Here is a 54351-nt window from a genome sequence, read left to right as displayed (position 1 = left end):
GCGGACCTCATGGTCATCGGGGCTCGTCGCCGGCACGGCCACTTCGGCCTCCAGCTGAGCAGGGTGGGGCACACGCTGCTGCACCATGCGGACTGCCCGGTGGCGATCGTGCCGCAACTGACGTGAGCTCGGAACGTTGCCCGTCCCGCACTGCCGAGGAGCACGCCATGACCCCGCTCACGAACGTGACCCGCGGTGACCTGGCGGCCGTCCTGCGAGGCCTACGTGCCGTCGTCTTCGACACGGACGGAGTGATCACCGACTCGGCCCGGGTGCACGCCCTCGCACGACGACTACCCGCGGTACGTGGACGGCAAGTCCCGCCTCGACGGCACGGAGGCGTTCCTGGCCTCACGCAGGCTCGAACGCTCCGTCCGGACCGTGCGGGGAGCGTCGCCGCCGAGAAGGAGCGGCTGTACGTGACGCGGCTGAGCGAACACGGCATCGACGCCCATCCCGGAGGCGACGAGGCGGCCCGCCTGGACCCGCCGGGCAAACCGCGGCCCGACCTCTTCCTGGAGGCGGCACGCCGCCTCGGTGTCCCCGTCGGACGGGCCGCGGTCGTCGAGGACGCCCTCGCGGGGGTCGAGGCCGGCCGGCGAGGAGGGTTCTCCCTCGTCATCGGCGTGGACCGCGCGGCAACCGAGGGCTCGCGCGAGAGACTGCTGCGGCACGGCGCCGACCTCGTCGTACGCGACCTGGAGGAACTCCTGCTGGGAGGTACACCGAAGTGACGGACCGGACCTGGGAGTACGAGGGCTACGACCCCGCGGACGAGAGGCTCAGGGAGTCGCTGTGCACGCTGGGCAACGGTTACTTCGCGACCCGCGGGGCGCTGCCCGAGTGCACGGCGGACGACGTGCACTACCCGGGCTCGTACGCCGCGGGCTGCTACAACCGGCTCGTCTCCGACGTGGCCGGACGACAGGTCGAGAACGAGGACATGGTCAACCTGCCGAACTGGCTGCCGCTGCGTTTCCGTCTGCCCGGCGACACGGACGCAGGCACGTGGTTCTCCCCGGACACAGCGGCCCTGCTCGACCACCACCAGACCCTGCACCTGTCCAGCGGCCTGCTGGAGCGCCGGAGCCGCTACGCCGATGGTCAGGGGCGCCGGCTCGTCGTCCGTCAGCTGCGCCTCGTCCACATGGCCGACCCTCATCTGGCCGCCCTGCGGACCGAGTTCACGGCAGAGAACTTCTCCGGACGTCTCGAGGTCGAGGCGGCACTCGACGGCGCCGTCACGAATGCCGGCGTGCCCCGCTACGGCGATCTGGACGGCAGCCATCTGACGCACGTACACACCGGGACCGCCGCCGTCGACACCGTGTGGCTGCGCTGCCGTACCCGCACGTCGGACATCCGCGTCGCCATGGCGGCCCGCCTCGCCGTGCCCACCACCGTCGCGACCCGCCACACGGCCTCGCGGGCCACCCAGCGCACGCTCCTGCAGCTCACACCGGGCCGCACCGTGACCGTCGACAAGACCGCAGCCCTGCACACCTCGCGCGACCCCGCGATCAGTGACCCGTTGCGCGCCGCACTGGACCGGGTTCAGGGGGCGCCGGACTTTGACGAGTTGCTGGACCGGCACATCAGTGCCTGGGACCAACTCTGGCGCCGGGCCGAGCTGGAGGTGCCGGGGGAAGCGGGCAGCATCCTGCGCCTGCACCTCTTCCATGTGCTGCAGACCCTTTCCCCGCACACCGCCGAACTCGACGTCGGCGTACCGGCCCGGGGGCTGCACGGCGAGGCCTACCGCGGACATGTCTTCTGGGACGAACTGTTCGTCCTGCCCTACCTCAACCTGCACTTTCCCGAGGTGTCCCGCGCCCTGCTCCGCTACCGCCACCGACGCCTGGAACAGGCCTGTACGGCTGCTCGCGGCATCGGCCGGGCGGGCGCACTGTACCCCTGGCAGAGCGGCAGCGACGGGCGCGAGGAGACGCAGGAACTGCACCTCAACCCGCGCTCTGGGCGCTGGCTGCCGGATCACTCCCGTCTCCAGCACCACGTCGGCTCGGCCATCGCGTACAACGTCTTGCAGTACTGCGAGGCGAGCGGGGACATCGAGTTCCTGCACACCAAGGGTGCCGAGATGCTGTTGCAGATCGCCCGCTTCTGGGCGGACTCGGCCACCTACGACGAGAGCCTTGGACGGCATCGCATTCGCGGTGTCGTCGGGCCCGACGAGTACCACGACGCCTACCCGGGCGCGAAGGAGCCGGGCCTCGACGACAACGCGTACACCAACGTCACCGCCGCCTGGGTGCTGGCCCGCACGCTGGAAGTGCTGCGCAGCCTGCCTGCCCCGCGCCGCCAGGAACTCTTCGAGCGGACCGGCCTTGACGGAGGTGAGCTGGAAGTCTGGGAGGACGTGTCGCGCACCCTTCACGTGCCCTTCCACGAGGACGTCATCAGCCAGTTCGACGGCTACGGCAGCCTGATGGAACTCGACTGGGACGGCTACCGGAAGCGCTATGAGGACATCCGTCGTCTGGACCGGATCCTGGAGGCGGAAGGGGACACGGTCAACCGCTATCAGGCCTCCAAACAGGCCGACGTCCTGATGCTGGGCTATCTCTTCTCGCCCGCCGAACTCCAAGGGCTGTTCCGGCGGTTGGGATACCGGCTCGACGAGGCCACCTGGCGTCGCACCGTCGATCACTACCTGCACCGCACCAGCCACGGCTCCACTCTCAGCGGCCTGGTCCACGGCTGGGTCCTCGCCCGTGCCCGGCGAGCCGATGCGTGGAGCTACTGTCAAGAAGCCCTGCGGGGTGACATCGCCGATCTGCAGGGCGGCACCACCGGAGAAGGCATCCACCTGGGAGCCATGGCCGGCACCCTCGACCTGGTCCAGCGGGGACTGACCGGGCTGGAAACCAGGCAGGGTGCCCTGTGGCTCGACCCGGCGCCCCTGCCGGAGCTGTCCTCGTACGGTTTCGCTCTCCGATACCAAGGTCATTGGGGCGTGCAACTGCGCCTGGAACGGGGGGTGCTGAAGATCTCGGTGCCCGCGTCCGACCGCTCAGCCGTCGATGTCCGCCTGGCCGATCGGTCGATCTGTGTCCGGCCGGGGGAGACGTGTCGGCTGCTGCTTCCTGACTGAGCACCGCGCGCCTTGGTGCCCCGTCAGGCGTGCGGGACGATCGCGACCGCGCAGGTGGCACGGTGGATCGCTTTGTGCGCGGTCGCTCCGAGGCGCGGTCCGGCGGAGATGGGGCGGCCGAGTACGAGAAGGCTTGCGGTGGAGGAGGCGTTCACCAGATGGTGGCCCGCCGCACCGTGGACGAGCCGCTCGATGACCCGCGTGCCCGGGAACTTGTGCTGCCAGGGGGCGAGAGCGGACGTGAGCAGGTGTGACTTCGTCACGGCGGGCGCGGTGGCGTCGGTGCTGGGGCCGAGCGGATGCGTCCAGGTGTGCATCACGTGCAGTGGTGCGTCCCGGAGGGTCGCCGCGAGGAAGGCGAACTCCAGGAGTTCGTCACAGGGGTGGTTCAGGTCAAGGCCCATCAGCACCGGGGCGTAGGGCCCGGCCGCGGGGCCCTGACGCGCCTTCGGGGCTTCCTCGCCCGCACGGACCAGGAGGACCGGGCATGTGGCCCGGGCGGCGACGGCCAGGGCCACCGAGCCGATCAGGGCACCTGTCACCGACCCGAAGCCGCGTGAGCCGACCGCGAGCAAGGCCGAGGTTTCGGCCGCGGCCAGCAGCGCCTCCACCGGTGGCCCGGTGACCTGCTCGTCAATGATGCCGAGCGCGGGATAGGTGTCGGAGATCTTCAGGACGGCTCGGTCGAGGGCGCCGCTCTCCCGATGGAACGGGACTTCGATCTCCGGTAGACGGGTTCGCTGCGACGGCTGGTCAAATACATGGACGAGGTGCAAGGGGAGGTCACGGAGCAGGGCTTCACGCGCTGCTTCGTGTGCTGCTGCCAGGCTTTCGGGTGAGCCGTCGATGCCTGCGGTCACGGGTGTTCGCAAGGACATGGTGTGCACCTTCGTGGCTTGTTGGGTACGCCGGCGGGCGGGGCCCACAAGTCGGCTCAGCCGTGCGGGACCACCGCCACCGGGCAGGCCGCGTGGTGCAGGACGGCGTGATTGACCGGACCGAGCTGCAGGCCGAGGTGTCCCTTCCGGCGACGTGCGCCGACCACCAGGAGATCGGCCGTGCGGGCCGCGTCGAGGAGCGCGTCGCGTGCGTGGCCCTCGACGATCTGGCGGCGAATCCCGATGCCGGGATGGGAGGCCGCCGTACCCCGCAGGGCCTCTTCGACCTGTTCCTCGCCGCGGCGCTGGTGCTCGTCGGACGTCCTGGCGGGGAAGTCAGGGGCCTCGCGGGCCGGGCAGCGCCAGGCATGGATGACCGATACCGCGGCCTTGTGGGTTTCCGCCTCGCGCAGAGCGAACTCCATCGCGGCGTCGGCTTCCCGGGGTTCGTCGAGCCCGACGGCAACACTTCCGAACCCGCGGCTGAGGTTCCTCTCGCCGCCGCGTACGACGATCACCGGTGACGTGGCGTGCGCGGCGACGGACAGGCCGACCGAGCCGAGCAGCAACTCGGCGATCTCGCCGCGCCCTCGATTGCCCACCACGATCGCACCCGCCTCGGAACTGAGCCGTACCAGAGCGGCGGCCGGATCCTCGGACAGCACGTCACTCGTCACCTTCAGGGAGGCCGCGCGGCGCAGTGCGCGCTCGACCGCTGTGGCGGCGATGTGATCCGAGAGAACCTGCACGGACGTCCGGTTGATGCCGAACGACGGCTCGTGACCCTCGTACCACTCCCACCTCGACGCGTGAACGACACGCAGCGGCACACCGCGTGCCGCGGCCTCGTCCACCGCCCAGTCCAGTGCGCGCAGGCTCGGATCCGAGCCGTCCACTCCGACCACCAGAGGCTTGTCCACGGTGTCACCGCCCTCCGCCGTGCCTCCTCGCGGAGGCCCTACTGCGCACGGTTCCACCGAGGCGTTCCGTGGGGGAGGGGCGAACGGGCCCAGGAGGGGGGACATCCGGCCCCTACCGAGGGCGATGGCCACCGCGCACAGTGAAAGCGAGGTCCGGCGGAAGGAGGCGCGATGTCCACGCGGACGCGCATCGCTGTGATCGGCGTCGGAAACGAGTTCCGGCGGGACGACGGCGTGGGATGGGCCGTGATCGCGCGGCTCCGGGAACGAGCCGCCGTGCGCCCCCTGCCGCCGGGGGTGCTTCTGGCCACCTGCGACGGCGATCCCGCGCGGCTGATCGGGTTGTGGGAGGGCGCGGACCTCGCGGTGGTCGTGGACGCCGCCCACGCGCATCCCGCACGTCCAGGGCTGGTGCACCGGCTGGCACTCGACGCGGAGGCCCTGGACCGGCCCCGGACGACCAGTTCGCACGGGCTCGGGCTCGGGGAGGCCGTCGAGCTCGCCCGAGTCCTGGGCCGGTTGCCGGGCCGGCTGGTCGTCTACGCGGTCGAGGGCGCCGACGACGCGCTGGGAACCGGCTTCTCGGCGGCCGTCGAGCCGGTGGTGGCACCGCTGGCCGAAGACATCGAGAACGAGATCGTCCAGCACCGGGACGCCGCGGCACGCGGGTGAGGCGCGGCCATGACGGAGCGCGACGCGGTCCACTTCGAGGTGCTCGGCGCGGTCCAAGGGGTGGGTTTCCGCTTCGTCGTGATCCCGCCCGACGCCGCGAACTGCGCCGCCCGCCCGACCGAGCTCCTCGATCCCGGAGGCCGCCGCTTCCACTGCCCCTTCATCAAGAGGAGTTACGCCGATGACGCACCGCGGCAGCCGTGCCCTGCACGTCGGCTCGCTCTCCCGCGTGGAGGCCGAGGGCGCCCTGCACCTGCGTATGCACGACGGCACGGTCACCGAAGCACGGCTGCGGATCTATGAGCCGCCGCGGTTCTTCGAGGCCTTCCTGCGGGGGAGGGCCTACACCGAGGCGCCCGACATCACCGCCCGGGTGTGCGGAATCTGCCCGGTCGCCCATCAGATGAGCGCTTGCGCGGCCATCGAGGACGCCTGCGGCGTGGCCATCGATCCGGCCCTGCGCGAACTGCGGCGGCTGCTGTGCTGCGGCGAATGGATCGAGAGCCAGACGCTGCACATCCACCTCCTGCACGCACCCGACTTCCTCGGCTGCGACGGCGCCATCGAACTGGCCCGCACTGCCCGCACGCAGGTCGAACGGGGACTGCGTTTGAACCAAGCGGGCAACGCGATCCTCGAACTCCTCGGCGGCCGCGCCGTCCACCCCGTCAACGTCCGCGTCGGCGGTTTCCACCGCACCCCGCCCCGCAGTGCGCTGCGGCCGTTGGCCGAGCAACTGAAACGGGCGCTGGAAGATGCCTGGCAGACCGTTCACTGGGTGGCCGGATTCGACTTCCCGGACGCCGAGGCCGACGCCGACCTGTTCGCCCTGGCCCAGCCGGGAACGTACGCCATCGAAACCGGCACCCCGGCGGTGCTGCGCCCCGACGGGACGCTGGGCACCTTCCCGCTGCACACCTTCCTCGACCGGGTACACGAGGAGCACCTTTCGCACTCCACCGCCCTGCACTCCACACTCGACGGGCGCCGCCACCTCACCGGGTCCCTCGCCCGTTTCGCGATCAGCGGCCGGTGGCTGTCGCGCACCGCCGTCGAGGCCGCCCGCGCGGCCGGGCTCGGAGACCCGTACGAGGGAGTGGTCTGCCGCAATCCATACCGCTCGATCCTCGTCAGGGCCGTGGAGGTCGTGTACGCGATCGACGAAGCGCTGCGGATCATCGAGACCTGCGAGCCGCCGCGGCGTCCGTACACCGACGTTCCGCCCGTCGCGGGCACCGGCCACGGAGCGACCGAGGCCCCGCGCGGACTCCTCTACCACCGCTACCTCCTGGACGCCGAGGGCACGGTCGCCGACGCCCGCATGGTGCCGCCCACCGCGCAGAACCAAGGCGCGATCGAGGAGGACCTGCGGCGCACCGCCCAGACCGCCATCACCGAACAGGGCCTGGACGACGCGGAACTGAAACGGCTGTGCGAGCGGACGATCCGCAACCACGACCCCTGCATCTCCTGGTCCACCCATTTCCTCGACCTGACCGTCGAGCGCACCTGACCCCAGAGGAGGACACCGTGCTCCACACCCCGCGCACCGTGAGCGACGTGATGACGCACACCGTCGTCGCCGTCGGCCGTGAGGCCCCTTTCAAGGAGATCGTCGCGCTGATGGAGCAGTGGAAAATCAGCGCGCTGCCCGTTCTCGCGGGCGAGGGCCGGGTGATCGGCGTGGTCTCCGAGGCGGACCTGCTGCCCAAAGAGGAGTTCCGCGACAGCGACCCCACCCGCACCGACCAGCTGCGACGCCTCTCCGACCTGGCCAAGGCCGGCGGGGTGACCGCGGGCGAGGTGATGAGCACTCCCGCCGTCACCGTCCACCCGGACACCACACTCCCGCAGGCCGCTCGCATCATGGCGCAACGGCACATCAAGCGACTCCCGGTGACCGATGCCCATGACCTGCTCCAGGGCGTGGTGAGCCGCAGCGACCTCCTCAAGGTGTTCCTGCGCACCGACGAGGACCTCGCCGACGAGGTGACGCGCACCGTGACCGCCTTCCTCTTCCCTGGCCGGACCGTCACCGTCGCCGTGGAGAGCGGCGTGGTCACCCTCGGCGGAGAGATCCGCGACCGGACCCTCGTCCCGGTCGCCGCGCGCCTGACCCGGGCCGTCGAAGGCGTGGTGGACGTCCGCATCGCCCTGACGGAACCCGACCGGTCACCACCCCGTTGAAGTACCTCGACGAATACCGGGGCCGCGGCAGGCAGTCGACCCTTTCATCACGAGCGACACAGGCCCTTGAATCTGCTGAGAGATGGCCCTCTCGCGGCTGAGGGGCCGTGCCCGGGGTCGTACCCGGTCGTGCATTCTCTGGCGGTACTGTGCGCAGGCCTCTTGCACTCCCGCCAACGGACCACGTCCGCGGACCCGACGAAAGGCCCCATGCCGTGGACTTGGACGAGATGTTCGGCGAAGGCTGGTGCGTAACCCTCGCCGCCCACCCACTCGCCGAAACGCTCCGCCTGATGGGCGTCACTGGCCCCGTTCCCTGCCCCGAGGGCGTGGATCAAGCCGCCCGCCTTCTGCAGGAGAGCCAAGGCGAAGGCGCCTTCCTGCTCGGCCGCGAACTGCCCGGCGGCTGGACCCTCATCATGGAATTCGAAACCTGGATCGGCTTCGGTGACGAGGTCCTGCGCACCCTCGCCGCCGGCGGCCAGACCGCCGTCAGCGCCTACCGCGACCCCGACACGAAGACGGCCGCCATCGCTCACGACGGTGCCATCCTCGGCCAACTCGACCTGACGGGCGGCTACTTCGACGGCCCCTCCGGCAGCGTGGACACCGCCCACCCGGTCGTCGGCTCCCTCACCGCGGCCGGCTTCGACGCCTCCGACGCGTGTGTACCCACCGGCGAAGCCGACACCGAAGAGCCCGACGGCTGCCTCATCCTCGCGGTACGCGTCCTGACCGGCATTACGCTCACCTCGGCCGACTTCGAGGGGCCTTGGACCGGGGGCCACCGATCGGGGCCGCGGTGACCCTCCCGTCAGAGACGAGGAACCTCGCCGAAGATCATGCGATGGCCGCGGGCGGTGTCCATGTACTCGCGGACACGGTGGATCAACCCGTCCCGGAGCTCGAAGACGAAGCAGTAGTCGTTGGCGTAGTGGCTGCCGTTGGCCAGGGTCGCCGTCATGGTCTCCTCCACGATCACCCGCTCGCCATCGGCATAGAACCCGTGGAAGGTGACGTTGACGTCGCGCACGAAGAAGCGCGGGAATTCGTCGGCCAGGAACCGCACGATCCTCTCCCTGCCGACCAGATGACTGGGACCCTCCAGCGCGACGGCAGTCGCGTTGCCCGGGGGCGCCTGCCACTCCGCGTCTTCGGTGAAGACCGCGGAGATCCGGTCGGCGTCGTGGCTCGCGAACGCCTTCCAGGCGTCTTCGACGATGGTGCGGCTTGGCTGAGGCATGCCAAGACCCTAGACAGCGGAAGGTGCAAAGGCTGGCGGCTTTCCGACACCACCCCGGCCCGCCACCGCGCCACGCCCGGCGGTCGGGCCCGCCTCACCGGGCTTGCCGCCGACGAGGCCGCCGCCACCGCCCTCTACCTGGCCGGCGACCAGAGCACGTTCACCACCGGCGCGGAACTGTTCGTCGACGGTGGCGCCACACAGCTCCAGGTTCGCCGTCCACGGCCTCCCCGGACAGAGAAGCTAGCCCGCGTACGCGACCACGTCGTCCACCGACGCATTGCCGCCGCAGATCACCAGGCCGAGCCGCGTCTCGTCGCCGGTCTTGGCGAGGATGCGGCGGGCGGCCGGGAGGAGGCAGCCGGCCGCGGGCTCCGCCCACACCTTCGCGTGCTCGGCCAGCTCCCGGACCCCGGCAAAGGCCTCGGCCTCGGGCACGACCAGTACCTCGTCGACCAGGTCGCGCACCATGGTGTAGGTCAGCGGTGACACCGTGGGCGCACCGAGCGTGGTGATGCGTGTGTCCACGTCCACCTGTACCGGCCCGCCGTGGGCCAGCGCCTGCGACATCGCGTCGGCGCCGGTGGTCTCCACGCCCCACACCCGCACACCGGGCCGTCGCGCCCGCAGTGCCGCCGCCACACCGGCGATCAGTCCGCCACCGCCGATGGAGACCAGGACATCCGTCAGCTCACCGGCGTCCTCAGCGAGTTCGAGCCCCACGGTGCCTTGCCCCGCGATCACGACAGGGTCGGCGAACGGATGCAGGAGCGTGAGCCCTTCGCTCTCCAGTTGTTCCATGAGCGCGAAGGCCTCGGCCATGGTGGGGGTCAGCCGGACATCGGCGCCCGCGGCACGGGCGCTCGCCACGGAGCGGGCGGGTGCGGCCTGCGGCATGACCACCGTGGCTCGCACGCCCAGGGCGGCCGACATCTCCGCCACGGCGACCCCGTGATTGCCGCCGGACACCGCCACCACACCGGCCGCGCGCTGTTCGTCGGTCAGCGTGAGCAGCTTTGAGACGGCGCCCCGTGCCTTGAACGAGCCACTGCGCTGCAGCAGTTCGAGCTTGACCGTGACCGGCACGCCCAGCAGCGCGGCCAGCCCGGGACTGGGCAGTGTGGGAGTACGCACCACGTGGCCAGTGATCCTGGCCGCTGCGGCCTCCAGCTCCTCGACACCGATCATGGCGCCCCCTCTGACTGTGTTGTGTCCTACGCCGTCCTCGCCTGCACGATACGTGGGCGTGCTCCGGAACGGTCGTGCAGATCAATCTCTTGGTCAACTACGTGGTCCGTGAAGGGGCGACGGCTTGGGCGGCCGGTGGAGTGGCGACGCGTGATCTGTCTCGTCGCGTGACCCGTACTGCCGAGCGACGTGATCACTCGATCGTGAGTTGTTCCGCTCCCGGGCCGGGCAGCACGGGATGCTCGCATGGACGGCGCGTGACCGGCGTCGTCCGGATGTCCACGGGGCGGGGGGCTTGATATGACACAGCCGACGGATCGGCGCGGAGGCCTGGACGGCCAGGCGGTACTGCTGGCGGCCGGACTGGCCGACCTGGCGGTGAGCACGCTGGGCTCGGCGCTGGGGACGGTTCGGGGGATGCTGCGACGCTCCGACACCGCCGAGCTGGCGACGGAGGCCGAGCGTGAACTCCTGGCGCGCGGCCGCCTGGTGCTCGACCGGTACGCGACCGTGCCCCCGCCGCACCTGGAGAAGCTGGCCCGGCAGGCGCTGGCGCGACGGGCCGCCGATGACGTCTGAGGCGTGGGAGCCGGACGCGTTCAAGGCCCGCGTCGACGAGACACTGCACCGGTTCGTCGCCGATGAGGCGGACCAGTTCGTGGCCATCGACCCACTCCTGGGCCCCGTGGCCGGGCAACTGGAGGCGGCGGTCGCGGACGGCAAACGGCTGCGGGCGGCCTTCTGCTACTGGGGCTGGCGCGCGGTGGGACAGCCGGACAACGACGCCCTGGTGCGGGCGGCAGCCTCCATGGAACTCGTGCACGCCGCGGCCGTCGTCCACGACGACCTCATCGACGACAGCCCGCTGCGGCACGGACGGCCCACCGCCCACCGCGCCCTGCGCGGCGCCGTACGCCGTCGCCCGCGCGCCGACGCCGCGGCGAGGTCGTTGGCGATGCTGGTGGGGGACCTGCTGATGGCGCTGGCCGGACACCTCTTCACCACCAGCGGGCTGCCCGCCGCGTATCTGGCCCGGGCCCGCCCGCTGTGGTCGGTGATGGCCCGCGAGCTGATCGCGGGGGAGTGTCTGGAGATCCTACGCACCGGAGCCGGTCCGGACATCACGGCGTCGCTGAAGGTGATCCGCTACAAGACCGCCAAGTACACCGTCGAGCAACCCCTGCTCATCGGCGGGGCCCTGGCCGGCGCCGGGCCCCGCCTCCGCGAGGGCTACGAAGCGTACGGGCTGCCGCTGGGCGAGGCGTTCCAGCTCCGGGACGACCTGCTGGGTCTCTTCGGCAACCCGGACCTGACCGGCAAGGCCAACGCCGACGACGTACGCGGTCACCGGCCGACAGCGCTGCTGGCGGAGACCTGGCGCCTGGCCGGGGACGACGAGCGGGAGCGGCTGCGTGCCCTCCTCGGCAAGCGCGACCTGGGCGCGGAGGGCCTGCACGAGGTGCGCCACGTGATGGACAGGCTCGGGGCGCCCGCCCGCATCGAAGCCATGATCAGCGCGCGGGTCGAGGAAGCACTCGACGCCCTGCACGCCCTGGATGTGCCGAGACACGCCGAAACCGCCCTGACCGGGTTGGCGCGTTCGGCGGCCCTCCGCCTGTCCTGACCCTCGCAGCAGACATGCAGTGACGCAGCAGACGCGGCGATCGCAGCAGACAAGGACCCCGCCATGAACTACACCGAGGCATCGATGGACTCCCTGCGCCAGGCGGGGGACGAACTCGCCGACGCCACCGTCGCCGAACTCTTCGAACGCGGACAGGTCGGCACGTTCAACACCCTGATGCGGTACGTGTCCACCGCCGGCGCACCCCTGCCGGACGGGCTTCCGGAGGTCGCTCGCGAGTACCTCGAAGCCACCCGTACCCCACCGGCCTGGGTGGACTGGGGAGAGATGGAGAAGGCGCGGCTGTTCTTCATCGACAACAACGTGCACATCTCCACCGCGCTGTCCTTCGCCTCCATGCCCGCCTGCTACGTCGTCCCGCACGTGGCGAAGCTGCTGTCGACCACCCACGGACTGAAGTACCCGTCCAAACGGATGGCGGAGACCGGGCAGTTCACCGTCTACCTGATGCAGCCCGACGCCTTCGAGAGCGGCAGCCGCTTCATTCCCGCCGCCCAGAAGGTCCGCCTGCTGCACGCCTCCATCCGCCACCACCTCGCACGCGAGAACCGGTGGGAGACCTGCGCGTTGGGGACGCCGATCTGTCAGGAGGACATGATCGGCGGGCAGATGTTCTTCTCGATGCTCGTGCTGGACAGCCTGCACCGCTTGGGCATCCACATGTCGACGGAAGGCGCGGAAGCGTACTACTACGCCTGGCGCGTGGTCGGTGCCATGCTCGGCGTCGACCAGGAAGCCGTACCCAAGACCCTCGACGACGCCCGCCGCTTCCTCGACCTGTACATGGTGCGGCACATGGGACCCTCCGAGGAGGGTGCGCATCTGACCCGGCAACTCATCGACCTCTACGAGGAAGTGGTGCCCGGGACCGTGCTCGACCCGATCGTCTCCGCTCTCATCCGCTTCCTCGTGGGAGACACCTGCGCCGACTGGCTGGCGGTTCCCCGCACTCCGTGGGACGCCGTCGTCAAGGCCGTGCCCCATCTTCTGGGCGTACTGGAGACGATCGAGGACCGTTCCCCGCTCGGCGCCTGGGCGCTGGACCGCCTCGGCCATCTGACCAGCGTTCTCGAACTGTCCTCCCTCACCCGCGGACGCGTCATGCACTACGCCATCCCCGAGCAGCTCAAGAAGGATTTCGGCGTCTCCCACGCGGTCCCGCGCACTCACCGCTGGACCCCACCGGCCGCCACGATCCGCTGACCGCCGCTCCCGCCCCCCAGCAGCTGCGGCGGTCTGCTGCCTTGCCCGGACCCGGATCAGCGGCCCCTCGCCACGTCTGCCCGGCTGGGCTGGGTGAAGCGCAGCATGGTGCCGGAAGGGTCGAGGAAGGCGCAGTCCCGCGCCCCGTCGGGCCGGTTGATCGGTTCTTGCATCACTTCGATGCCCGCGGCCGCGACGCGCTCGAAGGTCGCGTCGCAGTCGGTGGTGGCAAAGACCAGGCGGCTCAGCAGGCCCTTGGCCATCAGCTCCTCGTACGACGTGCGGTCGGCCGGTGAGATGTCCGGGTTCTTGGCGGGTGCTTCGAGGATGATCCGCACGAGGGGCTGCGCAGGGGAGTGGATGCTGACGCGCCTGGCGGCGCCCTCGGGGGCGACATCATCGCTCACCTGGAAGCCCAGCACGTCGCGGTAGAAGTGGAGCGCCTCGTCGATGTCGTGGACGGCCAGAGCGCAGGAGGAAAGCTCGAGATCGGTATCGGTCATCGCCGCTCCTTGTCTCCTGCGGGGTCAACTGCGGGGCCTGCTGCGGGGTCTGCTGCGGAAAGGAAGACGACGTCGAGATCGTGGAGCCGGTCGGGGTCGGTGTCGACGGCGATGCGGGTGATCTTCTCGTCGTGGATGGTGAACGTGAAGAGGGCCTTCGGCCGGCCGCGGTGGGACCACACGGCCGCTGGGGTCCCGTCGACCAGGGCGAGTCGGGCCGCCTGAGCGCGTCCGGTGAAGAAGGCGGCCACCTCGTGGGCGCCGCGCATCTCTATGGCCACGGCGTCCGGGTCGAGCAGGTCCAGCAGGGCGGCGAAGTCCCCGCTGCGGGCCGCGGTCAGAAAAGCCTCGACGATCTCCCGCTTGCGGGATCGTGCGGCATCGGACGCGTCACCCGCTCCCCGCACCCGCTGCCGGGCCCGGCTGGCGAGTTGCCGGGCCGCCGCCGGTGAGCGGTCGAGGATGGTTCCGATCTCGGCGAACGACACGGCGAAGACGTCGTGCAGGACGAACGCGAGCCGCTCGGCGGGCGACAGCGTGTCCAGCACCACCATCAGCGCTACGCCGACCGAGTCGGCCAGCAGTGTCTCGTCCTCGGGGTTGGCCTGGCCGTTCGGGTGGGCGTTGGTGTGCGGCACGGCGGGCTCGGGCGGCAGTGTCCCGGTCGCGTCCTCACGCCGGGCCCTGCCCGCCTCGAGCATGTTCAGGCAGACCCGGGCGACGATGGTGGTCAGCCACCCGGCCGGATTCGCCACCTGCCCGGTGTCCGCGCGACTGACTCGCAGCCAGGCCTCCTGCACCGCGTCCTCGGCGTCGCTGGGGGAGCCGAGCATCCGGTAGGCCACCGCGTGCAGGCGGCTCTTGTGCTCGGTGAACTGTGCGCTGAGCCAGTCCTGTTCGGCCATCTGTCACATTCCTTCGTCCGGTTCTGTCATACGTACTGACCGGCGAGAGCACGCAGATGTGACATCCGTGCCGGTCCCGATGCGGATGTCTGGCACCTATGTGACCGACATACAGGGAGACATGGCATGAAAGCGCACGTCAGCTCGATCCTTCTGGGCGTTAAGGACATGGAGCGGGCCAAGCAGTTCTACACGGAGGGGCTCGGCTGGAAGGTCAAGAACGACTACGGCGTCTCGGTGTTCTTCGAGTCGGACGGAGCCTCGCCCGTCGGCTTCTACGCACGGGAGGGGCTGGCCGAGCAGGTGGGCACGGCGGCTGAAGGCAGCGGCTTCAGCGGGCTGGTCATGACCTACGTCGTCCGCAGCGAGGCGCGGGTCGACGAGGTTATGGAGGAGGCTCAGAAGGCCGGTGCCACGGTCCTCAAGCCGGCCGGCGCCCTGCCGTGGGGCGGGTACGGCGGAACGTTCGCCGACCCGGACGGCTACATCTGGAGTCTGGGTTACAGCGCCCGGGGCGCCGACCAGCCCTACGCGGAGTAGCCGTGGGCTGCTGGGGCTGAAGGTCGGCCGGTGCGGTGGAGCTGGGCCTCAAGGCAGTTCCACCGGGTAGGCCTCGCCGAAGTCGGCCGAGCGGCTCACCTTCTCCCAGGTGGTGGCCTCGGTTGTCTGGCGGCGGGAGTAATCAAGCGCCATGGCCGCCGCGTTCACTCCCAGCGGGAGGTGACTGGGGACCTCGGCGCGGTGCACCGTGCGGACGATGATCTCGGCGGCGCGGCGCGGGTCCCCGGCCGCGCCGACCATGTCCTGCCGCACGCGCCGGTTCATCTCGCCGACCGTTGCGTCGTATGCCTCGGGAATGTCGTGCACCGTCGTCTCAAACTGGGCGCGGACGTCGGCGTCCTCCGCTGTCTCGATGGGTGAGACGTTCGCGTATCCGGCGTTGTTCACGAGGACGTCGACCCGCCCGAAGTGGGCCACGGCCGCATCGAATGCGTCGCGCGCCGCCTGCGGATCGGTGACGTCCAGGCCGAGGGGGAGCACGCGGTCGGCGTAGCCGGCGAACTCCTCGGCGAGGACCTCGGGGCGGCGGTGGCCAGGGCGCGGCCGAGGCCGTGGGATGAACCGGTGATGAACCAGACCTGCTGCTGCTCGGTGCCGCGGCGCGCGGCAGGGCTCAGTGCTCGCGGTGTCACTGGCGCAGGCGCCCCTGAACCTGGAGCGCAACGTGTCGACCGAGGCCGTGCGCGCCTTCAAGCTCGTCACGCTGGAGGAGGTCGCACGGATCGCCGGGGAACTGCACCGGCTCCTGGACCTGACCGAGGAACAGGCCGTGGACACGATCGCCACCGCGACCAGCATGGCCGGGGCGCTGTGGCAGATGGCCACCCCCGGCCCGCTCCTGCGACAGCTCTACACAAGCGATCCTCGGTTCGGCCATGCCCTCGTCGAGGTGGAACCCCGCTTGCGCCGCGTCCTCACTGGCCTGCTCATCGGCTTGCGCGCTGGAACGCCTGTGCAGTGAGCGGCAGTTGGGACGGCCCATCAAGGCTTCGCCGGGTCGATACCCCGTGGGACCGCCCTGCTGGGGGTGCGATGGAGCGGCGCCAGGAACGCTAGGCGGCCAGGAGCTCAAGCGTGTCGATCACGCGGTTGGAGAAGCCCCACTCGTTGTCGTACCAGGCGACCACCTTGATGTGGCGACCGTCGACGCGGGTGAGTTCCGCGTCGAAGATGGACGAGGCGGGGTTGCCCATGATGTCGGCCGACACCAGGGGGTCGTCCGAGTACTCCAGGACACCGGCGAGCGGTCCCTCCGCCGCGGCACGGTATGCCGCGAGCACGTCCTCGCGCGTCACGTCGCGGGCCACGGTGGTGTTGAGCTCGACGATCGATCCCACCGGAACCGGCACGCGGATCGAGTCCCCCGACAACTTCCCCGCCAGGTTGGGCAGCACGAGCCCGATCGCCTTGGCGGCGCCCGTCGTGGTGGGCACGATGTTCACGGCGGCGGCGCGGGCACGGCGGGCGTCCCGGTGCGGACCGTCCTGCAGGTTCTGCTCCTGCGTGTAGGCGTGCACCGTCGTCATGAATCCGTGCTCGATCCCGGCGAGTTCATCGAGCACCGAGGCCAACGGTGCGAGCGCGTTGGTCGTGCAGGAGGCGTTCGAGACGATCGTGTGCAACTCGGCGTCGTACGCGTCGGTGTTGACGCCGAAGGCGAGCGTGACGTCGGCGCCGTCCGAGGGCGCGCTGACGAGCACCCTCTTCGCGCCCGCGTCGAGATGGGCGCGGGCCGCCTTGGCCGATGTGAACCGGCCCGTCGCCTCCAGCACGATGTCGACACCGAGTTCGCCCCAGGGCAGCTGCGCGGGTTCGCGCTCCGCGAGCACCGTGATGCGGCGGCCGTCGACGACGAGAGTGTTGCCGTCCACGGTCACCGGGCGACCGAGCCGTCCGGCCGTGGTGTCGAAGGCGAGGAGGCGCGCGAGGGTGGCGGGCTCCGTCAGGTCGTTGATGGCGACGACCTCGAGACTGCTGTCACGTTCGAGCAAGGAGCGCAGCACGTTGCGTCCGATGCGGCCGAATCCATTGATGGCGATACGAGTCATGAGTGGTGTCCCTTCCAGTCGCCACCAGCCTCGCGTGCCGGGACCGGACGTGGCCCTGGCGTGAGCGCCATGGTTCAAAAGGATCGCGCCAAAGCGGGGACACAGAGCCGTGGGACTTCCTGTGGGCTGTTGACGTGACTACTCGCCCCGGGCGAAGGTGCGCCGGTATTGGCTCGGCGTGGTGCCAAGGATGCGCTGGAAGTGCGTGCGCAGGTTCGCACCGGTGCCGAGGCCCACGTCGTTGGCGATCTGCTCGATGCTTCGCTGGGAACGTTCGAGCAGCTCACGGGCCATGTCGATGCGGGCGCGCATCACCCACTGCATCGGCGTGTATCCGGTGTCCTCGACGAAACGCCGCGAGAAGGTGCGAGCCGACACCGCCGCGTGGTCGGCGAGCACGTCAAGGGAGAGCGGCTCGTCGAGCCTGCGCAGCGCCCACTCCCGGGTCGCGGCGAACCGCTCGCCGAGCACCTCCGGCACACTGCGCGGCACGTATTGCGCCTGGCCTCCGCTGCGGTAGGGGGCGGCGACCAGACGCCGCGCCGCGTGATTGGAGGCGGCCACTCCGAGATCGCCGCGCAGTATGTGCAGACACAGGTCGATGCCGGAAGCGGCTCCGGCGGATGTCAGCACGCTGCCTTCGTCGACGAACAGCACGTTCTCGTCGACCTGGACGAGCGGATGCTTCGCTGCGAGCGCCCGTGTGTAGTGCCAGTGGGTCGTGGCGCGCCTGCCGTCGAGCAGCCCGGCGGCGGCGAGCGCGAAGGCACCCGTGGAGATGGCGGCCAGCCGAGCACCCCGGTCATGGGCGGCCCGCAGCGCGTCGGCAACGGCCTGCGGCGGATCGTCCCGGTCCGGGAAGCGGTACCCGGGGACGAAGACGATGTCGGCCCAGGCGAGAGCGTCCAGGCCGTCGGCGACGTGGTACGACAGCCCGTCACCTCCGGTCACCAGACCGGGCGCCGCACCGCACACCCGCACCTCGTACGGCATGCTCGCCCGGGTCGTGAACACCTGCGCCGGAATGCCGACGTCGAGTGGCTTGGCGCCCTCCAGCACGAGGACAGCTACACGATGAAGGCGGGAGGAAGGCACGGTCACGCTCATCAGAGTAGGCGGCGCGACACATCAGTCCCGTGCATCCCACAGACGCTCAGACCCTCTGGCCGTCAGGGCGGCGCCGTTCCCCGGCGGACGTGCCCTACCCAGGGGAAGGCACGTGTTGATTCGGCCATGCATTACCCGGCAAGAGTTGGGCACTCGGAGGTTGCACGACAGAGGGCTCAGCAACCGCACAGTCCGCGGGCGGCAGGTTCACCCGCTCCAGGCTGCGCGGAGGGCGGGAAACAGGTGCCGCAGGCCGGACTGAGGGCCCGCGCATACCGACGACACTTGACGATAGGAATGACCATGATTGTCCTTGGCGTTATTTTGCTCATCATCGGCGTGCTGGCCGGTATCTCCTTGCTGACGACGGTCGGCGGAATCCTGGTCGTCGTCGGTGCTGCGCTGTGGATCCTGGGCGCGACCGGACGCGCGGTGGGCGGACGCAAGCATTATTTCTAGAGACCTCATTGCCAGAGACCTCTAGAGGAAGCATCAACCGGTCTCCACGCACCCTCACGGACGACCAGCCGGCCACCCCCACGGGGAAGAGCCGAGCGTAAGAGCAAGGTGCCCGCCCCTGTGTCCCGGGGGCGGGCACCTGCTGTGTGGTGGGTCGATCAGGGCAACCGGCGGTCCGAGAGACCTGGGGCCTGAGAGCCCGGCGTGGTTCAGGATTTGCGTGCAACGGCACCGAACTGCGGGAGCACGGAAGTGGAGTTGGGCTCGGCGCGCCATCGCGCGCACGACACCAGGCCCGGGTCGACGAGGTGCAGCCCGTCGAAGAAGGAGCTGACCTCCGCCCGACTACGGGCGGTGATCGGAGGTGTGGCGTTCTCGTTCCAGAACTTCATGGCCTCGACATTGCCCTCGCCACCCAGGTCGGTGTCGGTGGTGGGGTGAGTCAGGACGAGATAACTGCCGGAGGGGACCGAGGCCATGATGCGGCGCACGATTTCTTGTGCCTCGCGGGTGTCGAGGACGAAGTTGAGGATGCCCAGCATCATGACCGCGACGGGTTGGCCGAGGTCGAGGGTTGCCGACGCACCCTCCATGACGGCGTCCGGGTCACGGATATCGGTGTCGATGTAGGCGGTGGCTCCCAGGGTGGTGCCGGTCAGCAGGCTGCGGGCGTGGACCAGCACGATGGGGTCGTTGTCGACGTAGACGATCCGGGATTCGGGTGCGATCCGTTGGGCGATCTCGTGCGTGTTGTCGAGGGTCGGCAGCCCGGTTCCGATGTCCAGGAACTGCCGTACTTCACAGTCGGCGGCCAGGAATTGGACCGTGCGGCCGAGGAACTGGCGGTCGGCGCGGGCCACATCTCGGATCACCGGAAACATCGAGGCGACCTGGCCGCCTACTTGCCGGTCGACCTCGTAGTTGTCTTTCCCGCCGATCCAGTAGTTCCATACACGTGCGTTGTGCGCGACGGCGGTGTTCAACCTGCCTGACACATCCGTGGTGTTCGGCTGGCCCGACACATCTGACGGGTGTTGGCTCTCAGTCACGTCTTCCCTCTCTTGTTCACCCGCGTGCCGTGGCCCTGGCGGCAGCGGATCGCTTGCCAGTGTGGTGTACGTGGATCACTGCGTCCGGGGATTCGGAGTTCTCAAGGGCAGAGGTGCAGAAGGCACAGGGCAGCGGGCAGTGAACACTGCGGCTGAGCAACATGCTCAAGGGTGTCCGCCAGAGAGCGCCAGCGAGGGCCGCGGACGGTCAGATACCCGACGTGTGGCTACCGTTGGCTGTGGGTGGAGCCTGGTCTGCCTGCGGTGTGCTGCTCGGATGCCGTCGGCGGGGTGGGGCGGCCATCCGAGAGGCGACCGCCCGCCGTCGTGGGGCGCCGGGTCCGGTGCCGGGATGCCGTGGCGGGTGAGAACACGGCGGCAACCAGCATGAGCAGCAGGACCGGGACCATCGCGGCGCGCAGCCCGTGGTGCTCGCCGAGGAAGCCAAGAGCCGGCGGTCCCGCAAGCAGCGCCACGTAACCGATCCGGGAGGTCAGTGCGACGCGGCCGGCGGTGTCCGGGCCGGACTCGCCGGCCGCGGAGAGAGCCAGCGGGAAGCCGAGAGACGTACCGAGGCCCCACAGGAGCACGGCGCACCCGGCCGCCACCGGGGAATCGACGAAGGACACCAGGGAAATCCCGACGGCCGTCAGCAGCGCACCGCAGGCCAGCACCGCCGGGCGGCCGAAGCGGGCCACCACGGGGCCGCCGGCGAAGCGGCCGGCCGCCATGGCGGCGGCGAATCCCGCGTACACCAACGACCCGAGTCCCGCGGGCATGTCGTGACCGTCGACCATCAACAGCGGCAGCCAGTCGGTGGCGGCTCCCTCGGCCAGCGTCATGCCGAGCACCACGCCGCCGATGAGCAGCAGCCGCGCATCGAGATACAGCCGGTGTTCGCGGACTCCTCCGTCGGCGCCGCTCGCACCGGTGTCGGTGCCACACGTACCGTTGTCGGCGTCGCTCGTACCGGTGTCGACGATGGTCGATGTTCCGGCAGCGGGCTTGTCGGCATTCCGTGGGCGGCGGCCGACGCCGGGACGCAGCCTGGGCAAGGCGAAGGCGAACAGCGCGGCGGCCAGCACCCGTACGCCCGCCAGGTGCCAGGGCACGGGGAAGCCGACCGAGGCACCGGCCACCCCGAGGCCCGCCCCGACCACGGTGCCGAGGCTGTAGCAGCCGTGCATGGCCGGCAACACGGGGCGGCCGAGTTCTTGCTCCACGCCGGAACCGTCGACATTGCTGGCCACCTCCGAAAGCCCCATACCGGCGCCGAAGAGCAGCAGCCCGAAGGCCACCACCAGGGCCGAGGACAGGGCCGCGCCCAGCGCCATCACCCCCACGCTGGCCAGGACGAGGGTCATGCACGTGACGATGACGGGGCGGGTGGAGAACCGCGCCACCAGGGCGCCGGCCGCCAAGATGCCCAGCATCGAACCGACCGACATGCCAAAGAGCACCAGGCCCATCTCGGCGGTCGAGGCACCCAGCCGGTCCCGGACGTCAGGGGTCCGGGTCACCCAGGTGGCGAGCGCCAGGCCCGGTATCGCGAAACACAGTCGCAGGGCTATGAGGTGACGGCGGATCAGCGGATCCATGGGGCGCGAGCCTCCGGAAGCAGGACAGGGGTTGTGGCCGCCCACCCTAGCCACGGCCCCACCGCCTCCGATCTTCGGGCAAGCACCGAAACAGATCTCATGGCCGGGAGCCCAACGCGGGCAGCGCGGGAAGACGCGACGCGGAGTGAGTACTCACTCATTTACGGAGTGAGTACTCACTCCGTAAGCTTGTAGTCATGACAGCACCCAAGGAGAACCAGACCCCCCGCCGCCGCGCCCCCGGCATGTCGCCGGAGCAGCGCCGCGAAATGATCATTCGGACCGCGATCCCGCTGATCGCCGAGTACGGCGCCGCGGTGACGACCGCGAAGATCGCCCGCGCCGCGGGCATCGGAGAGGGCACGATCTTCCGGGTCTTCGCCGACAAGGACGAGCTGCTGCAGGCCTGCATCGCGGAGGCACTCTCACCCGAGCACGCGGTCCGCGAGCTCGACGCGATCGACGTGTCCCAGCCGCTGCCCGACCGGCTCGCGGAGGCGGCCGAGGCGCTGCAGGCGCACATGTCCAGGATGGGCGCGATCATCGGCTCGCTGGGGCATAGCGGCGGCAAGCACCCGGGCACGGTGCGCGGCGCGGGCCGCGAGGAGTCGACGGTCCGTATCCGCGCGGCTCTCGTGGAGCTGCTGGAGCCCGACAGGGCTGCTCTGCGCCGACCGCCGGAGCAGATCGCTGCCCTGTTCTTCGGGCTGTTGTTCATCCAGCCGCGAACCGAGGACGAGCCCGACCTGACCCCGCAGGAGCTGGTGGAGGTCTTCCTGCACGGGGCTCTCACAGGCGGTTCCAAATGAGCGCGCCACGAAGGCGCTTGGCGGTGACTGGTCTGGCGGCCCTGGCCCCCGCCCTGGTGTGGCTGGCCGTGGACCCGCTGTTGGGGCACCGGGTGCGGATCGCCGACGGCGAGCAGACGCTCGACATCGGCGCCGGGGCTGTGGTGGTCGTCGCGCTGCTCGCCTCGCTCTCCGGCTGGGGGCTGCTGGCTGCCCTGGAGCGGTTCGGGGTACGGCGCGCCCGCGCCATCTGGACCGCGGTGGCCGGCGCCGTACTGGTCGTGTCTTTCCTGCCCTTGACCGGCGACGGCATGGACGGCCGTACGCGGACCGCACTGGCGTTGATGCACCTGGCGGTGGCGGCGGTGCTGATCCCGGGGCTGGGCGGCAGGTCCTCCAGAGTGGGAGTCAGTGAGGTGAGCAGGCGACCGGCGCGGCGGCACCAAGTAGGCGGCGAACAGTAGGCAGTTCCGCACCCCTTATGTTGTGACCGCTTCCACCCGTCAAGGACGCCGCGGCGTCTGTGCCGCCGCCGAGTTCGGAGTTCCACCCATGCTTTTCGACATCGCCCGCAGCGAACTCGTCGACATCTTCGGCGAGGAGCGGATCGCGACCTTGCCCGCGACCGCCTTCCCGCCCGCCGTCGCGAACACCGAGGGCGCCCGCCTCCTGCAGACCGTGGGCGCCCCCACCGGGACGCTTCTACTGCGTCAGCCCGACGAGGACGACGGCCTGCTGCCCCTCGTTCAGGACGTCGTCCACATCGAGCACTTCACGGACGCGGCCCAGGGCGCGGGGGAGTGGCCCGTCATCGGCTGGCTGCTCAACGCGCACCTCGCCCTTGACCCCGTGTCCGGGAGGGTGCACGCCTTTGACCTCGACCAGGAGACCGACGTCGAACTCCACGCGGATGTCTCCTCTCTCCTCCAGGTCACCCTCCGACTCCAGTGCCTGCTCGAGAGGTTCACCTTCAGCGGCGACGAGGACGAGGAGGAAGCCGAGTTCGAGCGCCTGGACGCCGAGGTCGACCGCATCCGCGAGGAGACGAGCAGCATCGACCCGCTGCCCTTCCGGGACGGCGAGACCGTCTGGGCGGCAGTAAGCGATGAGATCGCCATGGGCCAGCGCTTCTAGGAAACAGTCACAACGGCGGCAACCCCGGCAACCGCCATGAGGCGACCGCCTCGTTGCCGCCATCAACGAGCGACGAGCCACAAGCGACGAGCGACTGAGACCATCACTCTCCCTGTCATGTCTGCCCCGTCATGTCTGTCGGGCCTCGGCGAGCCGGTTGCTGCGGTCGATCTCCGGCATGTGTGTCTCGGCCCAGACCCGCAGAGCGGAGAGCGGCTTTTCGAGGGACAGGCCGAGCTCGGTGAGTCGGTAGTGGACGGCGGGCGGAACGGTGGGTTCCACGCGGCGCGCGACCAGGCCGTCACGAACCAGACCCTGCAGCGTGACGGACAGCATCTTCTGCGAGATGCCCGGAATGGCACGCCGGAGTTCCGCGAACCGGATCTCGTCGGGTTCCGTCTCGGCCAACACCTTGACCACCATCGACGTCCATTTGGTGCCGATGCGGTCGAGCAACCGGCGGGTCGGGCAGAGCGGGTCCAGCAGATCACCGCGCTCACCGGCCCGCCGAGTGGGTTCGCCGGGCATGGACGTGGTCACCTGCGTCTCACCACCTGAGGGGAAAGTGCCGTCTTGGAAGGACCAGGCTAGTTCCCTAGCGTGACCACGTCACCATTCCTCACCCCCCTCCTCTCCACCGTTCCTCACCACCGTTCCTCACCACCCCACCCACCCCTGGAGTCCCTCCATGCCCGAACTGCGACGCGTCGCCGTCAACGGAGTCGAACTCAACGTGGCCCTGGCCGGATCGGGTCCGGCCGTCCTGCTCCTGCATGGCTTTCCGCACACCTGGGAGCTATGGACAGACGTCATGGCCGACCTGTCCGGCCGCTACCGCGTCATCGCTCCGGACCTGCGCGGGTTCGGAGCGAGCAGCCCGGCCGCCTCCGGGTACGACGCCGACACCCTGGCCGAGGACGCCGCAGCGCTCCTCACCAGGCTCGGAGTGTCCTCTGCCGCAGTCGTGGGTATCGACGCGGGCACCCCGCCGGCCTTCCTCCTCGCGCTACGCCACCCCGGTCTCGTCCGACGACTGGTCGTCATGGAGTCCGTGCTGGGCGGGCTGCCCGGCGCCGAGGACTTCCTTGCCGGCGGGCCGCCGTGGTGGTTCGGCTTCCATACCGCCGCGCGCGGCCTCGCCGAGACCGTACTGGAAGGCCATGAGCCCGCCTACATCGACTGGTTCCTGCACGCCGGCACGCTCGGCGACGGAGTGCCCCCTGCCATCCGGGACGCCTTCGTCCACGCATACACGGGCAGCCAGGCGTTGAGCCGCGCGTTCTCGTACTACCGGGCCCTGCCCGACAGCGCACGGCAGATCGCGCGGGCCGTCACCACCGCCCGCCTGACGGTGCCCACGATGGCGCTGGGCGCCCAACCGGTCGGCGCAGCACTGGAACGCCAACTCCGCCCCGTCGCCGACGACCTCACAGGACACGTCATCGAAGACTGTGGCCACATCATTCCGCTGCACCGACCGAACGCCCTGCTCACACTGTTGAAGCCGTTCCTGGCCGGGGAGGACGCGCTTGCGGCATGACCAGGGCGGACGGCGGCCATCGACACGCGTGCTGCCAAACGGCGCGAGCGTCTGGCCCCGAATCACGCGGTGTCGTCCCTCGGCAGCCGCTCCGGCAGCCCGAGCCGCGGGAACTGATCGTCGTGGAACGTGATGATCTCGGTGATCGCCCCGTCGGTGATACGCAAGACGTCGATCGTCAGCGGCAGGTACGCGCCCTCCGGCTCCTGCCAGAGGTAGAAAGCGACGGCGGGCTGCCGGTTCACCGAGGTGAGGATGGCGCGCAGGCCCTTCATGCCCTCGAAGCCGCCCTTGACCCAGTCATCCACGACCGCGTCGCGGCCGATCTGGATGCCCGGCGTGGGCGGCATCGAGCAGCGGACGTCGTCCGCCAGCATGGTGGCGAGCCGGCTGACGTCCGTGGCCACGCTCGCGTCCGTGTAGCGGCGCACCAACTCGCGCGTCCCGGCGTCCTGTTCGCCGACGGTCCAGTCCTGCCGCTCGGCGGGTAGATGCTCCCGCATGCCGGCGCGGGCCCGCTGCAGCGCGCTGTTCACGGAGTTGACGGAGTCCCCAAGGGCCTCCGCGACCTCCTTCGCCGGCCAGCCGAGCACATCCCGCAAGATCAGCACCGCCCGCGGGCGCGGCGCGAGATGCTGCACTGCGACCAGGTATGCCAGCTCGATCGTCTCCCGCGCGACCGCGACGGTCTCCGGCTCGTCCGCGTTGCCCGCGGGCAGCTCGTCGAGCAGCCGGTCCGGGTAGGGCTGCAGCCACAGCACCTCGCCGCCGCTCGCAGGCTCAGGGCGGCGCTTGGCGAGCAGATCCAGGCAGGCGTTGGTGGCGATCCGGTACAGCCAGGCCCTGAACGTCGACCGCCCCTCGAAGGTCTCCCGCCGCCGCCAGGCGCGGAGGAAGGTCTCCTGCACGGCGTCCTCGGCGTCCTCGAACGACCCGAGGATCCGGTAGCAGTGCACGTGCAGCTCCCGCCGGTGCCGCTCGGCCAGCCCCGAGAACGCCGGCTCGTCGACCTCGCCCAGATCACTCACGCCCAGCTCCTTCAGCCACGTCTCCGCACTCATCACGTCATCCTTCCGCCGCGTCATGCCCTGTCGTACGTGTGACGCAAGTGGGCGCGAAAACTCATCACTGGGGGCGGCCGGCCGCCCGCTTCCGTGCGCCAGGTCCCAGACGGGCGGTGACATCCCGGGGGGTGAGCGCGGAGTGTTCCGCGGTGCATTCCACGACGACGCGGACCGGGGCGTCGCAGTCGGTGTGGCGGACGTCCAGTACCGGGCCCTCGGAACCAAGGGCGTACGTCTCGCCCCACTGGCTCAGGGCCATCAGGACGGGCCAGAGGTCCCAGCCCTTGGGCGTCAGGCGGTACTCGTTGCGTGCGCGGCTGCCCGGCTCCCGGTAGGGGACGGCCGTCAGGACGCCGGCGGAGACCAGCTTGCGGAGACGGTCGCTGAGGACGGCCTCCGACAGGCCGATGTGGCGGTGGAAGTCGTCGAACCGGCGGACTCCGTTCACCGCGTCCCGCAGGATCAGCAACGTCCACTTCTCCCCGACCACGTCGAGCGTGCGCTGGACGGGGCAGTTTTCCGTGCTCGCCTCAAGCCACTTCATCACGCCATCGTAGGCGCCTGGCTTCACCGTTGACAGTCAGCCGTACGCACAGCTAGCTTCATTTGCAAAAGTCAGACGGAAGGTGCTCGACCGTGGGACGCACGCGTACGTATCGCTGGGATGACCCCGCGGCCCTGGCGGAGGCCGCCACCCGCATGGCCGGCATCGACTTCCTGCGCGAGCTGCAGGCGGGGCGGCTGCCGGGCGCCCCCATCAGCCGGACCGTCGACTTCAGCCTGGACGAGGTGGAGCCCGGCAGGGCGGTCTTCTCGCTGACTCCGGGCGAGGAGCACTACAACCCGATCGGCAGCGTGCACGGCGGCGTCTATGCCACCCTGCTCGACTCGGCGGCGGGCTGCGCCGTCCAGTCCACGCTCCCGCTCGGCACGGCGTACACCTCACTCGACCTGACGGTGAAGTTCCTTCGGCGGATCACCGCGGACACGGGCCCGGTGCGCGCCATCGGCACGGTTGTCAGCAGCGGGCGTCAAACCGCCCTAGCCCAGGCACAGTTGGTCGACGGGACAGACCGGCTGCTCGCCCATGCCACCAGCAGCTGCATGCTCTTCCCGGTGCCGCCCGCACGCGGGTGAGGCGAGTGCGGTGAGCCCTCCGCGTCCTGGCCGGGGGCCGTGGCCGACGAGGGGGTCACCGTCCCTGGCAGTGAAAGCCGTGCGCTAGCGGAAGCCCTGCACGGGCGGAGGCCCTCCCTGTGCGGGCCGCGCCGCGTTTTTCTTGGCCTGCCGGAGCGACCCACCATCGATCAGTGGGCCTCTGTCAGCGCCGCGTGCGCGGCGGCGAGGATCTGCTCGGACTGTGGTGAACCCTTGGTGGCCCGGGCCAGGACGAGGGCGCCGAGCATGGTGCACAGCCGGGTGATGCCGTCCTGGTCATCGGTGGCGAGCCAGTCGGCGAGGTCAGCCACGCCCTGCGCGTAGACACGGCGTGCCTCACCATCCGCATGATCAGGATCCGTGCCGGCGCGCGCCATATCGGTGACGAGCGCGGCGGCCGGGCACCCGTCCGCCGTGCTGTCGCGATGCTCGACGGAGAGGTACGCGTCGAGCAGGGCCCGTTGGGCCACGTTGCGCTGCCCGGCGTGCTGGGCGAGCCCGTCCTGGTAGCGCCGTGTGAATTCGGCAAAGGCGTGAGCGGTGGCCTCGTCGACGAGGGCTTCCTTGGACGTGAACTGCTTGTAGAAGCCGCCGTGGGTCAGCCCGGCCTCCTTCATCAGGTCGGCGACGCTGACCTGCGTGCCCCGCTCCCGGAACAGACGGGACGCGGTTTCCACGACCCGTCGGCGGTTCTCCTCCGCCTGGGCTTGCGATACGCGGCCCATCGGCCACCTCCCTTTCTGTGCCCGGCCTCCGGTTCGGACGCCGACCTCCCAGTTGGATGTCGAGTGGAATCTATTCTAGACTCGCCTTTAGATGTTGAGCGACATCTAAAAGCGCTCGGGTGGCAAGCCGGAGCGCACCCCATCGAGATCTGGATCTGACGGAGTGGTCATGGAACTGAAGAACGCGGTCGCGGTTGTCACCGGCGCCAACCGGGGGCTCGGCCGGGAGCTGGCCGCCCAGCTCGTGGCGCGTGGTGCGAAGGTGTACGCGGCGGCCCGCAATCCCGAGACTGTGGACCTGCCGGGCGTCACCCCGCTGCGTCTCGACGTGACGGATGAAGCATCGATCCGGGAGGCGGCCCACGCCGCGTCCGACGCGACACTGTTGATCAACAACGCCGGTATCTCCACCGGCGCACAGCTGATCGCGGGCGACCTGGACATGGTGCGCCGTGAGATGGAGACGAACTTCTACGGCCCCCTCATCGCGACCCGCGCCTTCGCCCCGGTCATCGAGGCCAACGGCGGCGGCGCCGTACTGAACATCCTGTCCGTCCTGTCCTGGATGCACCCGGCCGGCCTCGGCTCCTACGCCGCCTCCAAGGCCGCCGCCTGGGCGCTGAGTGACGCCTCCCGCGAGGAGCTGGCCCCCCGCGGCATCGCCGTCTCGGCACTGCACGTCGGCTACATGGACACCGACATGGCCGCGACCGTGCCCGCCGACGGGAAGATCGCGCCTGCCGACGTCGCCGCCCAGGCCCTGGACGCCCTCGAGACGGGCCTGCCGGAGATCCTCGCCGACGACACCACCCGGTACGTCAAGCAGAACCTGTCCGCCGCGCCGCACGCGGCGTGAGGCGTGGGCCGCAGGCGGTGTGGGAGGTGGGCCGCAGGCGGTGTCCACGCCCAGCTCCGAACCCGACGCTGAACGAGGGCTGACCGTGGCCCCGACCCCGCACCGACGGGGAGACAGAAAACCGCTGGAGAACGACGATGAAGACCTTCCTGATCGAGAAGTACGGCACCAAGGGCAACGGGTCCGGAGTACGAGCCGCCGAACGCCCCGACCCCCAGGTGGGCGCCGACGATGTCCTGGTCAAGATCCACGCAGCGAGCGTCAACCCGCTCGACCTCAGGCTCCGCGACGGCGCCTTCAAGGCGTTCATGCCGTACGAGCTCCCGCTCATTCTGGGCAACGACCTCGCCGGGGAAGTCGTCCAGGTGGGCTCGGCCGTCACCCGGTACACGGTCGGCGACGAGGTCTACGCACGGCCGGACAAGGACCGCATCGGCACCTTCGCCGAACTCATCGCCGTCCACCAGGACGACGTGGCGCTCAAGCCCGCCACGCTCACCATGACGGAGGCTGCGTCGCTGCCGCTGGTCGCCCTGACCGCCTGGCAGGTCCTGGTCGAGCGGGCGCACGTACAGCCGGGCCAGAAGGTCCTCGTCCACGCGGGTGCCGGCGGCCTCGGCAGCATCGTCATCCAGCTGGCGAAAGCGCTCGGAGCACACGTCGCCACCACCGCGAGCGCCGCCACCGCCGACGTCGTCAAGGGGCTCGGCGCGGACGTCGTCATCGACTACCGGACGCAGGATTTCGCGATCGCGCTCGACCACGACTACGACGTCGTCCTCGACAGCCTCGGTGGCGACAACCTGGCGAAGTCCTTGCAGGTCCTCAAGCCGGGGGGCCTGGCCATCAGTGTCGCCGGTCCGCCCGACGCGGCCTTCGCCCGCGAGCTGGGCGCGAACCCCGTTCTCCGCCTGGCGATGAGCGCCCTCAGCCTCAAGACCCGGCGCCAGGCCAAGCGGCGCGGCGTGACGTACTCGTTCCTGTTCATGAAGGCCAGCGGCGACCAACTGCGCGAGCTCACCCCATTGATCGACACAGGCAAGATCCGCCCCGTCATCGACCGCGTCTTCCCGTTCGACGAGACCCTCCAGGCCCTGCAGTACGTCGAGAAGGGCCGCGCGAAGGCCGGCAAGGTCGTCGTCACGATGGTGTGAGAACCCCGAGCACATGAGCCCCTCATCCCATCCATTTCCCACCCCCCATTGCCATCCCCACCCCCATACTTCAGGACCCGGTCATGAGTGCACCGCTGCGTTCCCCCGTCCCCGTCCCGTCATTGACGTACAACAGCGTCCCGACGCGTTCCGTGTCCGTAGGTGGTGTTGACTTCGTCTACCGACAGCTCGGCCCCGAGAACGGCGTTCCGGTGATCCTCCTTCACCACCTGTCCGCGGTCCTGGACAACTGGGATCCACGCGTCGTCGACGGACTCGCCGCACGACGCCGGGTGATTGCTTTCGACAACCGCGGCGTCGGCGCGTCCGGCGGTTCCACGCCCACCACCATCGACGCGATGGCCCGTGACGCGGCCCGGTTCATCCGGGCTCTCGGGCTCGAGGAGGTCGACCTGCTGGGGCTGTCGATGGGCGGTTTCATCGCCCAGGTCCTCGCGGCCGAGGAACCCGGCCTCGTACGCAAGGTCATCCTCGCGGGCACGGGCCCCGCCGGAGGGCCAGGCATCGATCAGGTCACCAAACTCACCGTTCGGGACACCCTGAAGGCCGTTCTGACCCGCCGTGACCCGAAGCAGTTCCTCTTTTTCACCGGCACCCCGACAGGCCTCAGGGCGGCGCACGCCTTCCTGGAACGGCTGAAGGAGCGTACCGGCGAACGTGACAAGGCCATCTCGCTACGGTCACTCCGTGCGCAGCTGAAGGCCATTCACCAATGGGGCCTCCAAGCGCCGACGAACCTGTCGCACGTCCGGCAGCCGGTCCTGCTGGTGAACGGCGAGAGCGACCGGATGGTACCGAGCGGGAACACCCTCGACCTGGCCGCACGGCTGCCGCGGGCGGAACTCGTGCCCCTGTACACCGACGCGGGACACGGAGGGATCTTCCAGTACCACGACGCATTCGTCGCACGGGCGTCGCAGTTCCTCGAGGCGTAGCCGGGGCCGCTGCGTAGCCCGCAGAGAGCTAGCGCCCCGGCGGCCGGGAGCCGCGCAAAGCGCAAGCCGCTGTGCCTCCCGGCAAGCGATGACGATTGTTCGCGACCAAGCGGTACACACCATGGGCGGCCCAGCGCAGAAGAGGAAGCGTCAGCAAAGCGCCCAGCACCGGCCACGCCCGGCCCGCACTCAAGAGCGCCTTCGCCACGGCTTGGGAACCTCCGGACACCGTTCCCGCCGGAGTCACCCACAGCACCTCGTACGCGGCTCGTTCCTGGGAAATACCGAGCGCCTCCAAGTCCGCGAACTGCCAAGGGGTGATCTCGCAACGGGGCCGGACCCAACGCTTGACGAACCTCACCGAACTGGTGCAAAAACCGCAGTCTCCATCAAAAATAAGCTCAGGCTGAATCCTCATGCCTCCAGCATGACGTCCGCATCGCAACGCTGCGGATCCGCAGTTGCTCAACACACCCTCTTGAAGGCACACCTTTGACCTGCACTCGGACGTGACTGTCGGCCAGCGATCGTCGTTGGTTCACCGATCACCCACGCGAGGTCCGGAGGGCACAAATGACGCTGGGGCAGGGCATCTTCGTGGCGGTCGTCACGGCTGTGGTGGGCGTGCCCCTCCTGGCCCTGATCGCCGGCTGGGGATTCGGGGACATGGGATCGGAAGCAAGACCGCCCCAGGGCGACGGAGCCGCCAAGGACGTCAAGCGCGTAACTCTGGACAAGGACAAGAAGGACAAGGACACCGCGAACGCGCGCGACGGCTGGGACGGGGAGGCGACTCTTGGCTGCTGCGTCGTCCTCGTCGTCGCCGTGGCCATCGTGCTGGTGGAACTGGCGGTGGCCGACCCGGGGCCGAACGACGGCCATGTCCGGGCGATCGCCACCATTCCGGTGCTGATGGCGGCGGCGGTACCGGTCCTGCGGTACCGCAAGGGCGCGCGCGGTCTGCTGCTGATGCTGCACGCTTCGGGCGCGCTGACGCTGGCAGCGGCGTGTCTGAGCGTCGCCGCCTTCGTCACCGGGCCGCCGCCCTACGCGACGGGATGGATCCTGCTTGCCGTCGTCGCGGCAGGTGCGGCCATCACGTCCGTCGTGGCCCTGGTCCGGGCGCAGGTGACGCTCACCGTGGTCCCGGTAGCTGTCGCCGTGCTGGTCGCCGTCTTCGGTGCGATCGCGCACTCCCAGTACGACTCGCCGGGCTACGCCATGCGCTTCGGGAATCCCGTGCGTATGCCGTTGCCCTCCCAGTGCGTGGCGGGCGAGGCGATGGGGTGTGTGATCACGTGGGACGAGGCGCGGCACGGGTCGTCCCCCGCCTTCACCCAGGGTCAGATGGTCACCGTCCACTTCAGTCCGGAGGGCAGGGAGCGTTACGGGCGTTACTACCGGCTCGGTGGCTTCTACAAGCCCGGGGACGACAACGACCCGACTCTGGTCTCCCTGGACACCCGGGCCGTCGAGGACAACGCGTATGTAACCCTCGGCTATCGAGCCGACTCCTTCACGCCGTTGGGGCGGTTGCGTCTGCCGGGGCTGATGTGGGCGGCCCTGCCCCTCCTCCTGTGCCCGCTGGCGCTGCATCTGTACCTCGTCAGGGACAGGGCGGCGCAGCCGCTGCGGCGGTGCGGGACGCTGGTGCCCGATGGGTGGCGGCGGCTCGGCAGGGCGAGCGGGTGTGAGCAGTGAGCACGGAGCACGCACCGATCATGAGGGCCCGTAGGCGTAGCTTCCCCTCCAGCGGCCGGGCCCTCCGGTCCGGTGTCGCCCTGCTGACGGCGGGCGTCCTGGCCGCCGGGTTGCTGACGCCTTCCGCGAAGGCGTCGGATGCGGCAGCCGCGAGGCTGCCCGCCGTCGCGTCGTCGACCGAGCCGGGACGCGAACACGCGGAAATCGCACAGGAGGCCATGACAGACCCCCTCGGTCAGGCGGGCATGGAGGCCCACGATGCGCTCCACATGAAGGACGGCAGCCGTAACCTCGCGATCATCTGGTTCGACGTGACCGACTTCCCCCGCCACGTCTACCGGAGGATCACCAAGAATTTCGACAACCTCGACTTCAGCATCGGGTTGCCTGGCAGCAGGAAAAAGGCCGACCGGCGACGCTACGAAGGGCGCGGAAGACTGCTGCGTCATGTGGGAAAGGAAGCGCTGTTCGAGCGCCTGGGGATGTCGCCCGACCGAACCGTCCTGGAACTCACCGCGGTCAACGTTCCGATGAGCCGTGCGGAGGGGGCGTACGACGCGGCCGGAGTGCATGCGGAAGCCGTGATCTACGAGAAGATCCTGCGGCCGTTCCTGCGGGAACTCGGTCTGTCCGGCGAAGAGGTCGACAGGCTCCTGGGCAAGGCCGTCGGGGGATTTTCCGACCGGGCGCGCTGCCCCGTGTGCTACAGGATCACGATCAGGATTCCCGCGGACAAGTTCGCCTCTCTCGTGTCCTTCCATCCCAGGGAGAAGCCGGAGCGGGCGAACCGGGTCGGTGCCATCGTCGCCATCGGTGTGAAGCTCGTCAGGAAGTACAAGGCTGCGCAGAAGGCCAAGGCCGAGCAAGCCATGCCGGTGAATGGCGGGTCCGCCACCGACTGCGTCTCGAAGGAGGCGAGCAGCGGCCCCCGGCCCCTCATGGCGATGGCCCTGCCGCTCGCCGCCCCCGCGGGCGACTGTGGTGAGGGCGGGAAAAGAGTCAGTTCAGGGGCTCTTGGGCGGGCCCTCGAAACCCCGGCCGGGGCCGACGCCTACGGGGGCGTGGACTTCTCCACCCTGGAGATGCGGTACATCTCCGACGGGGTGGACGGCCTCAGCTATGCCTACTCCGGTGAGCCGCTCCCTGACGGGCACCAGCAGGACCCCGGTCTCGGCGCGCGGGTTGTCCAGGATTTCGGCTCGGATCTGCGGACTTGGCTGGCACTGGACCCGCAGAAGTTCTGGGTCAACCTCAATCCCGCTGAACCGGACCGGATCGTCGACGCCGCCCTGGGACGGACCAACGCCGGCCGGGTGATGCTCGAGGCCGACCTTGAGATGAAACGGACGAAGGCCAAGATCCTGCACCCCGATGCGGAAACCGGAAAACGCTTCTGGCGGGACGTCCGATCGTCCGCAAACGGTTCCCTCTGCCTCTCCTCCCGCATGTGGATCGTGCCGGGAAAGATCGAGATCCATGAGGACGGCGAGAGGCTGCACATCCTCAAGGCGCCGCTCGACGTGAAGACGGAGTCCTTGAACGTCGACGCCCCCGACACGGGGTCGTGCGCCACCGACCCCGCGACCGACGCCCACAACGAGAACTTGGACCGGACCCTCGTCCTGCCCGAGATCAGGAAGGCGGTCAACACCGCACCCGAGTACGCGCCCCTGCGCCGGGCGTTCCTGGCAAGGATCGTCGCTCAGTGGGTGACGAAGCGTCACCAGCAGGGCCACCACACGTCCTTCGACGGTGTGATCGCCGACGGGAAACCGGCTGTGTCCACACCCGGTGGCCGGAGCCCCAGGGATGTCTTCGACGACTACGTCCACTCCTACCGGCACAAGGAGTTCGACATCACCCGCAGAACCACCGAGGGGCGGGTCACGCGCGTCACTCGGTACGTCTACGGTGGCGCGGACTTCACCCGGGTCGATCTCACCTCGGTCGGGGCGGCGGAGATGCGTGAGCGGTACCCGCGGTTGGCTGAATCCGCAGCGGCTTCCGTCGACCGGCAGGTGACGGCCGCCGACGGTTCCGTCTGGCTGGGTGGTTCGACCGCCCCCGCGGAGGAGGGGTTTTGGAGCGGCCTCAAGGACGACGCCGTCCGGATGACGGGCGGGAATGGTTTCATCGTGTCGATGACGGCTCTCTTCGTGGTCGGACTTCTCCTCAAACTCCGCGGCCGTGTGCGCCGGCGCGGCCGGCCTGCCGCCTGACCAGTCCCACCGGCGCCGCCCCTTCTCTGCCCAGCCGAACTTCTCTACCCAAGCGAGAGCATCGCCTCGGCGACTTCGCCAACCGCCGCATCGGGAATCGCGGTGGCAGCCTTCTCCAGGACGAGCAGCCGTGCCCCGGGGATCTCGCGCGCGAGAACCTCACCGTTGCCGACGGGGAAGAACGGGTCGCGGCGGCCGTGGACGACGAGGGTGGGGGCCTCGATCTCGGGCAGGCGCTCGCGCCAGCGGGGCTTGCAGTCGAGCCGGGAAAAAACCATGCCCAACTGGTTGGCCATCTGGACCGCGGGTGTGGTGCCGGGTGTGCGGTCCCAGATGCGCGCAGCGATTGCGCGCGCGGCGACGGGGTCATTGCCGAGGATCTCCGCGCCGGTGGCCGCGAACTCCGCCACCGCCTCACGGTCGCTCCACTCGGGCATCGGGCGCGCGAACAGTTTGCCCATCGTCGCCTGATCATGGTCGGGGAGGTCATCGTCGGGTGGGCCCGGGGCAACCGCGCGGGTGCCGGCCAGGGTGAGCGCCGAGAACGCGCCCGGATGATCGAGCGCGGCCACCTGGGCGACCATCCCGCCGACGCCGATCCCCGCGAGGTGCGCGGGTTCCCCGCCGAGCGCGGCAGCAAGGGCCGCCGCGTCGGCGGCAAGGCTGCGCAGGGTGTAGGCGGGCGCTTCGGGGTCCGCAGTCGCCGACTCCCCGCTGTCGCGCAGGTCGTAGCGCACCACGCGGCGCCCACCCGCGGCGAGGCGCGCGCACAGGGCATCGGGCCAGGAGAGCATGGTCGTCCCGCCCGCGAGCAGGACGAGGGGCGCGTCGTCGTCACCGAACGACTCAACGCCCAGGGCGATCTCATGTGCGTGGACAGTCGTCATCGGATCACCGGGAAACGTCGTAGGTCAGGTGGGTCGCGGTCGATGTAGCGCTCACGCTCCGCTGCACCAGCGTGCGTGGCACTGCTCCGGTGAACAGCGGTGTCCCGTCACCCAGCACGACGGGCGCGAGGTGCAGTGTCAGTACGTCGACCAGCCCTGCGTCGAGCGCCGAGCGGATCGTGGCACCGCCGCCCATGAGGACGACATCGAGGTCCCTACCGCTGTCCGACGACGCCACCTCCGCACGTTTGCGCGCGGCGGCGACGGCATCGGGCAGACCGGTGGTGACAAACGTCCAGTCGAGATTGGTCGTGCGCACCGACTCCGGGGGTGAGCTGGTCACGACGATGAACGCGGGCTTGCCGACCTCGCCGGCGCCGTAGCCCGTCGTGTCGTCCCAGCCCCCCGGCCCGTCGACGATGTCGAAGAGGTGACGGCCCAGGACGACGGCGCCCGAGCGGGCGGTCCCCTCACGCAGGAACCGGCGGTCGTCGGGGTCATCGGAAAAGGCCCACGTGTGCAGGGCTTCGCCACCGGTGCCCAGGCCGTTGTCCGGGCCCGGATCGGGCCCGGTGACGAAGCCGTCGAGAGAGACAGAGATGTCAGCGATGATGCGCGTCATACCAGGGCAGACTCGATCCGCCGCCCGAACTCATCGCGGGACGCGATCCTCTTCGGCGACCGCGGTCTGCGCGAAGCGGCCGGTGATCTGCGTGGGGAGGGCAGTCCTGCGCCGGGCGATCACAAATGCCGAGACGTATGTGCCTGACGTGGCGCCTGCACGTCCGGGTGCGCGGAATCGGTGGCGGCCGCTTCGCGCAGGACGAGGTCGAGCAGTCCGGGGAAGCGACGGTCGAGTTCCGGGCGCCGCAGGCAGTTGATGCGGCGCGTGCCCTCGTCGCGCTGACGGATCACTCCGGCCTCGCGCAGGACCCGGAAGTGCCGGCTTGCGGTCGACTTGCCGACGGACAGGTCGAAGCGGTTGCAGGCCACCTCGGGCCGCGAGCTCAACGCCCTCACGATGCTGAGGCGCACCGGGTCGTTGAGGGCTGTCATCACGGCGAACAGGCTCATGTCCTGCTCGTCGGGGTGGAGCAGCGGGGAAGAGGTTCGGCTTGCCATGTCACCAGTATCCACAGGCCTCCCGAGATTCATGTTCGCATTTAGACGAACATGTGGTTACGGTGGCTGCTACCTGCCCATGGAAACCACGACGCGAAGGCATCGCCTTGACCTCCTCCCCTTCTCCCACCTCCGTCCATGAACCGGCGGCGCCCATCGGCGTCGGCATCGTGGGACTCAGCGCTCACGGCGGCTGGGCAAGCACGGCACACGTCCCGGCACTCGCCGCCCTGCCTGACGCCTACGCGCTGCGCGCACTCAGCACCAGCAGCGCGGATACCGCGAAAGCTGCCGGGGAGAAGTTCGGTGTTCCGCTGGCTTTCGGCAGCGTCGAGGAACTGGTGGAGCGGGACGAAGTGGACCTGGTCGTCGTGACCGTGAAGGTGCCGCACCACCGCCAGCTGGTCACGTCCGCGCTGGCCGCCGGGAAGACCGTGCTGAGCGAGTGGCCGCTGGGCAACGGAACCGCCGAGGCCGAGGAGATGGCCGCGTTCGCACACACCCGGAAGCTGCGCGGCTTCGTCGGACTCCAGGCGCGTTCCGCCCCGTCGGTCCGCTACCTGCGTGACCTGATCGCGGACGGCTACGTCGGCGAGGTGCTCTCGACCAGCATCATCGCCTCGGGAAGATCGTGGGGGTCCACGTACGACGACGGTGGCGCCTACCTCATCGACCGCGACAACGGCGCCACCATGCTGACCATCCCGTTCGGCCACACCCTCGACGGCCTCGCCTCGGTCCTGGGCTCGTTCACCGAACTCAGCGCCACGACGACCACCCGGCGCGGCACCGTGCGCCACCGGCAGACCGGGGAACGCGCGGCCATGACCGCGGAAGATCAGATCGCCGTCACCGGCACCCTCGAATCCGGCGCCGTCGCCTCCCTCCACTACCGCGGCGGACTGGCGCGCTCCACCAACTTCCTGTGGGAGATCAACGGAACCGAAGGGGACCTGAGGGTCACGGGCGACTCCGGGCACCTCCAGTTCGGCCTGGTCACCATCCACGGCTCCCGCGGCAAGAGCAACGAACTCGCCGAGTTGCCGGTCCCCGACCGTTACGACGCGCACGCGCCTGCCCTGGCCGCCCTCCGCGGGACGACGGCCCACAGCGTCGCCCACGCCTACGACCAACTGCGCGGCGACCTGGCCGCCGGCACCCACCACATCCCCGACTTCGCCCACGCCGCACGCCACCACCGCCTTCTGGACCAGATCCAGAACGCAGCCGCCACAGGCGAGCGACAGCGGGTCACGAGCTCCTGACGCCACCGCGGCATCGGATGACGGCGGGACTCGCCTGGGGAGGGATCCCGGCCTCCTCGTGCAGCACGTGCAGGAGGCGGCCGAGAGGCAGGACACGGCTTTGCCATTGCGGTGAGGACGGAGGCCGGCTCGTCCACAATCAGGACGCTGCCCGATTGCGATGTTGAGCAACCCCAATGGGTGCCGGCCAAGCCCCCTGTCTGCCACTCCGCGCCGGAGAGTCCGATGGCTGCGCCGAGCATGCTGTCCAGCCCGTTGTGGAGTTCCGCGGTGACGGCGCAGACCTCCTTCCAGCCCTCCGCCAGTCACCCTGCACATCGTCGCTCACCCCGGCGCACCGTGCCCCGTCGTGCCCGGCGAGGCGGGCGATCAAGCCCCGTCCGTGGGTGCGCCGTTGGCCTGTCGCTGGCCGAGTTGGCGCTCCAGCTCGCTGCGGAGCTGTTCGGGGAGCTGGCCGGTGAGCCCCCACGTGACGATCTGTTGGGAGACGTCGCGCAGTTTGGTGTTGGTACGCATCGAGACGTCGCGGAGGACGGTCCACGCATCATCGGGGCTCAGCTTCCCCAGCGCGATGACCACGCCGATCGCTTGGTCGACCGTCGCGTGGGACCACACGGCCTGCTTCAACTGCTCGACCTCGTCTTGCAGTTCGATGACCGTCTCGGACTCGTCGGCTGCGGCTGGGGCAGTGCGCTCAACGCGGTTTGCGTCAATCGACAAGGCAAGCTCTCCGAGGTCTGGGGATGTTGCTCTGTCCACAGAATTCCCGTTGATCATGGAGAGCGCAACTGTGGCCCGCCCGGCCCACCTTGTACACCGCGCCTCGGGGTGGTCGAAGTGATCCAGGGCGCCGATGGCAGCTCACCACCTGTGCGCTCAGGAGCCGGCTTCCAGGTCAGAGGCAGCCCTTGTTGCTGACGATTTCGTGGGCGAACAGGTGGAGTGGCTGGTTCACCCTGCGGCTGTACCCCTCCAGGAGGGTGAGCGTTTGGCCGATGGAGCAGTCGAACCTTGCGGCGAGGATGCCCTTCGCCTGTTCGGTCACCCTGGCGTGGCTCAGGTGTTGATCGAGTGAGGTGTCGCTCGGCGAAGGCACGGTCGGGCGTGCTCCAGTGCGCTCGGCGCGCATGGATCGGGCGAACAGGCGCACGGCGACTGCCTGAAGGCGCATCTTCGTTGCTGTGGCCTGCGCGCGTGTGGCCCTGTTCTGGAGGGTGGCGGCCCGCTCGCGCTGTCGTTCGCACGCGTGGGCCCATTGCTCCCGCCAGTCGGGCCGATCGGGATCGAAAGCAGGAAGTGTCACGCTCTTACCCCCAGTTGGTGCAGTGCTGACCGTGACAAGTGTTCCTGTCCTGAGGAGGCAGTGGAAGGCCCCGTGAGTCGGAGGGCGATGAGTTGTCAACTTCTGCCTCGATCCGGTGCCCGTATGAGCTCAGCCCGACAGACCGCTGACCGCGTCGCCGACGTACTTTGCCGCGAGGACGATCAGCACGGTGATCATGATGGCCCCGTTGGGGGCAGCCATCGACGCTTTCCACTCGCACGAGCACCTTCGCTGACTTCGGGCCGCCGAGAAGGTAGATGCCGAGCGGTAGCAGGGTGCACAGAGAGGCGGTGAGTGCCATCAGGACGGCGGCGACAATCTTGTCGTCGGCGGAGCTGTACGCGCGGCGATGGAGACGGCGCCGCCGATCGCCAGGACCAGGTTTTTCGGGGTGGCGACCGCGAGCGCGGCGGCAAGTCCGGCCGATTTCCTCGGGGTGAATCCGCCGCGGCCTACGGCAACGAAGAAGCTGTCGGCCGCGCCATCAGGTCCAGCGGCATCCCGCGCCCCGCGGCCTGTTCGTCACCACCAAGCTGTGGGTCCAGGACGCCCCGGCCCAGGATCACACTCGCCGCGCGTTCGAGACGTCCCTGACCCGGCTGGGTCTGGACTACCTCGACCTGTACCTGATGCACCAGCCCTCCGCAGACGTCTACGGCCAGGGGCGCGCGATGGAGGACCTCCACCGCGAGGGCCTCGCGAAGTCGATCGGTGTCGCCAACTTCTACCCCGACCGCCTGGTCGACCTGATCGTCAACAGCGAGATCACTCCGGCCGTCAACCAGTTCGAGACCCACCCCTTCTTGGTGATGGGGGGTATGCGTGAGGAGGAGGGTTCGAGCCCCGTCTCGTGAGACAGCTAAAAGTCTGGGGAGTCGGGCGCGCGAGGGCCCAGGCGGCGCAGGTCCGCCGCGCGGCTCCCGGCGGGTTGGAGATCGGACCACGGGGACAGTTTCGCGCCCGCGGTGCCGTCGCTGAGTGTGCGCGTTGCAGCCGTCTGGTTGCCGTTGCGGGCCGGCGTCGGTGCGGGTGTGGTGTGTCCCAGGAGGTCGAGGGCGGCTCGTGGGCCGTGGTCCCGGCGGGCTGCTGCCACCGTTTCCAGATCCCATACGACCTGGCCGACCACGGTCCGGCGTGCACCGCGGGCCTCCACCGTTCCCTGCACCAGCAACAGGCCCGAGTGGAAGATGGTGTGGGCGCACGCCGCATGGGAGTCCTCGAAGAAGGCGAGGTCCACCAGTCCCGAGCCGTCCTCCAACGTCACGAAGATGACGCGTTTGCCGGAGGGGATGGGCGGGGTCTGGGTGGAGGCGCGCACGCCGGCCACCAGAACCGTCTGTCCGGGGTGCAGGCGCTTGAGGTGGGCGGCGTCGGTGGCGCCGATCTCGCGCAGCAGCCGGTGATGGTGCTCCATCAGGTGCTGGGAGACGTCGATCGACAGGACGTCGAGTTCGGCGCTCATCCGTTCGCGGCTGCTCATCTCGCGCAGCCCGCTGGGTTCCGCTCCCACCAGGTCGCCGCCCAGGGCGAGTTGTCCGTCGGTGGTGGCGCGGTTGCGGGTGTGCCGGTGCAGCTCGCGGGCCTGCAGCAGCAGGTCGCGTCGGGTCAGCGCGCCCTTGGTCGCATCGAGGGCGCCGATCTGGATGAGCCGCTCGGCGATCGGCAGTGAGGGGCGGGCCCGCTGCCAGAAGTCCTGCAGTGAGATGTAGGGCTGGTGGGCGGCGATCCGGGCGGCCTCGGCCTCGCTGATTCCCTTCACCGTGGACAGGGCCAGGCGCACCCCCGGTCCGCCCGTGGTGTCTTCCACCCGGTGTGCGGTGTGCGAGCGGCTGATGTCCACGGGCAGTACGGGTACGTGGTGGCGGCGGGCGTCGGCGACGATGACCCGCATCGGCCACATGCCCGGATCGTGCTCCAGCAGCCCCGCGTACAGGGCGGCCGGATGGTGGGCCTTGAGCCAGGCCGACTGCACCGCCGGCACGGCGAATGCGACGGCGTGTGCCCGGCAGAAACCGTACGCACCGAATTCCCGGACCGTGGACCAGACTTCGTCGACCACCTGAGGGGGGTAGCCGCGCTGTGTGGCTGCCGCCTTGAACCACGCCTCGACACGGGGCAGCCGCTCGGCATTGGCCAGGGCGCGGCGGGCGACGTCGCCGGCGGCGAGGTCGCAGCCGGTCATCTTCGCGAGGATCGCGATGATCTGCTCGTGCCAGATCACGACGCCCATCGTGTCGTCCAGGATCGGCTCCAGATCGGGGTGGGGATAGTGCGGGGCCGCGCCGTGGCGCGCCGCGATGAACCGGGCGGGCATGCCGCCCTTGACCGGGCCGGGGCGAAAGAGGCTGATGTCGGCGATGACGTCTTGCATGTGCCGGGGCTGCAGCCTGCCCACGAGATCCATCTGGCCGGGCGACTCGATCTGAAAGCAGCCGATCGTGTCCGAGCGGCGGATCATCTCGAATGTCGGCTCGTCGTCGAGGGGGACGTGGTCGGGGTTGTCGAGGTCCAGGAGCTTGCCGGTGGTGCGGTGGATCTCGGTGACCGCGTGCGCCATCGAGGACTGCATCCGCACCCCCAGTACGTCCAGCTTGAGCAGGCCCAGGTCTTCTACGTCCTCCTTGTCGGCCTGCAGCATCGGGTAGTTGCCGCCGGGGGTGGGCTGCACCGGCAGCCGGTCCAGCAGGGCGGCGTTGGACAGGATCACGCCGCACGGGTGCATGGCGTAGCCGCGCACCAGCGCGTCCAGGCCCTCGGCCAGTTCGAAGAGCTGCCCGAACTCTTCCTTCCTGGCCCTGAGTTGACGTAGCTCGGGCAGTTCGGTGAGCGCGGAGCGGATGTCGCAGGCCCGGATGTGCGGAAATGATTTGGCGATCTCGTCGACGGTCTGGGGGGCGATGCCCAGCGCGAGGCCGGTGTCGCGCAGGGCGTGGCGGGCGCGGTAGGTCTCGGGCATGCCGGTCACCGCGACCCGCTCCCGCCCGAATCTTTCAAAGATCTTGTCGTAGACCTCCAGGCGCCGCGCGGACTCCACGTCCAGGTCGATGTCGGGCAGCGAGGTGCGCCGCTGCGACAAGAAGCGTTCGAACAGCAGCCGGTGCTCGAGCGGGTTGGCGGTGGCGACGAACAACGCGTGGTTGACCATGGACCCGGCGCCGGAGCCACGGGCGGCGACCCGCACGCCCATGGCCCGTACATCCGCGACGACCTGGGCGACGGCCAGGAAGTAGCCCTCGAAGCCGAGCCGGCCGATGACATCGAGCTCATGGTCCAGCTGGCGCAGCGCGACCGGGTCCTCATCCAGGCCGCGGGCGAGCATGCCGGCCTCACAGCGCCGGCGCAGCAGCCGCATCGGTCCGCCGGGCGAGCGGTCGGCGCCCACCACGTGGGGTTCGGGGAAGTGCGCCCGGCCCATCCCCAGGCCGGCTGCGGTCAGGGTGCAGGCGTCGGCGGTCGCCTCGGTCTCGGCGAGCAGCGCGGCCGCCCGTTCCCTGCCGTGCCCGGCCGCCGCGGCGATCCGCGCGGCGGCCTCGCTCATCTCGCCGGGCCCTTTGAGCCAGCGCCCCCCGCCGTCCAGGCTGCGCCGGTCGATGGGCCGCAGCAGCCGGGCCGCGTCCAGGACGTCCGCGAGCCGGTGCTGGGACGGGTCGGCGTAGCGGACGGCACCGGACACCACGACCGGCACGCCCAGCTCGTCGCCCAGCTGTACGGTGCGCGCCGCCAGCCGCAGCGAGCCCGCTCCGGTGCCGCTGCGGCCCAGGTCGACCGCCTCCAGCCGCAGCCCCCGCCCCGCGACCACCCGCCATGGCGCCAGCAACTGCTCGGCTCGGTCGGGACGTCCGGCCATCAACGCGGCGGCGGGCTGTGACGACGGGCCAAGCAGCACCACCAAGCCATCACCCAGGTACTCCTCCAGCACCGGCCACGGCACGAGAGGCACCCCGTCCACCGGCGAGGCATGCGCGGCCGACACGATCCGGCACAGCCGCGCCCAGCCACCCACATCCTGCGCCAGCAGTGTCACCCGCCAGCGCGCCTCCACCACATGCGCACCTCCGCGCACCGGTACGCGACGCCGCCCGCCCCCGGGCTCCGTCACGGAGACGGGCGCAACGCCAAGATCGACGCCGAACAGGGGCCGGACCCCGACGGCCTCCGCGGCCTTGGCGAAGCGAACGGTCCCGGCCACCGTGTCGCGGTCGGTCAGCGCCAGGGCACCGATGCCGCGCTCGGCGGCACGGCGCACCAGAGCGTGGGGGAGCGAAGCACCGTAGCGGGGGGAGTAGCCCGAGGCGACGTGCAGGTGGGAGAAGCGGGAGACCGGCGAGGTGTTCACGCTCCCACCTCCGATCCACGAGACATCATTCAAGCCAGATGGCTCGATCTGTCATCAATGTATCGAACATAAATCGAACACGGCGAGTCGCGTTTGTCTGTACGCGTCGTGGCGGAGGGTGCTGTGACTGAGCGCGATGGCCGGTGGAAACCGCTGGCTGGCGGGCTGAGCACGATAAGTGGCCTGGTAGCGGGGCGTGCGGCGATGCGAGTGGGCAGCTGGCCTGCAGCGCCCTGCAGGAATGCCGCTGATGCGCGGCGGTAAGGTCGGCCGCCCCCTGAACCCGGCGTCGGCCCTGCCTATGCTGCCGCCATGGGTTTGGATCTCACGCTGCTCATGGCGGATTGGAAGTACTTGAGCGCCATACCCGTCGAGAAGCGGGTCGAGGCACTGACCGATGCCTCCCTCGGGCCACCGGAGTTTGAAGACGAGTACGGCCGCGGCGAGTGGAGCGGCGGCTGGGTGTGGCTTCCGGACCGGGAGTCCGCATGGTGCGCCGAGTACGACTTCTTCACCACCACCGGCTCCTTTCGCCCGCACGCCCGCGCAGGGGATGCGTGGGACGACATGCGGTCCCACGCCGACGCCTCTGTGCGTGAGGCGATGGACACCCTTCTCAGCGGTCTGATCTGGGATGCGGACCCGGCCGACGATCCTGTGCCGACTGGCGGCGGGGGGTTCTTCCCGGCGGCCACCGACCGCTGGCGCCCGCGTGTCCTTGTGGTGTGCCCGCCCGAGGCCCTGCCCGGTAAGGCCCGCGCCTGGACGCAGGTGGCATCCCGCCTGGAGGAGCTACGCGACCCGTTCGCCGCCGAGTGCCAGGGCTGGGCAGGGCGGCCGGACAGCTTTGAGGACTTCACCGCGCTTTTGCGTGAATGGGGCGACGTGACCACAGAGGCTGCGCACCGAGGTTGGGGGCTGGTGGGTCTGTCCTAGCCGTCGGCCGCGAGAGGAGCGTGGCCTGCAGGCGCCGCAGACCGCGAAGTGAACGCCACGGTGGGCGAGCAGCGGTGGCGTCCGCGTGGGCTGGGCAGGGCCTCCCCGATCGCCCCCTCAGAGACCCCATCGCCCCTCTCTGAGACAGGGGTGTTGTCGGTGGGTGCTGACAGGGTGCGTGCATGACGGATAGCGAGAGAGCGCGCCTGACGCGGATCCTGAGCGGGTTGCCGACGGCGGCCCGAGGACTGCTGTTGCGGACGGACTGGGATTCTCTCCGGCACGCCTACGGCTCCGGCGAGGACACACCGCTCTCCCTGTGCTCCCTCCTGGACGAAGATCCCGCGGTTCGGTCCGCGGCGTTGGCCGCGTTGGACATGGGCGTGCTGCACCAGGGCTCGTTGTACACCGTCACCGCGCCCGCGGCCCTGTTCGTCGCCGCGATCCTCGACCAACCCGTGGGTCCTACCGAGCACGAGGGGCACTTCCCGTGGGATGACGGGCCGTCACACAGCCTGCGGGCTGCCCTGCTCGGCTGGCTGGGCCAGGTGGCCGAGGCGGCCGCCTACGGGGAGGACCCGGTGCGCGACCGCATGGACTGGCAGTGGGAGCCCTGGCACGAGGCGAATCGACGCCAGCCCGACCCGGACGAGACAGCCGCACTGCTCGCGTGCCGGGAGATACGCCCCACCGTGTACGACGCCATCGAGCCGTTCCTCTCCGATCCTGATCCCCACGTCCGCGAGGCCGCGCTCGGTGCCGCAGTGCCACTCCTGTCCACACCACAGCTCGCCGACCGGGCACCGCGCGCCGCCACACTTCTGCGGGCACGGCTGAGTGTCGCGACGGATCGACGGGAGCGAGCGAATATGGCGCGGGCGCTCGGCGTGTGGGGGATGGACACCTCCGACCTGCTCGCCGACACCGACCCAGCAGTGCAGGTCTGTGCCGCGCTCGCTCCCGCCCATGTCGATCGGCCACGCGCTCTCGCCGTCCTCCTCGACGCCCTACGGGACCCGCGAACGACGGACGGCTGGTTTCCCGAGCCACTGGCCGGGCTCGACGGGTGGTTTCGGTTCACTGTGCTGCGTGCCGCGCTCGCCCTGGCCGAGACCTTCGAGGAGGTGGCACCCGTGGCGCTCACCATCGTGGCCGCCGCTGACGCGTCGGTCACCGACCACGAACGCGGGCCGATCCTGCTCAGAGCCTTTGCTGGTGGCTACACCCCGGCCCATCCGCTCTCTCTCGCCCAACGCGACCTGTTGCGGGCCTTCGTGGACACCGACGAGGCGGCGGGCGCCATCGCCGGGAACAGCTTGTGGTTCCGCGCGGCCGGGCTGCCCGAGAACCGGGAGGGCATCGCCGCGTTGCTGTGACCGTGCCCGCCACCGCAGCCCGCACGCTGCACCCGTGACGCGCCCCGCCTGAATCAGGGCACTCAGTTCAGAAGTCTCTGAACTGTTCTCTGAACTGCACTGGCGCGTGGGATGCCAACACCCCGTGGGCTACGAGGCATGCTGGTCCAGTCGGTCGGCTACGGGGCCGCGGCCCGGAACAAGGCCAAGAGGGCTTGAGCCGGCGGGGAGTCGGCGTCGAAGAATTGCGTGCCCAGCCCGGGGGGCACGGCCGTTCCGTGCATGCGGACCTCGTGGCACGTGAAGCAGAAGGCCGCCTCGAAGAGTGCCAGGTCGAGTGAGTTCTCGCACGCACGGATGCTCCAGCCCGGCGAGAAACCGCAGCGGTGCTGCTCGCTGCCGGGCAGATTCTGGATCAAGGTGAGGGCGTCGGCGGCCTCGCTCCCGGCCCAGCTGGCCCCGGTCCTGCCGGGATACGACGCACCCCGCCTGTCCGGGAGGGAGGTGATCCTAACGACCTGGATCAGCACGGTGGCAGCCACGGCTTCGGAGGGGAGCAGCATGGGCACAGTCTGCCCGCAGGGGCGGCAGCCAGCTCAGGCAGGCACGGGTCCTGCTCACATGCCAACCTATGCGCCGGAGATCAACTGGGAGGTTGCACCTGCCCCGTGCGGCCGAGAGTGGTGGGAAGATCGGCGGGTGAGCACGAGAAAACCGCCCGACGTCGAGTACGCCTTCGTACTCAATGCGAGCGAGATCGACATCCTTCCAGGGGTACGGGGAGACCTGGCGGAGCCGCTGGCATCCGGCCCCGCGACGGATTTGGCGCCGATGCTCCTCGCACTTGTCGACCGCGGGGTGATCGAGGTCTGCCGCTACATCCCGTGGACGGCGCCCGACGGCGCCAAGGGCTTCCAGCCGGGACCACCGATCTCACGCGAAGACCTGCCGGGAGTACTTGCCTGCGCCGAGGAGTGGGACTACCCGGACGACTTCGAGTGGCTCGGCAAGCTCACGCTGGTCCTCACCGATCACCAGCGGCAGGGCGGTTGAGCACGTATCGGGGTGTGGCCGGCAAAGATGCTGGACGTGCGTGCTGAGCCCGGACAGAGGCGGAGCCGAGCAGAGGGTCTCCTCCCAGGGTGGCGATGAGTCATTCCCTCGCTGGCGGCGGCAGGCAAGCAGCTTGCCCTTCCTGGGTGGCGGTGCGAAGTGCCGCGGCGATGGCGGTGGTTGTCGGGTTCGCGTGTTCGGTGTGACGGGTCGCGGCGAACAAGAGGCGTTGGATCGGGTGGTCCGCGATGGGAGTCGTACGGATTCCGGGTGTGGTGGGGTCGATGGCCGTGCGAGGAACGAGCGCGGTGGCGAGGCCGGCTCGCGCGAGGGTGAGCTGGGCGGCGATGTCGGCGGTGATGTAGCGGGGCGCAGGGGTGAAGCCTGCCCGGTGGCAGGCTTGCAGGATGGCTTGTCCGCAGTCGGTGGTCGGCGGTGGCACCGCAAGGTCGTGCGTGGCGAGTTGCCGCAGGCTGACGGGTCGGTCGTCGCCGTGGTCGGCTGCGGTGACGACGAGCAGTGGATCGTCGAGCAGGGGGGAGACGTCGATGCCCTGGGGCGTGGCGTCGGGTAGGTGGTGATAGCGCTGCCCGAGCACCACATCGACGGTGCCGAGTCCGAGCTCGCGCAGTTGTGCCTGGTCGGTCACGAGGCAGGTCACGGTGAGCTGGGGGTGGCATGAACCCAGTGCGGCGAGTGCGGGGGCCACGATCCCGGCGACGGTGGACGGCAGCGCGGCGAGCGTGGCGGTGGCGCCGACCGTGCCCTTGACCGCGGCGACGGCACTTTCGGCCTCCTCCATGGCGGTGAGGATGCGATCGGCGTGTTCGAGGAGGACATGGCCTGCCTCTGTCAGCGCGACGGTTCGCCCGGCGGGGCGCAGCAGGTCCACGCCAACGTCGGCTCGCAGAGCGGCCAGTTGCTGGGATACGGCGCCTGCGGTCAGCTCCAGGGAGTGGGCGGCCGCGGTGATGGAGCCCCGGGCGGCGACGGTTTTGAGCATGTACAAACGGCGAGGATCGAGCATGACTCGATAGATTAGCTAAAGGGTGCCATCAGGAAAGAGACCCTTGACCTGCCGAGTTGCCGTGGGCGATCTTCAGGCCATGGAAACTTCTCAGTGCATCGCCGCCGTGGCCCGCCCCATCCACGATTTCGGTGACGAGTTCATGTCCGACGGGGCGACCGCCGAGATAGGCCTGCGTGCCGGCTTCCCTCCGGGCCGCGGGTTCTACTGCCGCGGACGTTTCGGGGTGCTCGGCGAGGCACCGGTCACGGTGGTTCAAGCGGCACAGGGCTTCCTCGGCCCCCGGCTGGTGACGACCGGCTGGCTCGCGGGACAGCCCGTGATGCCCACGGAAGAGGCGGTCACCTGTTACGCGCAGGCTGTTCGCGCCTGGGGACGCGCGCACATTTCCGCCGACGTCGACGTGGAGCGCTTCAACCGCCTGGCACAGCAGCTGATCGATGCCGCCGACGCCGACGCACTGCCCCTGTTCGCCGGCTGGCGCGTGCAAGCGTGCCCCGACGACGACCCGGTCGGCGCGGCCATGCAGCGCGTACACGTACTACGGGAACACCGGGGAGCCTGCCATCTGGCGGCCGTGCGCCTGTGCGGACTCAGCGCCCGAGCAGCCATGGTCATCGACCTCGGCGTCGAGCAGGCAGCCCACTTCGGCTGGCAGGAGCCGCAGCCGGTCGACGCGTCCCAAGTCCTGCGTCGGCAACGCGCCGAGAGGATCACCGACGAGATGCAGATGCCGCTCTACGCCCGTCTGACGGACCGGGAGCGCATTGAGTTCGCGCGGCTCGTCGGCGAGCTGACCTCCCTGACAAGGGGGCCGGCCACGCCGTCAGCGGTCTGAGTGTTCCATTGGGCCTCTGACTGCTCTAGTTGGTCTGTGTGAGCCGGGGGAGTGATTCGGGTGGATGGAGGTGCCGTTCTGGGGTTCGACAAAGCGCTGGCCTTCCCCCACTTCGGCTGAAGCCATGACGGCCATCGCCGCATAGTCCCACCCACCGCATAACAGACGGAGCGGGCCGATTCACTCCGGGATGATCAGCCCGCGTTCGCGCAGCCGCGGCAGGCATGTCTTCAGGCAGGCCTCCACCGTTACGGCGTCCGTCCGGACCAGGAGATCCTCGTGGAACGGGTTTCCGCTCGCGACGAATGTCCATGGCCTCCGGCCGTCGCGCATGCGCTCGGCATCGGCTTTGACCAGCACCGTGACGCCCTGCTCGGCCAGCGCTTCCATTACGCGCACCACATCCACCGAGGCTTGTCCTTTGCGCCGCTTATCGAACAATCAGCAAAGCTACACGGGCATCTCAGCCGCTTGCTTGACGGCTTGGGCCGTGAGGCGTCTCGTCGGCCGACGCGACGCTCACGCACCCTGCCTGGCGTCGATCTCGGCGATCAAGGCCTCGATACGCGTCTTGATCTCGTCGCGGATCGGGCGCACGGCCTCCACGCCCTGGCCTGCGGGGTCTTCCAGTGCCCAGTCGAGGTACTTCTTGCCCGGGAAGATCGGGCAGGCGTCGCCGCAGCCCATGGTGATGACGTAGTCGGATGCCTGAACGGCCTCGGTGGTCAGGATCTTCGGCTTCTGGTCGGCGATCTCGACGCCGACTTCCTTCATGGCCTGGACGGCGGCGGGGTTGACCTGGTCGCCGGGGATGGAGCCCGCGGAGCGGACCTCGATCCGGTCGCCCGCGAGGTGGTTGAGGAATCCGGCGGCCATCTGGGAGCGGCCCGCGTTGTGGACGCAGACGAAGAGCACGGAGGCCAGGGGAGAGGTGGTCATAGGGGCTTCCTTCGTAGTGATGAGCGGTCAGCAGGGTGCTGGGCAGGGGGTGTTCAGGCTTTTGGAAGGGTGTCGAGCAGGTCGGTGATGTGCGCGTCGATCTCGTCGCGGATGGCGCGTACGACGGCGATGGGCGCGCCGTCGGGGTCCGGAACGGGCCAGTCCAGGTAGCGGCGGCCGGCGACGATGGGGCAGGCGTCGCCGCAGCCCATCGTGACGACGATGTCGGCGGCCTGGACGACTTCGTCGGTCAGCGGTTTGGGGTAGGCGTCGGCAAGGTCGACGCCCGCTTCGACCAGGACCTGGGCGACCCCCGGCTCCACGTCGCCGGCCGGAGGCGTGCCGGCGGAGGACACCGTCACCCGCTCTCCGGCGCGGTGCGCCAGAAGCGCGGCGGCCATTTGCGAGCGTCCGGCGTTGTGGCTGCACACGAACAGCACCCGCGGCGGCCCGCTGCCCGTCGGGTTTTCGGTGTGGGCGAGCGCGTCCAGTCGTTCGCCGGCCAGTCGCTCGGTCAGCATCACCAAATGTGCGCGGACGCGGGCGTGCCCGGCGAGGCGCTCGTAGGAGTCGATGAGCAGCAGCTGCACGGTCTCCGCCGAGAAGCGGCCCGCATGCCGCAAGGCGAGACGGGCGACACCGGCCCAGAGCCGCTCGTCGGGGAAGACGGGCGTCGGCGATGCGGCCATGTGGCAATCCCTTCGACGAGCCGTACGGTCCAGCCCGGACTGGTATCAGTGCAGAATGATGTGACAGTATCAGCCCATGCTGACTTCAGTCGACGCTGATGTGATTCGGGTTCTCGGTGACCCGCTCCGTCTGAAAATCGTGACCCTGCTCGCCCAGGAGACGCTCTGTACGACGCACCTGGTGGAGGAGACCGGCGCCAAGCAGACCAACCTCTCCAACCACATGAAGGTGCTGCGTGAGTCCGGTCTGGTGGAGACCGAGCCGTGCGGCCGCTTCACCTACTACAAACTGCGCCCCGAGGTCCTGGCCTCGCTCTCCGAGCAGTTCGCCGAGCTGGCCGCCTCCGCCCGTACCGCCGCCGACAACAAGAGGGCCTGCTGATGAGCCGCACGGAGACCACCCCGCAGACGGACCAGGGCGGGCCGTCCGGCGAGGGCATCGTCGCCAAGCTCTCCACCCTCGATCGCTACCTGGCCGTATGGATCTTGCTGGCCATGGCCGTCGGCCTCGGCCTGGGCCGACTGATCCCGGGCATGGATGACGCGCTGGCGAAGATCGAGGTCGGCGGCATCTCCCTGCCGATCGCGCTCGGCCTGCTCGTGATGATGTACCCGGTCCTGGCCAAGGTGCGCTACGACAAGCTGGACACGGTCACCGGTGACAAGAAGCTGATGGCATCGTCGCTGGTCATCAACTGGATCGTCGGCCCGGCCGTCATGTTCGCGCTGGCCTGGATCTTCCTTCCCGATCTGCCCGAGTACCGCACCGGGCTGATCATCGTCGGGCTCGCCCGCTGCATCGCCATGGTCATCATCTGGAACGACCTGGCCTGCGGTGACCGTGAAGCCGCCGCCGTGCTGGTCGCGCTCAACTCCGTCTTCCAGGTCATCGCCTTCGGCCTGCTGGGCTGGCTCTACCTCGACCTGCTGCCGGGCTGGCTGGGCCTGGGCGACGGGGAGCACCTCGACATCTCCATGTGGAAGATCGCGCTGAACGTCGTCATCTTCCTCGGCGTCCCGCTCCTGGCCGGATTCCTCACCCGCCGCGTGGGCGAGAGGAAGTTGGGCCGCGAGCGGTACGAGGCCGACTTTCTTCCCAGGATCGGCCCGTGGGCCCTGTACGGGCTGCTCTTCACCATCGTTATCCTCTTCGCCCTGCAAGGAAAGACGATCACCTCGCAGCCGCTGGACGTCGTACGGATCGCCCTGCCGCTGCTGGTGTACTTCGCCGTGATGTTCTTCGGAACCTTCCTGCTGGGCAAGGGACTTGGCCTGGCCTACGACCGCACCGCGACCCTCGCCTTCACCGCGGCGGGCAACAACTTCGAGCTCGCCATCGCGGTCGCCATCGCCACCTTCGGCGTCACCAGCGGCCAGGCGCTGTCCGGCGTCGTGGGTCCGCTCATCGAAGTGCCCGTGCTGATCGGCCTGGTCTACGTGGCTCTGGCCTGGCGCAGGAAGTTCAGCGCCCAAGCGCTGACCACGGCCCCGTGACGCACACGGCGGATGTGGTGGTCATCGGCGGCGGGCAGGCAGGGCTCGCCGCCGGCTACCACCTGCGCCGCCTTGGCCTGGACTTCGTCGTTCTCGATGCCCAAGCTGAGGCGGGCGGCGCCTGGCGGCACGCCTGGGATTCCTTGCACCTGTTCTCCCCGGCCGCCTACTCCTCGCTGCCCGGGCGCCCGATGCCCGGCCAGCCGGGGGAGGTGTACCCGGATGCCGCGCACGTCGTCGGCTACCTCAGCGAGTACGAACGCCGCTACGAACTGCCCGTGCACCACGGCGTGTACGTAAGCGCCGTGCACCGTGACGGCGACCGACTGCGGGTCGAAAGCGCCGGCGGCACCTGGCGGGCCCAGGCGGTCATCAGCGCGACCGGCACCTGGTGGCGCCCCTTCATCCCGGCCGTTCCCGGCAGGGCCCAGTTCCGCGGACAACAGCTGCACACGGTCGAATACCGCAGCCCGCGCGACTTCACCGGCCGGCGCGTCGTCGTGGTGGGCGGCGGCAACTCCGGTGCGCAGATCGCCGCCGACCTCGCCTACGACAGCGACCTGACCTGGGTCACCCAGCGTCCGGCACGTTTCCTGGCCGACGACATCGACGGCCGCGCCCTGTTCGACGTGGCCACCGCCAGGCGCCGTGCCCTGGACAGCGGACAGTCCGACACAGGGGGTGTGGCTTCACTGGGCGACATCGTGGCCGTGCCGCCCGTCCGAGCGGCACGCGACGCCGGACTCCTCAAGGCCCAGCCGATGTTCACCCGCCTCACCCCGGACGGCGTCGAATGGGCCGACGGCACCCGGGCACAGGCGGACGCCGTCATCTGGTGCACCGGTTTCCGCCCCGCGCTCTCCCACCTCGCCCCGCTCGGCCTTCGCGGACCACGCGGGCACATCCCCACGCACGGCACCCAGGCCGCGGACGAACCGCGCCTGCACCTGCTCGGCTACGGCGACTGGACGGGACCGGCCTCGGCCACCCTCATCGGGGTCGGCCGCCCCGCCCGCGACGCGGCCAGACAGATCGCCGGCCAGCTGCACTGAACACGCAGGGTCGGACAGGCTGCCGGGACGCGGCCATCTCGGTGGCCGGCGGCGGCAGTCGCCCGGCGGAGGTCCTGGCCCAGCGTCTGCTGCTGGTGATCTACGCCTACGGCCGGATGCTCGCGCCATCGCCGAACAGATCGCACATGCCACCATCACCGGTGCTTCTTCCCGAGCAAGGTGCCTATGAGGACAGCACCGAGCGTGAGGAGGGCGGCAGCGACGGCGAGCGCGAGGGAGAAGCCTTCCGTCGCGGCGTGCTGGGGGTCGCCGCCCTGGGCGGCCAGGTCGTCGCTGTGGCGCGAAGCCAGAGCGACAAGCACCGCCACCCCGACGGCGCCGCCGACTTGCTGGACGGAGCTCAGGACGGCCGAGCCGAGTCCGGCGTTCTCCTCGGTGGTGCCCGTGAGCGCGGCGACGGTCAGGGCGGGCAGACTCAGTCCGCATCCGAGGCTAGAGACGAGCATGCCGGGCAGAACGCCGGAGGCGTAACTGTCGCTCGGTGCCACGCCGGACAGCAGCAGCAGACCGATCGCGGTGATCAGGAACGAGGTGACCAGGGCCAGGCGCACGCCGTATCTGAGGACTGCTCGGGAGGAGAGCCACATGCCCGCGAGGATGCCGACACCGTAGGGCAGGTAGGCGACGCCGGCCGTGAGCGGGCCATAGCCCAGCACGGTCTGCAGGTGCACCATCAACAAGAAGGCCATCGCGTACATGGCGGCGGAGAACAGCAGCGTCGCCCCATTGGCGACGGCGCGGATGCGCAAGGACAGGAACGCCAACGGCACCAGCGGCTCGGCGGTCCGTGCTTCGGCAGCGACGAAAGCGACGGCCAGAAGCAGGGCCAGAACCATGGACCCGATACCAGTGGTGTCACTCCAGCCTGTCTCCCCGGTCCGGAGCAGGCCGTAGACCAGGGACACCAGGGCGCCGGTGCCGAGAACCGCGCCAGGTACGCCGATGCGCACCGTGCGCCCTGCCCGGCTCTCGCTGACCAGGTGCGGGAGCAGCGCAACGGCTGCAAGGGCCACCGGCAGGTTGATCAGGAAGATCCAGCGCCAGGACGCCAGGCCGGTCAGCGCGCCGGAGATCACCAGGCCCATCGTGCCGCCCAGAGCCGCGATGCCGCCCCAGATGCCAAACGCTTTGGCGCGCCCCTCGGTACCCGGGAACAGCAGCGTGATCAATGCCAGCGCGGCCGGGCTGGCCATGGCCGCTCCCGCGCCCTGGACGAACCGCCCGCCCACGAGCTGCCAGGGCTCCTGTGCGAGCCCGCAGAGCAGGCTGGCCGCGCCGAACAGCGTCACCCCGGTCAGGAAGACACGCCGGCGGCCCAGCAGGTCGGCCATGCGACCGAACAGCAGCAACAGCCCGCCGAAAGCGAGGAAGTAGGCGTTGACAACCCAGGCCAGTCCTGTGGTGCTGAAGCCGAGATCCTCCCGCACGCTGGGCAGTGCC

56 protein-coding genes and 4 pseudogenes (2 of these 60 running past the window's edge) are annotated in these 54351 nt (G+C 69.8%); 32 read left to right on the top strand and 28 right to left on the bottom strand.

Annotated features, from left to right (window positions below; translation table 11 throughout):
- From ACWFRU_RS28865 to ACWFRU_RS28855, 3 genes and pseudogenes are all read left to right on the top strand, one after another.
- Positions 1-126: the 3' portion of a universal stress protein gene (locus ACWFRU_RS28865; protein ID WP_453691055.1), read on the top strand. Its footprint begins 750 nt before the window's first position; 126 of the gene's 876 nt are visible here — the last part of the coding sequence; the start codon falls outside the window, past its left edge; the stop codon is at positions 124-126.
- A 41-nt stretch (positions 127-167) separates the two neighbouring features.
- Positions 168-734: pseudogene (locus ACWFRU_RS28860) on the top strand (HAD family hydrolase).
- Positions 731-3112: a glycoside hydrolase family 65 protein gene (locus ACWFRU_RS28855; protein ID WP_453691054.1), complete on the top strand. Its 2382-nt coding sequence runs from the start codon at positions 731-733 to the stop codon at positions 3110-3112. Before ACWFRU_RS28860 ends, ACWFRU_RS28855 begins: the two are co-directional and overlap by 4 nt.
- 23 nt (positions 3113-3135) lie before the next feature.
- Here the strand turns inward: ACWFRU_RS28855 and ACWFRU_RS28850 are convergent, their stop codons facing one another.
- Together ACWFRU_RS28850 and ACWFRU_RS28845 are read right to left on the bottom strand one after the other, a co-directional pair.
- Positions 3136-3990 carry a universal stress protein gene (locus ACWFRU_RS28850; RefSeq protein ID WP_453691053.1) on the bottom strand — a complete coding sequence of 285 codons (855 nt, stop codon included), beginning with the start codon at positions 3988-3990 and terminating at the stop codon, positions 3136-3138.
- Positions 3991-4046: 56 nt separating this feature from the next.
- A complete protein-coding gene (locus tag ACWFRU_RS28845) occupies positions 4047-4910 on the bottom strand; it encodes a universal stress protein (protein ID WP_409054919.1) in 864 nt (287 codons plus the stop codon).
- Between the two features lie 171 nt (positions 4911-5081).
- Here ACWFRU_RS28845 and ACWFRU_RS28840 point away from each other — a divergent pair, with 171 nt between their 5' ends.
- From ACWFRU_RS28840 to ACWFRU_RS28825, 4 genes are all read left to right on the top strand, one after another.
- Positions 5082-5582: a hydrogenase maturation protease gene (locus ACWFRU_RS28840; RefSeq protein ID WP_409054918.1), complete on the top strand. Its 501-nt coding sequence runs from the start codon at positions 5082-5084 to the stop codon at positions 5580-5582.
- 181 nt (positions 5583-5763) lie between these two features.
- Positions 5764-7095, top strand: coding sequence for a Ni/Fe hydrogenase subunit alpha (locus ACWFRU_RS28835; RefSeq protein ID WP_453691052.1), 1332 nt, complete (start codon positions 5764-5766; stop codon positions 7093-7095).
- A gap of 17 nt (positions 7096-7112) precedes the next feature.
- A complete protein-coding gene (locus ACWFRU_RS28830; protein WP_453691051.1) occupies positions 7113-7769 on the top strand; it encodes a CBS domain-containing protein in 657 nt (218 codons plus the stop codon).
- A 215-nt stretch (positions 7770-7984) separates the two neighbouring features.
- Positions 7985-8575 (top strand): DUF6461 domain-containing protein, encoded by a 591-nt coding sequence (locus ACWFRU_RS28825; RefSeq protein ID WP_453691050.1) that lies wholly within the window; start codon positions 7985-7987, stop codon positions 8573-8575.
- 8 nt (positions 8576-8583) lie between these two features.
- On the opposite strand, the gene ACWFRU_RS28820 is transcribed toward ACWFRU_RS28825, so the two are convergent.
- A complete protein-coding gene (locus tag ACWFRU_RS28820) occupies positions 8584-9012 on the bottom strand; it encodes a nuclear transport factor 2 family protein (RefSeq protein WP_453691049.1) in 429 nt (142 codons plus the stop codon).
- Between the two features lie 243 nt (positions 9013-9255).
- Positions 9256-10200, bottom strand: coding sequence for a threonine/serine dehydratase (locus ACWFRU_RS28815; RefSeq protein ID WP_453691048.1), 945 nt, complete (start codon positions 10198-10200; stop codon positions 9256-9258).
- A gap of 300 nt (positions 10201-10500) precedes the next feature.
- Between ACWFRU_RS28815 and ACWFRU_RS28810 the strand changes: the two genes are divergently transcribed.
- The 3 genes from ACWFRU_RS28810 (at position 10501) to ACWFRU_RS28800 (ending at position 13048) form a co-directional block, all read left to right on the top strand.
- Positions 10501-10779: a polyprenyl synthetase gene (locus ACWFRU_RS28810; RefSeq protein WP_453691047.1), complete on the top strand. Its 279-nt coding sequence runs from the start codon at positions 10501-10503 to the stop codon at positions 10777-10779.
- The gene (locus ACWFRU_RS28805) at positions 10769-11824 is read left to right on the top strand and encodes a polyprenyl synthetase family protein (RefSeq protein WP_453691046.1); all 1056 of its coding nucleotides are present in this window, start codon (positions 10769-10771) and stop codon (positions 11822-11824) included. Before ACWFRU_RS28810 ends, ACWFRU_RS28805 begins: the two co-directional genes overlap by 11 nt.
- Before the next feature lie 63 nt (positions 11825-11887).
- Positions 11888-13048 (top strand): oxygenase MpaB family protein, encoded by a 1161-nt coding sequence (locus ACWFRU_RS28800; RefSeq protein ID WP_453691045.1) that lies wholly within the window; start codon positions 11888-11890, stop codon positions 13046-13048.
- 56 nt (positions 13049-13104) lie between these two features.
- Here the strand turns inward: ACWFRU_RS28800 and ACWFRU_RS28795 are convergent, their stop codons facing one another.
- A complete protein-coding gene (locus tag ACWFRU_RS28795) occupies positions 13105-13551 on the bottom strand; it encodes a VOC family protein (protein WP_453691044.1) in 447 nt (148 codons plus the stop codon).
- Complete coding sequence (locus ACWFRU_RS28790) at positions 13548-14456, bottom strand: sigma-70 family RNA polymerase sigma factor (RefSeq protein ID WP_453691043.1); 909 nt, start codon at positions 14454-14456, stop codon at positions 13548-13550. The genes ACWFRU_RS28795 and ACWFRU_RS28790 overlap by 4 nt, the downstream gene beginning before the upstream one ends.
- Before the next feature lie 126 nt (positions 14457-14582).
- Between ACWFRU_RS28790 and ACWFRU_RS28785 the strand changes: the two genes are divergently transcribed.
- Complete coding sequence (locus ACWFRU_RS28785; RefSeq protein ID WP_453691042.1) at positions 14583-14996, top strand: VOC family protein; 414 nt, start codon at positions 14583-14585, stop codon at positions 14994-14996.
- 48 nt (positions 14997-15044) lie between these two features.
- On the opposite strand, the pseudogene ACWFRU_RS28780 reads toward ACWFRU_RS28785, so the two are convergent.
- Positions 15045-15634, bottom strand: a pseudogene (locus ACWFRU_RS28780) (SDR family NAD(P)-dependent oxidoreductase).
- A gap of 14 nt (positions 15635-15648) precedes the next feature.
- Here ACWFRU_RS28780 and ACWFRU_RS28775 point away from each other — a divergent pair.
- Positions 15649-15978: pseudogene (locus tag ACWFRU_RS28775) on the top strand (TetR/AcrR family transcriptional regulator); the annotation flags it as partial.
- Between the two features lie 91 nt (positions 15979-16069).
- On the opposite strand, the gene gap reads toward ACWFRU_RS28775, so the two are convergent.
- Both gap and ACWFRU_RS28765 read right to left on the bottom strand, forming a co-directional pair.
- Entirely contained in the window at positions 16070-17065 is a 996-nt protein-coding gene (gap, locus tag ACWFRU_RS28770; protein ID WP_453691041.1) for a type I glyceraldehyde-3-phosphate dehydrogenase, read from the bottom strand.
- A 138-nt stretch (positions 17066-17203) separates the two neighbouring features.
- A complete protein-coding gene (locus ACWFRU_RS28765; protein ID WP_453691189.1) occupies positions 17204-18160 on the bottom strand; it encodes a GlxA family transcriptional regulator in 957 nt (318 codons plus the stop codon).
- A 315-nt stretch (positions 18161-18475) separates the two neighbouring features.
- Here ACWFRU_RS28765 and ACWFRU_RS28760 point away from each other — a divergent pair, with 315 nt between their 5' ends.
- Complete coding sequence (locus ACWFRU_RS28760; RefSeq protein WP_453448267.1) at positions 18476-18631, top strand: DUF6131 family protein; 156 nt, start codon at positions 18476-18478, stop codon at positions 18629-18631.
- A gap of 209 nt (positions 18632-18840) precedes the next feature.
- Here ACWFRU_RS28760 and ACWFRU_RS28755 read toward each other — a convergent pair whose 3' ends face one another.
- Both ACWFRU_RS28755 and ACWFRU_RS28750 read right to left on the bottom strand, forming a co-directional pair.
- A complete protein-coding gene (locus ACWFRU_RS28755) occupies positions 18841-19626 on the bottom strand; it encodes an SAM-dependent methyltransferase (protein ID WP_453691040.1) in 786 nt (261 codons plus the stop codon).
- 281 nt (positions 19627-19907) lie between these two features.
- Positions 19908-21278: an MFS transporter gene (locus ACWFRU_RS28750; protein ID WP_453691039.1), complete on the bottom strand. Its 1371-nt coding sequence runs from the start codon at positions 21276-21278 to the stop codon at positions 19908-19910.
- 197 nt (positions 21279-21475) lie between these two features.
- On the opposite strand from ACWFRU_RS28750, the gene ACWFRU_RS28745 reads away from it, so the two are divergent.
- From ACWFRU_RS28745 to ACWFRU_RS28735, 3 genes are all read left to right on the top strand, one after another.
- Positions 21476-22087: a TetR/AcrR family transcriptional regulator gene (locus tag ACWFRU_RS28745; protein WP_453691038.1), complete on the top strand. Its 612-nt coding sequence runs from the start codon at positions 21476-21478 to the stop codon at positions 22085-22087.
- Complete coding sequence (locus ACWFRU_RS28740) at positions 22084-22530, top strand: DUF6069 family protein (protein ID WP_453691037.1); 447 nt, start codon at positions 22084-22086, stop codon at positions 22528-22530. Before ACWFRU_RS28745 ends, ACWFRU_RS28740 begins: the two co-directional genes overlap by 4 nt.
- An 88-nt stretch (positions 22531-22618) precedes the next feature.
- Positions 22619-23200, top strand: a complete 582-nt coding sequence (locus ACWFRU_RS28735) for an SUKH-4 family immunity protein (RefSeq protein WP_453691036.1) — start codon at positions 22619-22621, stop codon at positions 23198-23200.
- Positions 23201-23329: 129 nt separating this feature from the next.
- Here ACWFRU_RS28735 and ACWFRU_RS28730 read toward each other — a convergent pair whose 3' ends face one another.
- Complete coding sequence (locus tag ACWFRU_RS28730) at positions 23330-23728, bottom strand: winged helix-turn-helix transcriptional regulator (RefSeq protein WP_453691035.1); 399 nt, start codon at positions 23726-23728, stop codon at positions 23330-23332.
- A 160-nt stretch (positions 23729-23888) separates the two neighbouring features.
- On the opposite strand from ACWFRU_RS28730, the gene ACWFRU_RS28725 reads away from it, so the two are divergent.
- Entirely contained in the window at positions 23889-24740 is an 852-nt protein-coding gene (locus tag ACWFRU_RS28725; RefSeq protein ID WP_453691034.1) for an alpha/beta fold hydrolase, read from the top strand.
- Between the two features lie 62 nt (positions 24741-24802).
- Here ACWFRU_RS28725 and ACWFRU_RS28720 read toward each other — a convergent pair whose 3' ends face one another.
- Together ACWFRU_RS28720 and ACWFRU_RS28715 are read right to left on the bottom strand one after the other, a co-directional pair.
- Positions 24803-25801 carry an RNA polymerase subunit sigma-70 gene (locus ACWFRU_RS28720; protein WP_453691033.1) on the bottom strand — a complete coding sequence of 333 codons (999 nt, stop codon included), beginning with the start codon at positions 25799-25801 and terminating at the stop codon, positions 24803-24805.
- 64 nt (positions 25802-25865) lie between these two features.
- A complete protein-coding gene (locus tag ACWFRU_RS28715) occupies positions 25866-26348 on the bottom strand; it encodes a winged helix-turn-helix transcriptional regulator (RefSeq protein ID WP_453691032.1) in 483 nt (160 codons plus the stop codon).
- 92 nt (positions 26349-26440) lie between these two features.
- Here ACWFRU_RS28715 and ACWFRU_RS28710 point away from each other — a divergent pair, with 92 nt between their 5' ends.
- Positions 26441-26941, top strand: coding sequence for a PaaI family thioesterase (locus ACWFRU_RS28710; RefSeq protein WP_453691031.1), 501 nt, complete (start codon positions 26441-26443; stop codon positions 26939-26941).
- Positions 26942-27111: 170 nt separating this feature from the next.
- Here the strand turns inward: ACWFRU_RS28710 and ACWFRU_RS28705 are convergent, their stop codons facing one another.
- On the bottom strand, positions 27112-27687 hold the full coding sequence (locus tag ACWFRU_RS28705) for a TetR/AcrR family transcriptional regulator (RefSeq protein ID WP_453691030.1): 576 nt from the start codon (positions 27685-27687) through the stop codon (positions 27112-27114).
- A 169-nt stretch (positions 27688-27856) separates the two neighbouring features.
- Here ACWFRU_RS28705 and ACWFRU_RS28700 point away from each other — a divergent pair, with 169 nt between their 5' ends.
- The 3 genes from ACWFRU_RS28700 (at position 27857) to ACWFRU_RS28690 (ending at position 30653) form a co-directional block, all read left to right on the top strand.
- Positions 27857-28543, top strand: a complete 687-nt coding sequence (locus ACWFRU_RS28700; RefSeq protein WP_453691029.1) for an SDR family oxidoreductase — start codon at positions 27857-27859, stop codon at positions 28541-28543.
- A 137-nt stretch (positions 28544-28680) separates the two neighbouring features.
- The gene (locus ACWFRU_RS28695) at positions 28681-29697 is read left to right on the top strand and encodes an NADP-dependent oxidoreductase (protein ID WP_453691028.1); all 1017 of its coding nucleotides are present in this window, start codon (positions 28681-28683) and stop codon (positions 29695-29697) included.
- Between the two features lie 83 nt (positions 29698-29780).
- Entirely contained in the window at positions 29781-30653 is an 873-nt protein-coding gene (locus ACWFRU_RS28690; protein ID WP_453691027.1) for an alpha/beta fold hydrolase, read from the top strand.
- Positions 30654-30681: 28 nt separating this feature from the next.
- On the opposite strand, the gene ACWFRU_RS28685 is transcribed toward ACWFRU_RS28690, so the two are convergent.
- Entirely contained in the window at positions 30682-31071 is a 390-nt protein-coding gene (locus ACWFRU_RS28685; protein ID WP_453691026.1) for a thiol-disulfide oxidoreductase DCC family protein, read from the bottom strand.
- A 155-nt stretch (positions 31072-31226) separates the two neighbouring features.
- Here ACWFRU_RS28685 and ACWFRU_RS28680 point away from each other — a divergent pair, with 155 nt between their 5' ends.
- Positions 31227-32354, top strand: coding sequence for a hypothetical protein (locus ACWFRU_RS28680; RefSeq protein ID WP_453691025.1), 1128 nt, complete (start codon positions 31227-31229; stop codon positions 32352-32354).
- Positions 32355-32374: 20 nt separating this feature from the next.
- Complete coding sequence (locus tag ACWFRU_RS28675; protein ID WP_453691024.1) at positions 32375-34573, top strand: hypothetical protein; 2199 nt, start codon at positions 32375-32377, stop codon at positions 34571-34573.
- A 44-nt stretch (positions 34574-34617) separates the two neighbouring features.
- Here the strand turns inward: ACWFRU_RS28675 and ACWFRU_RS28670 are convergent, their stop codons facing one another.
- From ACWFRU_RS28670 to ACWFRU_RS28660, 3 genes are all read right to left on the bottom strand, one after another.
- Entirely contained in the window at positions 34618-35460 is an 843-nt protein-coding gene (locus ACWFRU_RS28670; RefSeq protein ID WP_453691023.1) for an alpha/beta fold hydrolase, read from the bottom strand.
- Positions 35461-35464: 4 nt separating this feature from the next.
- Entirely contained in the window at positions 35465-36082 is a 618-nt protein-coding gene (locus ACWFRU_RS28665; protein WP_453691022.1) for a dihydrofolate reductase family protein, read from the bottom strand.
- A gap of 119 nt (positions 36083-36201) precedes the next feature.
- Positions 36202-36582, bottom strand: a complete 381-nt coding sequence (locus ACWFRU_RS28660) for an ArsR/SmtB family transcription factor (protein ID WP_453691021.1) — start codon at positions 36580-36582, stop codon at positions 36202-36204.
- A gap of 107 nt (positions 36583-36689) precedes the next feature.
- Here ACWFRU_RS28660 and ACWFRU_RS28655 point away from each other — a divergent pair, with 107 nt between their 5' ends.
- Positions 36690-37847 (top strand): Gfo/Idh/MocA family protein, encoded by a 1158-nt coding sequence (locus ACWFRU_RS28655; protein WP_453691020.1) that lies wholly within the window; start codon positions 36690-36692, stop codon positions 37845-37847.
- Between the two features lie 369 nt (positions 37848-38216).
- Here ACWFRU_RS28655 and ACWFRU_RS28650 read toward each other — a convergent pair whose 3' ends face one another.
- Both ACWFRU_RS28650 and ACWFRU_RS28645 read right to left on the bottom strand, forming a co-directional pair.
- Positions 38217-38567, bottom strand: coding sequence for an ANTAR domain-containing protein (locus ACWFRU_RS28650; protein ID WP_453691019.1), 351 nt, complete (start codon positions 38565-38567; stop codon positions 38217-38219).
- Positions 38568-38742: 175 nt separating this feature from the next.
- Complete coding sequence (locus ACWFRU_RS28645) at positions 38743-39018, bottom strand: ANTAR domain-containing protein (protein WP_453691018.1); 276 nt, start codon at positions 39016-39018, stop codon at positions 38743-38745.
- A gap of 591 nt (positions 39019-39609) precedes the next feature.
- On the opposite strand from ACWFRU_RS28645, the pseudogene ACWFRU_RS28640 reads away from it, so the two are divergent.
- Positions 39610-39974: pseudogene (locus ACWFRU_RS28640) on the top strand (aldo/keto reductase); the annotation flags it as partial.
- Positions 39975-40030: 56 nt separating this feature from the next.
- Here the strand turns inward: ACWFRU_RS28640 and ACWFRU_RS28635 are convergent.
- Positions 40031-43507, bottom strand: a complete 3477-nt coding sequence (locus tag ACWFRU_RS28635) for a DNA polymerase III subunit alpha (RefSeq protein WP_453691017.1) — start codon at positions 43505-43507, stop codon at positions 40031-40033.
- A gap of 312 nt (positions 43508-43819) precedes the next feature.
- Between ACWFRU_RS28635 and ACWFRU_RS28630 the strand changes: the two genes are divergently transcribed.
- The gene (locus ACWFRU_RS28630) at positions 43820-44443 is read left to right on the top strand and encodes a hypothetical protein (protein WP_453691016.1); all 624 of its coding nucleotides are present in this window, start codon (positions 43820-43822) and stop codon (positions 44441-44443) included.
- Positions 44444-44625: 182 nt separating this feature from the next.
- Complete coding sequence (locus ACWFRU_RS28625; RefSeq protein ID WP_453691015.1) at positions 44626-45819, top strand: HEAT repeat domain-containing protein; 1194 nt, start codon at positions 44626-44628, stop codon at positions 45817-45819.
- Between the two features lie 158 nt (positions 45820-45977).
- Here ACWFRU_RS28625 and ACWFRU_RS28620 read toward each other — a convergent pair whose 3' ends face one another.
- Positions 45978-46361 carry a hypothetical protein gene (locus ACWFRU_RS28620; protein ID WP_453691014.1) on the bottom strand — a complete coding sequence of 128 codons (384 nt, stop codon included), beginning with the start codon at positions 46359-46361 and terminating at the stop codon, positions 45978-45980.
- Between the two features lie 136 nt (positions 46362-46497).
- Here ACWFRU_RS28620 and ACWFRU_RS28615 point away from each other — a divergent pair, with 136 nt between their 5' ends.
- Positions 46498-46851 (top strand): hypothetical protein, encoded by a 354-nt coding sequence (locus tag ACWFRU_RS28615; protein ID WP_453691013.1) that lies wholly within the window; start codon positions 46498-46500, stop codon positions 46849-46851.
- Positions 46852-46951: 100 nt separating this feature from the next.
- Here ACWFRU_RS28615 and ACWFRU_RS28610 read toward each other — a convergent pair whose 3' ends face one another.
- Positions 46952-47854 (bottom strand): LysR family transcriptional regulator, encoded by a 903-nt coding sequence (locus tag ACWFRU_RS28610; RefSeq protein ID WP_453691188.1) that lies wholly within the window; start codon positions 47852-47854, stop codon positions 46952-46954.
- Between the two features lie 103 nt (positions 47855-47957).
- Between ACWFRU_RS28610 and ACWFRU_RS28605 the strand changes: the two genes are divergently transcribed.
- Positions 47958-48716 (top strand): SCO6745 family protein, encoded by a 759-nt coding sequence (locus ACWFRU_RS28605; RefSeq protein WP_453691012.1) that lies wholly within the window; start codon positions 47958-47960, stop codon positions 48714-48716.
- Positions 48717-48896: 180 nt separating this feature from the next.
- Here ACWFRU_RS28605 and ACWFRU_RS28600 read toward each other — a convergent pair whose 3' ends face one another.
- From ACWFRU_RS28600 to ACWFRU_RS28590, 3 genes are all read right to left on the bottom strand, one after another.
- A complete protein-coding gene (locus tag ACWFRU_RS28600) occupies positions 48897-49157 on the bottom strand; it encodes a hypothetical protein (RefSeq protein WP_453691011.1) in 261 nt (86 codons plus the stop codon).
- Positions 49158-49235: 78 nt separating this feature from the next.
- Positions 49236-49655 (bottom strand): arsenate reductase ArsC, encoded by a 420-nt coding sequence (locus ACWFRU_RS28595; protein ID WP_453691010.1) that lies wholly within the window; start codon positions 49653-49655, stop codon positions 49236-49238.
- A gap of 53 nt (positions 49656-49708) precedes the next feature.
- Complete coding sequence (locus tag ACWFRU_RS28590; protein ID WP_453691009.1) at positions 49709-50344, bottom strand: arsenate-mycothiol transferase ArsC; 636 nt, start codon at positions 50342-50344, stop codon at positions 49709-49711.
- A 76-nt stretch (positions 50345-50420) separates the two neighbouring features.
- On the opposite strand from ACWFRU_RS28590, the gene ACWFRU_RS28585 reads away from it, so the two are divergent.
- From ACWFRU_RS28585 to ACWFRU_RS28575, 3 genes are read left to right on the top strand one after another with little or no spacing between them, the layout of a single operon-like run.
- Positions 50421-50726, top strand: coding sequence for an ArsR/SmtB family transcription factor (locus ACWFRU_RS28585; RefSeq protein WP_453691008.1), 306 nt, complete (start codon positions 50421-50423; stop codon positions 50724-50726).
- Positions 50726-51838: an ACR3 family arsenite efflux transporter gene (arsB, locus tag ACWFRU_RS28580; RefSeq protein ID WP_453691007.1), complete on the top strand. Its 1113-nt coding sequence runs from the start codon at positions 50726-50728 to the stop codon at positions 51836-51838. The genes ACWFRU_RS28585 and arsB overlap by 1 nt, the downstream gene beginning before the upstream one ends.
- Positions 51835-52890 carry an ArsO family NAD(P)H-dependent flavin-containing monooxygenase gene (locus tag ACWFRU_RS28575; protein ID WP_453691006.1) on the top strand — a complete coding sequence of 352 codons (1056 nt, stop codon included), beginning with the start codon at positions 51835-51837 and terminating at the stop codon, positions 52888-52890. The genes arsB and ACWFRU_RS28575 overlap by 4 nt, the downstream gene beginning before the upstream one ends.
- Positions 52891-53045: 155 nt before the next feature.
- Here the strand turns inward: ACWFRU_RS28575 and ACWFRU_RS28570 are convergent, their stop codons facing one another.
- A protein-coding gene (locus ACWFRU_RS28570; protein ID WP_453691005.1) for an MFS transporter crosses the window boundary here: on the bottom strand, positions 53046-54351 show its 3' portion. 116 nt of this gene lie beyond the right edge of the window; 1306 of the gene's 1422 nt are visible here — the last part of the coding sequence; its start codon lies off the right edge, out of view; the stop codon is at positions 53046-53048.

Source organism: Streptomyces sp. NPDC055099 (assembly GCF_053607685.1).
Note: the sequence above shows the minus strand (reverse complement) of the source record. Positions and strands in the feature narration are given on the sequence as shown.

Bases quoted from the DNA above. Each gene is read 5' to 3' on its own strand.
- ACWFRU_RS28850 (WP_453691053.1), bottom strand. From the start codon at position 3,990: ATGTCCTTGCGAACACCCGTGACCGCAGGCATCGACGGCTCACCCGAA.
- ACWFRU_RS28840 (WP_409054918.1), top strand. From the start codon at position 5,082: ATGTCCACGCGGACGCGCATCGCTGTGATCGGCGTCGGAAACGAGTTC.
- ACWFRU_RS28835 (WP_453691052.1), top strand. From the start codon at position 5,764: ATGACGCACCGCGGCAGCCGTGCCCTGCACGTCGGCTCGCTCTCCCGC.
- ACWFRU_RS28820 (WP_453691049.1), bottom strand. From the start codon at position 9,012: ATGCCTCAGCCAAGCCGCACCATCGTCGAAGACGCCTGGAAGGCGTTC.
- ACWFRU_RS28815 (WP_453691048.1), bottom strand. From the start codon at position 10,200: ATGATCGGTGTCGAGGAGCTGGAGGCCGCAGCGGCCAGGATCACTGGC.
- ACWFRU_RS28810 (WP_453691047.1), top strand. From the start codon at position 10,501: ATGACACAGCCGACGGATCGGCGCGGAGGCCTGGACGGCCAGGCGGTA.
- ACWFRU_RS28805 (WP_453691046.1), top strand. From the start codon at position 10,769: ATGACGTCTGAGGCGTGGGAGCCGGACGCGTTCAAGGCCCGCGTCGAC.
- ACWFRU_RS28800 (WP_453691045.1), top strand. From the start codon at position 11,888: ATGAACTACACCGAGGCATCGATGGACTCCCTGCGCCAGGCGGGGGAC.
- ACWFRU_RS28795 (WP_453691044.1), bottom strand. From the start codon at position 13,551: ATGACCGATACCGATCTCGAGCTTTCCTCCTGCGCTCTGGCCGTCCAC.
- ACWFRU_RS28790 (WP_453691043.1), bottom strand. From the start codon at position 14,456: ATGGCCGAACAGGACTGGCTCAGCGCACAGTTCACCGAGCACAAGAGC.
- ACWFRU_RS28785 (WP_453691042.1), top strand. From the start codon at position 14,583: ATGAAAGCGCACGTCAGCTCGATCCTTCTGGGCGTTAAGGACATGGAG.
- gap (WP_453691041.1), bottom strand. From the start codon at position 17,065: ATGACTCGTATCGCCATCAATGGATTCGGCCGCATCGGACGCAACGTG.
- ACWFRU_RS28760 (WP_453448267.1), top strand. From the start codon at position 18,476: ATGATTGTCCTTGGCGTTATTTTGCTCATCATCGGCGTGCTGGCCGGT.
- ACWFRU_RS28750 (WP_453691039.1), bottom strand. From the start codon at position 21,278: ATGGATCCGCTGATCCGCCGTCACCTCATAGCCCTGCGACTGTGTTTC.
- ACWFRU_RS28745 (WP_453691038.1), top strand. From the start codon at position 21,476: ATGACAGCACCCAAGGAGAACCAGACCCCCCGCCGCCGCGCCCCCGGC.
- ACWFRU_RS28740 (WP_453691037.1), top strand. From the start codon at position 22,084: ATGAGCGCGCCACGAAGGCGCTTGGCGGTGACTGGTCTGGCGGCCCTG.
- ACWFRU_RS28735 (WP_453691036.1), top strand. From the start codon at position 22,619: ATGCTTTTCGACATCGCCCGCAGCGAACTCGTCGACATCTTCGGCGAG.
- ACWFRU_RS28730 (WP_453691035.1), bottom strand. From the start codon at position 23,728: ATGCCCGGCGAACCCACTCGGCGGGCCGGTGAGCGCGGTGATCTGCTG.
- ACWFRU_RS28725 (WP_453691034.1), top strand. From the start codon at position 23,889: ATGCCCGAACTGCGACGCGTCGCCGTCAACGGAGTCGAACTCAACGTG.
- ACWFRU_RS28720 (WP_453691033.1), bottom strand. From the start codon at position 25,801: ATGAGTGCGGAGACGTGGCTGAAGGAGCTGGGCGTGAGTGATCTGGGC.
- ACWFRU_RS28715 (WP_453691032.1), bottom strand. From the start codon at position 26,348: ATGAAGTGGCTTGAGGCGAGCACGGAAAACTGCCCCGTCCAGCGCACG.
- ACWFRU_RS28705 (WP_453691030.1), bottom strand. From the start codon at position 27,687: ATGGGCCGCGTATCGCAAGCCCAGGCGGAGGAGAACCGCCGACGGGTC.
- ACWFRU_RS28700 (WP_453691029.1), top strand. From the start codon at position 27,857: ATGGAACTGAAGAACGCGGTCGCGGTTGTCACCGGCGCCAACCGGGGG.
- ACWFRU_RS28695 (WP_453691028.1), top strand. From the start codon at position 28,681: ATGAAGACCTTCCTGATCGAGAAGTACGGCACCAAGGGCAACGGGTCC.
- ACWFRU_RS28690 (WP_453691027.1), top strand. From the start codon at position 29,781: ATGAGTGCACCGCTGCGTTCCCCCGTCCCCGTCCCGTCATTGACGTAC.
- ACWFRU_RS28685 (WP_453691026.1), bottom strand. From the start codon at position 31,071: ATGAGGATTCAGCCTGAGCTTATTTTTGATGGAGACTGCGGTTTTTGC.
- ACWFRU_RS28680 (WP_453691025.1), top strand. From the start codon at position 31,227: ATGACGCTGGGGCAGGGCATCTTCGTGGCGGTCGTCACGGCTGTGGTG.
- ACWFRU_RS28675 (WP_453691024.1), top strand. From the start codon at position 32,375: ATGAGGGCCCGTAGGCGTAGCTTCCCCTCCAGCGGCCGGGCCCTCCGG.
- ACWFRU_RS28670 (WP_453691023.1), bottom strand. From the start codon at position 35,460: ATGACGACTGTCCACGCACATGAGATCGCCCTGGGCGTTGAGTCGTTC.
- ACWFRU_RS28665 (WP_453691022.1), bottom strand. From the start codon at position 36,082: ATGACGCGCATCATCGCTGACATCTCTGTCTCTCTCGACGGCTTCGTC.
- ACWFRU_RS28660 (WP_453691021.1), bottom strand. From the start codon at position 36,582: ATGGCAAGCCGAACCTCTTCCCCGCTGCTCCACCCCGACGAGCAGGAC.
- ACWFRU_RS28645 (WP_453691018.1), bottom strand. From the start codon at position 39,018: ATGCGCCTTCAGGCAGTCGCCGTGCGCCTGTTCGCCCGATCCATGCGC.
- ACWFRU_RS28630 (WP_453691016.1), top strand. From the start codon at position 43,820: ATGGGTTTGGATCTCACGCTGCTCATGGCGGATTGGAAGTACTTGAGC.
- ACWFRU_RS28625 (WP_453691015.1), top strand. From the start codon at position 44,626: ATGACGGATAGCGAGAGAGCGCGCCTGACGCGGATCCTGAGCGGGTTG.
- ACWFRU_RS28620 (WP_453691014.1), bottom strand. From the start codon at position 46,361: ATGCTGCTCCCCTCCGAAGCCGTGGCTGCCACCGTGCTGATCCAGGTC.
- ACWFRU_RS28610 (WP_453691188.1), bottom strand. From the start codon at position 47,854: ATGCTCAAAACCGTCGCCGCCCGGGGCTCCATCACCGCGGCCGCCCAC.
- ACWFRU_RS28605 (WP_453691012.1), top strand. From the start codon at position 47,958: ATGGAAACTTCTCAGTGCATCGCCGCCGTGGCCCGCCCCATCCACGAT.
- ACWFRU_RS28595 (WP_453691010.1), bottom strand. From the start codon at position 49,655: ATGACCACCTCTCCCCTGGCCTCCGTGCTCTTCGTCTGCGTCCACAAC.
- ACWFRU_RS28590 (WP_453691009.1), bottom strand. From the start codon at position 50,344: ATGGCCGCATCGCCGACGCCCGTCTTCCCCGACGAGCGGCTCTGGGCC.
- ACWFRU_RS28585 (WP_453691008.1), top strand. From the start codon at position 50,421: ATGCTGACTTCAGTCGACGCTGATGTGATTCGGGTTCTCGGTGACCCG.
- arsB (WP_453691007.1), top strand. From the start codon at position 50,726: ATGAGCCGCACGGAGACCACCCCGCAGACGGACCAGGGCGGGCCGTCC.